We start from the raw sequence: 57,671 nt of genomic DNA, 5'->3' as shown, positions 1-57,671 counted from the left end.
GATCAAGAGAAGCTATTATCGGTCTTTAATTTTTCGAGTGAAGAAGCGAAGGATCGTATGCGCAGAAAATTACCGGAGAAAGCAGTAGCGATTAACAGTCTTGTGGATGAGCCTGTGACAGTTGAACAATGTGTGACAGCTTTTCGAGATGGATTTGCAAAATCGTTGCAAATTGAATTAAAACCATTTACACTTTCTGAGGAGCAGTTAGAATATGTCCGTGCATTAGAAGAAAAAAAATATGCATGTGATGAGTGGAACTTCAAAAAGTAAAAAATGGTATAAAAAAAATATTTTTAAGCTTTCAATCCTTGCTATTACAAGTAGTTCCGATTCTATTGAAAAAAGCAAGAGTTGAATTGAAAATCTATATATAGTATCTTTTTTAAAGACATATACACAATATGTAGTGTTTAACAACACATGATATTGTGTATTTATTTTGTAAGGGAGGCAAAACGATGGTACTCACAAATCATCAACCCGATGTAAACAATCAATTTGAACAGTTAAACAAAGATATCGAACAATTCCCGCAGGTACACCCTGTAACGCCTGATATGCACATCACGCACAAAGGTGTATCTAGACTTGTCATGATCGATCGCTACTCGTTTAAAGACACAGAAAAGAAAACACTGAAAGCTGGTGACTTTGTTGTTTTAACGGTCAAAGCTGATCCAAAATTCCCTGCACGTGGTTTAGGGACCATTCAAAAGCTGGACATGACTACAAAAACAGCAGATATTTTGATTGAGGAAGATTATCGTAGCGCTTTAGACGATCCAAAAGAGCAAGAAACGGGTGTGATTACGCGTTCAATTGACGTGCTAGAGAAGCCTCTTGAGATTTTTTATGAACAAATCGCTAAACGAAATGCAACAGGACTTGCAATTGTTGAAAAAACGCCAGAAAAACGTCAAGAATGGTTTGAAAAATTTTATGATCAATTAGTGTCCTTAAAATTCATTCCTGCAGGACGAGTGATATACGGAGCAGGGTCTGAAACAGATGTAACATTCTTTAACTGCTACGTAATGCCTTTTGTTGCTGATTCACGTGAAGGTATTAGTGATCATCGTAAGCAAGTAATGGAAATTATGAGCCGTGGTGGTGGAGTAGGAACAAATGGCTCTACATTACGTCCACGCAACACACTGGCACGTGGTGTAAACGGCAAATCATCTGGTTCTGTTTCTTGGTTAGATGATATTGCTAAATTGACACATCTTGTAGAGCAAGGTGGCTCACGTCGTGGAGCACAAATGATTATGCTTGCAGATTGGCATCCTGATATTGTGGAGTTTATTATTTCTAAAATGCAAAACCCACGTATTCTTCGTTACCTAATTGAAAATACAACGGATGAAACAATCATTCGTCTAGCCAAAGAAAAATTAAACTTCAAGCCGCTTTCTATGCAAGAAGAAGCTATGTATCAAGGCATTGTAAACTATAAAAGTATTGAAGGTTTAGGTGGATTCGATACAGCCATTATTCGAGAGGCTGAAAATAAACTACGTGATGGTGGCACATATACCGTTCACAATCCAGAGTTTTTAACGGGTGCAAACATATCCGTAACATTAACAAAAGAATTTATGGAAGCTGTTGAAAACGATGATGATTTCGAACTACGTTTCCCAGCGGTGGAAGAATACTCAAAAGAGGAAATGAGTGCTTATAATACAGAATGGCATAATGTTGGTGACGTTCGTGAGTGGGAGAAGATGGGCTATAAAATCCGCACATATCGCACGATTAAAGCGAAAGAATTGTGGAATTTAATTAACGTATGTGCAACTTACTCCGCAGAGCCAGGAATTTTCTTTATCGACAATGCCAATGATATGACGAATGCAAAGGCATATGGTCAAAGCGTTGTAGCGACAAACCCATGTGGGGAACAGCCACTTGCGCCATATTCAGTGTGTAACTTGGCAGCAGTAAACCTTGCACAATTTGCTAATAAAGACAACCAAACTGTAGATTACGAAGCACTACGTGAAACGGTTCGTGTAGGTGTTCGAATGCAGGATAATGTTATTGATGCCACACCATACTTCTTAGAAGAAAATCGTGTACAAGCACTAGGTGAGCGTCGTGTCGGTTTAGGCGTAATGGGCTTAGCTGATTTACTTATTTATTGTGAGAAAGAATATGGTTCTGAAGCAGGTAATGCTTTAGTCGATGAAATCTTTAAAACAATTGCTGAAACAGCGTATGAGGCGTCTACAGAGCTTGCTAAGGAGCGTGGTAGCTTCCCATTCTTAGTCGGTGCTACTGACGAAGAAACAGCTCGTTTACGTAAAGCTTTCACAGAAACAGGCTTTATGGAAAAAATGCCTGCTCATATCAAGGAGCAAATTTTAGCAACGGGTATTCGTAACTCCCATTTATTAACGGTTGCTCCAACTGGTTCAACAGGAACGATGGTAGGTGTAGCGACAGGTCTTGAACCATACTTCTCCTTCACATACTACCGTTCTGGTCGTCTTGGTAAGTTCATTGAAGTGAAAGCTGAAATCGTAAAAGAATACTTAGACCGTCATCCAGAAGCTAATGAGCAAGAGCTTCCAGAATGGTTTGTAACGGCAATGGAGCTAAAACCAGAGGCACATGCTGATGTACAATGTATTATTCAAAAATGGATTGATTCATCAATCTCTAAAACAGTAAATGCACCAAAAGGCTACACTGTACAACAAGTTGAAAAAGTTTACGAGCGACTGTATAAAGGTGGCGCTAAAGGTGGTACGGTCTATGTGGATGGTAGCCGTGATTCACAGGTACTTACGCTAAAAGCTGAGGAAAATGATATGGATCAATTATCATTTGAAGAAGAATTAGTGGAAGAACATACAAAACGTCCAGTCGTATTAGTGGATACGATTCAAGCACTAGAGTCCACAACGGTAATTGGCTCAGACGTAGGAAATACATGTCCGGTTTGCCGCAAAGGAACAGTCGAAGAAATGGGTGGCTGTAATACATGTACAAACTGTGGCGCACAGTTAAAATGCGGCCTGTAAATATTGTTTATACCACGTTATTGTAGCGTTCTATAAACAATTTCAGTCATAAAAATTTAAAGTAACCTCTTCGGTATGATGACCGTAAGAGGTTACTTTTTTATTTTTTCTGAAAATTATAGGGTATCTATATAACCGCAAATAACCCCTATATTCCAATAGCAGGTATTACAAAAGCCTTGTTGGATTCTGTTACTTCAACTGTTACCTATGAACAATGAAGTTCACAGATACAGGAGTAAAAAAACGAACTGAGTCCTTTCAGCTACTAGACCCTTCCGAAAATCATGAATATAAAGCAAGAACCGTGCAACTGGTTAACGAAATGGGTGCTTTTCCATCATAAAAAAACGTATTTATTTTGTAGAAGGACTATGATGAGGAATAAGAATAATGGTGGATAGTAGATGAAGAAATAACTAAAAAACTAATGGTTTAATTTGTAAAATTAGAATATATAACATTATGATAAAATCTTTATTAGAAATAATTACCAATTTAACATTTCTTAATTTTCTGTGGTGCAGTGTCGATTAGTCTTCATGAATCGCTACTCTAGTAAAATAGAGTGCCATCAAAAAAACGCTTATAGGGAGCATCGGGATTTACAAAAATAAGTACAAAATTCCGAAAAGAAGGTTTGGGAACATCTTAATTACAATTTATTTCTATATTGAAAAAAGGAGGTATCAATATGTGGTTCATATTCGGAATTATTGCTATAGTTGCAACCTTTATAAATCTTTATATGTATAAAACAGGTAAAGATTATAAGCTTGCGATGGCAATGGGGGTATCATTTACAGCATTGACACTTTGTTCAGAGTATAGTCTTGTATCTAGATGGGTAAAAGTGGAGGATTGGGCAGCTTTAGAGGATGTAGTACCTGGTATGGAAAGGGCATTATGGTTTTTAACAATTGTTTCTATCTTACTAAATATAGCACCTATACTTTTAGAACCGAAAAATAAAAAATAGACGCTTACTCGAGCTCATACCGATATGGTAAGCAGCATAAAGTTCTCAAACAACGCTTTGGGGACTTCTTTTTAATAAAAAATCTTAATCCTAAAAATATGAAGGTAGAGGTAAACGATGCATCATAGGTCTATCAAGGCCTCAGGCTTTTGCTGCATGATTAAAATAAAAAGGCATCTGAAGGCTATCTGAACTCGTTCCTATACTTGAATTGCAGGGGCCTTAGTTGAAAACAATCTTTCACAATCGTGCAAATAAAAAAGACTGTCTTTATGAAGAAAGTTTGATTAAATGAAGGAGTCTATAGCCATATGTGGAATTAAAATATAAATGTCTGGTCAATTGTAATTTGTCATAAAGATTGGTTACAAAATCTATTTTGTAAAGTGCTTGAAGATGGTATTTGTTCACTTTAAGGGTTGTTTGTTTGAGTTTCTCGTACATCCACCTAGATGAACATGCTGAAAGGGGAGAAAGAAATGAGTGTAGTACTTTTTAATGGAGAACGTTCTGAAGAAAGTGTCCAATTTGAACAGTTGTTATTTTCCCAAAGTAATAAAGTGAGTTTTTCTAGTGTTGAAAATGCTAAACAGTTTATCAAACAAAGGGCAACGGTGAATAATCAGCCCTATGTTATTGAAGATGAAGTTCAATTTTTAAGTGTTAAGGACGAACAAACTTTTCAGGATATGCAAGTTTTTACTTTAAATGATCAAAAGTCCTCGAAACAAAAAGTGATTCTCTATATTCATGGTGGCGCTTGGACGAATCAGCCTTTACCTTTTCACTGGCTGTTTATGGATAAAATGGCGCAAGCATTACAGGCAAAAGTTATTGCTCCGATTTATCCAAAAGTACCTCATTTTAATCATAAGGATACGTACCAAAAAATGCTCAATCTCTATACTAGAATTTTAGAAACAATTGAAAGCTCCAGTCAATTAACTATTATAGGGGATTCTGCAGGAGGCAATATAACACTTGGTTTGGTCCAGCTTTTAAAAGAAAACCATTTGCCGCAGCCACAAAATATTATTTTATTATCTGCTTGTGTTGACCTAAGTTTAGAAAATCCTCTTATTCCTGAATATGAAGAAAAGGACCCAATGCTAGCTAGTGAAGGAATGGGAGTCATCACAAAGATATGGGCAGCTGATAAGGATTTAAAAGATCCATTAATTAGTCCCATTTACGGTGATTTTCAGGGTCTTGCGACAATCACCCATTTTATTGGTACCCATGAAAGCTTATATCCGGATGCTGTAAAATTTGATGAACAACTAACCGAGCAAGGAATTGATATAACAACCTTTGTTTATCCTAAAATGAACCATGTGTTTGTTGTAATGCCCATCCCAGAAGCTTTAGACGCTCAACAGAAAATTATTAATATTATTGATAGTAAAGGAATGAAATAGAGAAGGACACTAAATAAAAATAGTGTGACTATCCTAAGCGTGTTTTGATTTTTCAATACACGCTTTTTCTATGTCCAATTTGGATAGGGGATTTTTTTTCAGAAACCAGTCGCCTCTAATCCTGTCCTATTTCATTGTTTAAACGAACATAAAAATGTAAAGCTAACTTGACATATCAAAAGATGTAAAGTAAACTTTACTTATTGCTAAATGTATAGTTTACTTTACATTTGATGAGGAGGCATTATGAAAAATAGAATTCGTGAATTGCGGAAATCGAGGAAGATTACGCAGGAGGATTTGTCTAAATTAGTGGGTGTCTCACGCCAATCAATCATTGCAATTGAATCAGGGAAATTCAATCCATCACTAGAGCTTGCCTACAATATTTCAAAAGCTTTCAACTGCACGATTGAGGAAGTTTTTATTTTCGAAGAGGAGGGAATGGCATAATGGAATTTTCTATAGGCGGTATTGTTGGACTATACGGCGGGATGATTTTTGGCATCCTTGGCTGGTGGTTTGGAAGGAAAAAAGCGAAGAAAAATAGAGGCTTAGATGAAGTACACGACCATATTTGGCAAAGGGCGAAAGCTTATTCATGGTATATGACGTTAGCAGCAATTTATATTTTCTTTTCATTAGTAGTGTTTGGGATTAAATTAAGCACTGCCATGGTTTTAGCTGTACTTTTATTTGTACACTTAGGGAGCTGGGCGATCATTGGGCTCATTTTGACTATCAACATGTACAGACCAATACCTTTTAAGCCTTCTTATGTGAAGTTAGGTATAAGCATCAATGTCGCATCACTACTTATTTTTACCATTATCTCGATTCTAACAAATAATTGGCTGTTTTTATTATTTAGTATTTTGCCTAGTATGATGGGTATATTTACTGCACTTACAGTCAATAGGAAAGAATCTAAATAAATTTAGTTGTCCGATTCATCCCTTTGGATAGGTTTATCGAGCTGCGATTATGGCATTTAAACGAAAAATGCAAGGCTCGCATCTATATAAAAAAGGCAGTTCCAACAACTTACGTTGGGACTGCCTTTTCCTTAATCATGATTTAATGTTGCTGCTATTTCTGGCTGTTGCTCTACTTGAAGTAGCATATTAAAGGATGCAATGGCAACTTCCACTTGATCATCCTTTGGTTCGCGAGTCGTTAGCAATTGAAGCCATAGACCAGGATAGCCAAGGAAACGTAATACTGGAATATTACGGCAGGCGTTTGTCGCCTGTAATACTTCAAATGATATTCCTAGTACTACGGGAATTAATAATATACGATCTAAAATACGTAGCCACAGCGGGTCCGTTGGCACAAAGAAATATAAAAACATGCCGACAAAGACTGTGAAAAGAATAAAGCTACTACCACAACGGTAGTGTAGACGTGATTGTGCTTGGACGTTCTCCACTGTAATGTCTAAACCAGCTTCATAGCAGTTGATGACTTTATGCTCCGCCCCATGGTATTGGAATACTCGTTTAATGAGAGGCGTTAACGAAATAAAATATAAATATGTGAGCAGTAATAATAGTTTAATACCGCTTTCAAGTAAAATTTGACCCGTTTTTCCTTCAATCCATTTAGAGAAAAAATCAGCTATAAAAACCGGAATTAGTGTAAAGGCAAATTTTCCAAATAAGAAGGAAAGAATACCTACTACAGCAACGCCAAGTATCATTTGAAGTTTGGAGCCTTCTTCTTTATTTTCTTCTTCTTCGCCAGGTACCACATCATAACGATCCCCAGCAAATTGCATATGACGAGAACCTAAGCCTGCTGATTCAATCAGTGCGACCACGCCTCGAACAAATGGGATTTTTTTAAGCTTTTGTAAAATAGGTTTTTGTACTTTTTTAAAATGATAATAATCAATGGAATCATCGTTACGACGAATGGCAGTAACTGTATGATCCTTTCCTCCGAACATCACACCTTCTAATTGTGCTTGTCCCCCGTATACAGGTGAATTGCTCAAGGCTAACACCACTCTCTTTATATATTTCAACTGTACCATTGTACTAAATTTAGTCAAAAACCTCTACAGTTACGCATAGTAAATTTTCTATATGGCTACACTAATCGTACATTTTAGGAAATGATTAGTATGCAATGGAGGAAAAATTGTGAAAATAGGAACAATAACGGCACTGGTAAATGCTCTTGTTTTAGCATTGTGCTTAAAAGGCTTACATTATTTTAATCTCATTAAATGGCATCCGATTGGGTTTTATAAGAAATGGGGATGGTTTGAAGAAAGCTCTAAGCTATTTCATTGGACCTTCTTTATACTTCTTTTATTCATTATCGGATTATTGGTATATATGACAATGCGCTATGTCTATGTTATTCCGGCTGTCTTTTCTTCACTACTACTAGGGCTTTTTGTAACAATTACATTAGAGTGGATTGCATTAGATTTACCATTACAACTTTCTTCCTTTAAAAAGCTTTCGATTCCATTCATAGTTGTGGTGGTTTGTCTTTTACGGTTCTTGTTAGAAACAGCTAATTTTCATCAGCGGGAGCATACGGCGCAAAAAGGAAATTAGTTGCTGTATGCGCCTTGTATGATAAAATAAATGGCAAGTACATAGAAAGAGGCGAATAGAAGCGTGAAGTTATTATGTTTGAATGGACCTAACTTAAATCGACTTGGAAAAAGAGAGCCACATATTTATGGACATGAAACATTGGATGATGTTAAAGAAAATGTTCAAAATCTTGCAGCTTCTTTAGGTGCCACTGTTGAATTTCGTCAATCCAATCACGAAGGGGTACTTGTGGACTGGGTGCATGAAGCAGAAGACGAAAAGTATGATGGCATTATCTTTAATCCTGGTGCATATACCCATACAAGCATCGCGTTACATGATGCCATTGCAGGGATTACGGTGCCAGTAATCGAAGTACATATTTCCAATATCCATAAACGTGAGGCTTTCCGTCATCATTCCTATCTTGCTCCGGCCTGCCTTGGTCAAATTTGTGGACTAGGTACGAAAGGCTATGAACTGGCACTACGTACATTTATCGAGAGGGAGAATTGATTATGTTGAAATTACAAAAGCTACGTAAAGCACTTCAAGAACAAAATATCGATGGCATTTTAGTTACGAATGGGTATAACCGCCGCTATATGACTGGTTTTACAGGGACAGCGGGCGTAGCAATTGTGTCCCAAAATGATGCTGTTTTTATTACAGATTTCCGATATACAGAACAAGCTGCCACACAAATTCAGGACTTCCGAATTGTTAAGCATGAAGCAACCATTATTGAAGAGATTGCTACACAAGTAAAAAATATGGGCATCAAATTACTGGGCTTTGAGAGAGATACTGTAAGCTACGGCACATATGAACTGTATAAATCGAACATTCAAGCTGATTTAGTGCCGATTTCTGGGCTAATTGAAAAAATTCGCTTGATTAAGACGGAACAAGAGATTAATATTATTAAGGCTGCGTGTGAAATTGCAGATCACGCATTTACACATATTTTAGGCTTCATCAAGCCTGGTAAAACAGAGCTTGAAGTTTCGAATGAATTAGAATTTTTCATGCGTAAACAAGGAGCGACTCAGTCTTCGTTTGACATAATTGTTGCGTCTGGTCTTCGCTCAGCATTACCACATGGCGTTGCAACGGATAAAGTGATTGAAAAAGGCGACTTTGTTACATTAGACTTTGGTGCGCTATACAATGGCTATATTTCGGATATTACACGTACTGTGGCTGTTGGAGAACCATCTGAAAAATTAGTAGATATGTACAATGCAGTCCTTGCTTCTCAGCTGTTAGCACTTGAAAAAGTGGGTCCTGGATTAACAGGTATTCAAGCGGACGCTATTGCACGTGACTACTTAAAAGAAAAAGGATATGGCGAAGCATTTGGTCATTCTTTAGGACACGGTATCGGTCTTGAAGTACATGAAGGCCCTGGCTTATCGATGCGTTCTGATGCAGTGCTAGAGCCAGGTATGGCCGTGACGATTGAACCGGGTGTTTATTTACCTGGTATCGGTGGTGTCCGTATTGAGGATGATATTTTAATCACTGAGACGGGGAATGAATTACTCACACATTCGTCAAAAGAACTCATTATTTTATAAACTTTGGAGGAACACAAATGATTTCAGTAAACGATTTCCGTACAGGTCTAACAATTGTTGTTGATGGCCAATTATATCGCGTGTTAGATTTCCAACACGTTAAACCAGGTAAAGGTGCTGCTTTCGTACGTTCTAAATTACGTAACCTACGTAATGGCTCAGTGAATGAAAAAACATTCCGTGCTGGTGAAAAAGTAGAAAAAGCACAAATCGATAACCGTAAAATGCAATATCTATATGCACAAGGTGACGAGCATGTATTCATGGACCTAGAATCATACGAGCAAACTGAACTAGCTTCATCAGCAATCGAGTATGAATTGAAATTCTTAAAAGAAAACATGGAAGTTCATATTCAATCTTACCAAGGTGAAATGCTAGGTGTTGAATTACCAAACACGGTTCAATTAGAGGTAACTGAAACAGAACCAGGCATTAAAGGTGATACAGCTTCAGGCGGCACTAAACCTGCTACACTTGAAACAGGTCTTATTGTACAAGTACCTTTCTTCGTCAACCAAGGTGATGTACTAATTATTAACACAGAAGAGGGCTCTTACGTTTCTCGTGCCTAATTATTATTAATCCTCAACCTACTCTTTTTTATTGAAAGAGTAGGTTTTTATTTTTTTCTTATACATTTCTTGTGAAAGGACAGGGACATTGTGATAATGGATAGAGAAACGGTCTCTTTTTTTCGTGTCTCCCTCCAAGTTTCTACCATCAGATAGATGGTCATTATTGGGAGAAATGTCTACAATAATCATAAGGAGTGAGAGTTATGCTACAAACAATACTAGATAGTCAACATCCTATTATTCAAGCACCTATGGCAGGTGTAACATCACCGAAATTCGTGGTAGCCTGTACCGAGGCAGGGTTATTAGGCTCCATAGGTGCAGGTTACTTAGATGGTGAACAAACTAAGCAATTTATTCAGGAAGTAAAGAAGCTAACGACCAAGCCTTTTGCGGTCAATCTTTTCGTACAAGAGGAGCCACAAATTGATATCGAGGTCTTACAAAAGGCTCGCATGGCACTTCAACCTTTTTATGATGAGCTTGGACTGTCGCCTGTACAAAGCGTTGTATCCAAGGAAGTTTTTGCTGGACAAGTACAAGCGGTTATTGAGGAGAAGGTGAAGATTTGCTCTTTTACATTCGGTATTCCGTCAGCGGAGGTACTGAAACAGTTAAAGGAACATGGGGTATATACAATTGGGACAGCCACTACATTAGAGGAGGCTCAACTAGTTGAGCAGGCTGGCATGGATGCAGTGGTCCTACAAGGTGGAGAAGCTGGCGGTCATCGAGGTTCCTTTACAGCCCCGCTCCAATTAATCCCTTTATATGACTTGCTGCAGCAGGTAGCAGGAAAAATAGCTATTCCTATTATCGCAGCGGGGGGCCTCGTGACGAAGAAGGATATTCAGAAGGCTTTAGAGAGCGGTGCACAAGCAGTTCAAGTGGGGACGGCTTTACTGGTGGCAGAAGAATGCGAAATTTCTCCGCTCTATAAAAATGCGGTGTTGGCATCAAAAGAGCAGGAAACAACCATTACACTCGCATTTACGGGAAAACCAGCAAGAGGCATAGCCAATGATTTTACTAAACGTATGAAGGACGCGACAGTTGCACCATATCCGTTGCAAAATTATTTAACGACAACTATTCGTAAGGAAAGTGCCAAACAGGGCAATGCCGAATATTTATCGATGTGGATGGGCGAAAATAGCCATCTTGTACAACATGCTGGTACGGTCCAAAGTATTGTAGATAAATGGCTATAAAATTTTTAGATAGAAGATCTCTATACAACTGTATAGAGGTCTTTTTTTTGGTAGAGCAACATATATTGCTGTACACGAGGGGGCGTAGGAATGGAATTACAAGACGTATTAAGAGTTGCTGGAGTGGGACTAGTAGTTGCGCTTCTTCATGTTTTCTTCGATCAAACGGGGAAGAAGGAATTTTCATTTTTCCTATTTTTCATTGCCTACTTATATATGACAGCAGAATTACTCCGATTTTTACGTCTATTTTTTAATGAAATTCTCACATTCTTCCAATGGCTGACATCTTCCGGGTAGGGTAAATGGAAATTGTTATCGTTGCTGTTGTCATGCTGCTTTTATTATTGCTAATAAAAGAAGTCATACAGCCACTCCACGCGCTAATAAGTGTGATGTTCTCTTTTTTGCTTTTTGGCATGCTGTTCTCGACACTTTTATTGCCCTTCGTCAAGCAACTTTTAGAAACGCTTGCGTTTTTGCCTTATGCAAAGGCTATCTTAATTAGTGCAAGTATGTTCTATGTCGGGCAATGGGTGTCATTGCTGCTTGTAGAACATAACTATAAAGTGCTCGGGAGCATTGTTTTTGCAGCGGTGAAAATTGTTATTTTATTGTATTGGTTCAAAGAATTTTTGGCTGTATTACAGGAGGTGTCGGCCATTTTACAAAGGCTAAACTAAGGAGCGAAGCCATTGCAGGAGCAAATACTTTCGTTTTTAATCGACCCATTCTTTCTCTTGCTCAAGATGACACTGTTGCTTTGTAGTTATGTCATCATTATTTTAATTATCAATATGCTATTACCAGAATTTGAAAAAGGGACAAGAATCCTCTTTTTTCTAATTGTCTTAGCGACGATAGGACCAGTTGTTGTTAAATCTTTTACATTAATTGATGAAATTGCACAAGGACTAGCCCATTTATTTACGGCGTTCTATCCTATTTTGACCTCAAGCTTTATGTTATCTAGTAGTATTACAGCCATTGCATCCTGGCAGCCATTTTTGCTGTTTTTTGTACAAGTTCTCACCATTATTAGTAGTAAGTGGCTTATTCCAGGTGTTTTATTAGCCATTGTCTTTGATGTGTGCAGTGTGATTGTCAAGGAAATTTCTTTTACAAGAATCGCAGATTTAATTCGTTTTACCATTATGAGTATCGTTTCTGCCTCTGTTATTTGCTATGTCCTATTGATGACCGCAGGTGGGGTGGCAGCGTTTAGCGTCAATGCAGCTGTTGCTGAGCCGGTCAAAAAGTTAATTGAAGAAAATATTCCGGTTGTTGGTTCGTTTATAGTTGATAGTTTTTCGATGTTTCAGCATATGACACAATTTACATCCTCCCTTACAAGCATTAGTGCCTTTATTGCAGTTATTACCGTATCGTTTATTCCAACTGTTCAACTTGTTGTCAGTGCCTATTCTTTGAAAATGCTGGCAGCTATTTTAGAACCAATTGCCTTTGATGATATTTGTAGACTACTCGATCAAATTAGTAAATCCCTATTTACCTTATGTGCTGTATCATTTCTGATTGCTTTTTCATTTATGTTCTCTTGTTTTTTCCTCATTGTGTTCGTACAAGTTATGGCAGGGGGGAGATAAATTGATTCTTTTATTGGCATTGCTGTTTGTTTGTCAGATTTTTGTGTTTCTAACGGATGATAAGGAAATAATTTCGCTCACAAAATTGGTCATCACGTTAGTATTTTTGCAATTGCTATTAAAGATTCCATTTATCAATTCATAGGAAGAAACAAGCGTACATACACTTGAAAAAGAGAAGATGAAAGGAGGCAATGTACAAGTGATGTGGAAAAGACACGAAAAAAAACAACGTCATTAATGGTTTTAATACTGGTAGCTGCCTCCGTGGGTATTTTCATCATTTTGCCTATGTATCAAACGAATTCAACGAACGACAAAGGTTCACCGCTCTCTAATGAAGAAAAACTTGAGCAAACACTGAAAGCAATGCAAGGTGTTGGGGAGGTTAAAGTCTATTTTTATTATGGAGAGATGACAGATGATCAAGATGCCAATAAACTATTCAGCCAATATTTTCGAGGGACTGAGCAAGGCGCGAAAAACGTAACAGGAATGCTAGTTGTTTCAGAAGGTGCATCCGATATCTTTGTGAAAAATGAAATTCGTGCAGTCGTCAGTCAAGTGATGCAGTTGCCGATTCATCGAATTATTATCGTTCCAATGGAAAATAAGGAGGAAAAGTAAATGCGCGTACGTAGAAGAACAGTTTGGTTTATGACATTATTAAGTTTAGTAGCAGTCATTTCAGTGTATTATTTGGTTGATCCAGCAAAACAGTTCAATGGCCTTACTATTTTTACGGATGATACATTACAACAAACAGCTGTAAGTGGTGTTACAGATCAGAAAGCAACGAATGATGTGACACAAGAAGTTTCTTCACCGAGTCATTTATTCGAAGAAATGCGTATGCAAGTTAGTGATGAAAGAAGTCAACTTCGTGAGCAGCTAACACAAAAAATTGCTTCAGAAGAATCTTCCGCTGACGAAAAAAATGAGGCATTCAATGAAATGGATGGTCTTATTAAACGAGAATCAGCAGAAGCGATGCTTGAAATGCTCATTAAATCATTAGGTTATTCTGATGCATTTGTTCGCGCTGAAGGAGAGAAAGTTTCTGTTACAGTTATGGCTGAAGAATTATCAAAATCCCAAGCAAATGAAATTATATACTTAGTGAGAACAGAGATGGAAGGCGCAAATGATGTACAAGTAAAGTTCAGTGCGAATAATTATTAAAAATATAGAAAATAATAAATTTTTAGTTTATTCAAAGGGCGTTGTTATATATCAGCGTTATGAAAAGGCTTTCGCTTAGTAAAGGAAAGCCTTTTATTTTGTTCATATTTACTTAATTTTCATTTAACTGTTTCAAATTGATTCGAAAAAATATAAAATAGTTATTGTAGTAGATTTTATTTCATAAGGAGAGTTAGAAATGTTCAAAATTCAAGAAATTCGCGAAATTATTAAATTAGTAGATTCTTCTTCAATTGACGAGTTTGTGTATGAGGTAGATGGCGCAAAAGTTAAGTTAAAAAAGAATAATATTGTTGTGACAGAAACTGTAGCACCTAAAAAAGAAGTAGTAGCACCTGTTGTACAACAATCTGCACCAGCAGAAGCTCCTGTAGCAGCGCCAGCTAAAGTGGAAGAAGCACCAGCTGCAGCCGCGCCAGCGATTAACGACCCATCGCTACATAAAATTGTATCTCCAATGGTTGGTACTTTCTATCAATCACCAAACCCAGATTCACCAGCTTACGTAAAAGCAGGCGACAAAGTAGGGAACGAAACAATTGTATGTATCGTAGAAGCAATGAAATTATTCAACGAAATTGAAGCAGAAGTGCAAGGGGAAATCGTTGAAGTACTTGTGAAAGATGGCGAATTAGTAGAATACGGCCAACCATTATTCCTTGTAAAAGCTGAGTAAGGAGTGCAAATCCATGAAAAAAGTTTTAATTGCAAACCGCGGCGAAATCGCTGTGCGTATTATTCGTGCTTGTAAAGAGTTAGGCATTCAATCAGTTGCTGTGTACTCTGAAGCAGATGCAGACGCATTACATGTGAAATTAGCAGACGAAGCCTATTGTATTGGTCCGAAGCTATCAAAAGATTCTTATCTTAGCTTCCCAGCCCTACTTAGTGTAGCTGAAAAAACAGGTGCTGACGGTATCCACCCAGGCTATGGCTTTGTATCGGAAAACGCTGATTTTGCAGAAGCTTGTGAAAACGCTGGCATTAAGTTTATCGGTCCATCATCTGATTCCATTAAAATTATGGGTATCAAGGACGTAGCACGTACAACAATGGAAGCAGCAGGAGTTCCGCTTGTTCCTGGTACTGGTATTGTGCCAGATATCGAAACAGGTAAAGAATGGGCTGCTAAAATTGGTTATCCTGTAATCATCAAAGCAACTGCTGGTGGTGGTGGTAAAGGGATTCGTGTAGCACGTACAGAAGAAGATCTTGTCAAAGGTATTGATATTACGCAAAAAGAGGCTGCTGCTGCATTCGGTAACCCTGGCGTATATTTAGAGAAATTCATCGAGTACTTCCGTCACTGTGAAATCCAAATTTTAGCGGATGGCTATGGTAATGTCGTGCATTTAGGCGAGCGTGACTGTACTGTTCAACGTCGTATGCAGAAGTTAGTAGAGGAAGCTCCATCTCCAGCTCTTTCTTCTGAACGCCGAGCTGAAATGGGCGCAGCTGCAGTAAAAGCAGCTCAAGCCTGTGACTATGAAGGTGCTGGAACAATTGAGTTCATTTATGACTATCAAGAAGACAAGTTCTACTTCATGGAAATGAATACTCGTATTCAAGTAGAGCACCCAGTAACAGAAATGATTTCTGGTGTAGATCTTGTACAACAACAATTAAAGATTGCATCTGGTGAAAAACTTCCTTTCACTCAAGATGATATACAATTAAATGGTTGGGCAATTGAATGCCGTATTAACGCAGAAAATGCCTACAAAAACTTCATGCCTTCAGCAGGAACTGTTGATACGTATGTAACGCCAGGCGGCTATGGTGTACGTATTGATTCTGCTGTTTATGCAGGTTATACAATTCCACCATACTATGATTCAATGGTGGCAAAACTAATTGTACATGCCAATACACGAGAAGAGGCGATTGCGAAAATGAATCGCGCGCTAAGTGAATTTGAAGTATCTGGACCTGGAATTAACACAACCATTCCATTCCACCAAGCACTCATGAACAACGACGTGTTCAAATCAGCACAATTCAATACGAAGTTCCTTGAAGAGAATGATGTATTGGGGACAAGCAAGTAATTGATTTGTGGGTTTAGGGAATCGAATAGGGAATAGAACACCCATCAAAGTTCGCAATTTTATTACCTTCTAACTTTTATTAGTTAGGAGGTTTTTTATTTGGCTAGAAAAGGTCAGCGTACAGGGATTTTTGATTTAGAAGATGTGACAGAAGCTATACAGCTACCAAGTTTTGAGGGTACGTTTAAAGAGGAAGATATGATACTGATTACTCCACCAAAGCTAATGATTGATGTAGTTGAATTACATGAAGGTAAGAAAGGTGTAGAAATTAATAGTGCTTTGTTAATTGTGAAAGAGCAAATGCGACTGTCGGGCGTTCGTAAAGCGACAATCAGTGAATATATTTATACTTTTAAACGTTTAGTAGATGCTATGAAAATTGAATACGTAGATGACATTAAATTGGAGTCTATATTTGGTTGGCTTGCGAGCTTAGGGGATATTTCAGATGTATCGAAACAAAGCCGTCTACGTGTCATTAAAGCTGTTCTAAATCGACTTTACGATAACGGATGGATAGAGAGAAACTTTTGGAAGGACGTTCGTATACGTGTTGATACTAAGATTAAACTTCCTGCTGATGAGAAGCAATTGTCAATCTTATTGTCATTACTTGATATGGCGAATTTCATTCCGTTTCGTGATGCGGTAGCTGTACTGACTATATACAAGACGGGTATTCGTATGAACACGTTAATACAGCTAGAAGAGAAGCATATTGACTTTAAGACTAACTCATTGCTACTGACGGGTGACATTATGAAGAACCATGATGTATTGAAATTGCCATTCGATGATGAATTAGCACTGTATTTGAAACGTTTGATAACTCAAAATAATATTATTCGTAAACATTATAAGAAACGAAATGAAGTTGTGTTTTTAAGTAAGTTTGGTGATTCTCTAGATGTTGAAACAAAACCATGTGCAATTACTAAAAGGCTTTCTTACTATGCTAAGAAATACAAGCTAAACAATATCAGTGCTCATGCTATTAGAAGGTTGTATGCAACTAACTTAAGAAAGAAGGGGGCGGATGTTGTTTTAATTAGTAAGGCTCTTTCTCATAAATCATTATCAACCACAACGAGATACTTAGGGATAAGCTCTGATGATGTATTGAAGGGGTTAAGGGATTACTTATAACATACTATGAGACTGTCCTATTTCATGGATTCAAGATTATTTGATTTACGAACTATTGATTAAGGGAGAATATGACTTAGAGAAGCTAGAGAGAAATCTAGCTTCTTTTTGTTTGTGGTATTAGCTCAATGTGATTAGATTAGAGAATATCAATGCACACGCTATCAGAAGGGCTTATGCGAAGAACTTACATGACAAAGGAGCAAGTATAGCTATTATCTCAAAAGCTTTAGGTCATAGTGATTTGGCTGTCACGACGCAGTATTTGGATTTGGATGTTGAAGAGGTTGCGAAGGATTTGAGGGAGTATCTTTAGTTTGATTAGCTATCTCTGTTAAGGAATTAAGGAAACATGATTCTAATGCATATGTTTTTTGCAACTCAACTAAATGTTAATAATACTTATTTTGGGTCTAAAGAATCATTTTAAGTCTAAGTGTGCACAACACTAAGTTCTAAAGAACTATAAAAATGTTTTAATATTTTAATTTTTGTGATATGCTATTTTTATGAACGTTCATATTTAGTATGAGTTTTTATGAAAGTTAGAAATTTGTTTAATTGAGCTTATGCTCGAATTATTTATGTAAAATTGTATAAATAGGTAAAAAATAATAATTTATATTCTGGTGGAAGGGGTGGATGAAATTATGAAATATGATGAAAAGTATAATCGGTTTTTTAAAGATGAAAGTGCATTGGATTCTTTTAATTGTTTACCAACTGAACATACTACTCAACAAGATCATATTAAGTTACTAACAATGTTATTTGAGAAATGTCTAGTTGAAGGTTATAGCTATATTCAAGAAGAAGAGTTTTACGAAATAATAAAAGAACATCTTGTTATTCATGTAGTAGCATTACCCATAGGAAATGTAGCTTTCTACAAAGAAGACAAAAAAAGTGGAGAGATGACAAGTTATGGGATGAGATATTATCCAGAGGCTATTTATAATGCACTTAATAGCTTTGGTCTTTTTAAAAAAGGAAATATACTTGAAACAATTTTATACGAGAGAGAATTGCAAAGAGAAAGTGATAAGCTGAGTATCAATGAAGAATATGCTCCTTTAGCTGAAGAGTATTTTCCTATTGAACAACGAGAGCTTTTGTACTCTGAGTTTAATAAAGGGAAAACTAATATTTATTCTAGCTTTGATTTAGACATGAAAAAGGTAATGGTACAAAAAAGTGCAATTATCCAAGCGTTAGAATATTATAAATCAGATGATTTAATAAGTAGTTATTCACTCAAAAAGAGATTAATTCACTTATTACCCACTATGGAGATGTACTGTACTATACATTCGGTAAGAAAAGTGGAATGAACACCAACTATAATAATACTGGTAGTGTATCTGCTACTTTGAATATTCTAGATAAATATGTAGGTTAATATTTGATTTCTTCTTTTAGCTTAGTTTTAGGCACTTACAGCAAATAATAAGGACTAATGAATCTCATGTGCCTAGTTAATTAGCGAGCAAATCAATTACTAAGTATAAAGAAAGACTATTAGTAGTTGAACATCTCGCAAAATGACTATTAGCTAAAAGGAGCAGATAGAATTGGAATTAACAACATTAGAAGCTATTCAATATTGTATTGATGAAGGTATTGAGGGAGCAGAGAAAAGGTTACAAAGCTATGAACGTAGAGGGAGAATTGATAATTCAAGTGTTCTAGAAGCTTTGATAAAAGACCTTCTTACAATTCATGTAACTTGTGAACTTAAAACAGATGAAGAAGGCGAGATTCTAAAAGGTAAAGAGCGCAGATTCCTTTTAGGTGAGAAACGTAGCGAACGAGCAGAACGTTTAGATGGTCGGAGAAGCAATGGTGCTAATAGAGAAGAAGACAGAAATCTTCTTGACGAACATATCTTTAGAACCATTGTCAAGCTAGAACCAAAATACTGGAATTATGAAAAAGATACTGTTGTAATTACAACAACGGAGCTTATTCAACATTATGCTCTCATAAATCCAAATGAAATTGAGCATAAAAAAATATTGAAAATAATCAAAGAAAATATTTTTGGTGAATCAAAGCTAGTCTACGCACATCAAATCACTGAGTATATTCGAGGTTATATTCGAGATACGAATCGTAACATTTTAACAAGTTCTCTTAATGCACTTGAGAAAAACGACAGAATAATTTTATCATATCGTTACTTTGTTGCAGACAAAACAGGTAATAATGAAGTTGATGAATTTGGTTATACTGCTAAGAAGGCTCAGATAGAGTCTGAAATTGATGACTTTAATTATAGGAATAATACTAGATACACATTGAACGCCTTTCAGAAGATGAGAGCCAAAGAAAAGCGTTTTCGCAAGGAAAAAGAAAGAGACTTTTTGGTGCATATGGAAAAGAAGTGTGACATTCTTGTCTATAAGAAAAATGTTATTCGTATTTTGAATAAAGAGAGTATTCAAGTTCCACCAAAATTGTCTACACAGGTCTATTCAGACATTCTTTTGAAACGTGTAAAAGCGCATTACATTGAAGCTTCATCAACTTTGGATGGTAGTTTCTTTGAGCGATATAGGAGCTTCATTCTTGCAAAGGTGATTGAGAGTTTTGGTGTAGAGCTTCCCGATTGGTGTTTGGAGTATTTCGAGAGATATAAAAATGGATTTGGTGAAGTTCAGTTTCATATAGATTTGCTTTCGGACGATGAAAAATTAGCAATAGGTATTTTAGATACTAATATAACGGAGGAAGAAGTTGTGTCACAACTTCCATTCTAATATCGGAGGGAACATAATGAACAAAGAACAATTAATGCAACTAATTCAAGAAAAGTTCGATGAGAAAGATTCTATTTTAATTGAAGACCTAAATGAGCTTTTCCTTGAAGAGAATGAACCTGTTCGTAATCAAGCGTTATTAAGAGCTTTACACAACGAACAATTCGAAATTGACTTTGAGGAGAGTATAGACAAAGTTATTAGAGATTTAGCAGTACAGATTACGCAGTACATTTTTAGAAGTGGAAGTATAGAAGATTTTCATGCAGGTAAGTATAATTTTGAAGACTATGAAAATATTCCACCTAATACGCCTATTGAGGAAATCAGTCAGCTAACTCAAGCTAATATTAAAACTTTAAACAAAGAATTAGTTGATAAAATTGGTTTTCTATTGAAACTATTTTCCCGTGCGGACTATCTTCATCTCAATACTGCGATTAATGGTTATAAACATTATGGAAATGATTGGGATGAACCTAACGTTGAGGAAATAGAATCTGAACATAATGACTATGTCCTGTTGATTACAGGTATGAATAAGTTCATAGAGAAATGAGTTTAACTAGAAGCACATCATTAAGTTGGTGTGCTTTTTCTTTTATTAGTCTTACAGAATAGTATTGTAAGAAAGCGAGATTTGTTTAATGGTTAGTTGGTCACGTTGAATCATCTGACAGGGCAATTATCAGACCCATAGAGTGCATTAAATAAAGTTCACCGTTACAGCAACGATGCGATAAGCCCAAAACCGCTACTAAAATAATCAATCACTATGCTAGATGAATCACATAATAAACCTTAATATTTGCACCAATGGATAGTTAAGTGAAAGAGCAGCGAAACACAGGTCAAAATGTTTCGGTGTTTAAAGTATGTGATTAGAGATGGATATTTACATAGAGAAATGTAGGTGCTAACGATAGCTCTAATAAAATAAAAATAGTGTAATAACTTAAAAGTTTGACATAAAAAATTTAAGCATATAATTTTAGCACTTTAGATGGTGTCATAATTTAGATTAATATATTCGACATAGGTATAAAAATTATTAACTATGTTCCCAAACATAAATTTGGAGTGATTTTCAATGTAATATTATGTTAAAATTGAAGTATTGTTTTCGCAGGTACAAACATATTGTTAGCTTTTCCTAACAATAACGTGACTCTTGAAAAGAAGCATAATTTGTTTGCGTAATTTTTATAAGACGTTATCCAACCTCGCTTTGGGGACTAAAGTGTATTCTGTAGTCATATTTTGGAATTGAGATAGACAGAGTTATTTTATATAAGGGGGTTCAGAATTAACATGGATTGGGAGAAAATATTTACAATAGGTTCACCTATAATTATAGCTATTATTGCTAGTAGTATTGCGTATTTTCAAGCTGTTAAAACAGGGAATATTAGAATAAAAGAAATAGAAAGACAATCGCAGATTGAATTAGAAAAGATTAGAGAAACCCATAAACATGAATTAGAAAAGATTCAAACTGAAATGGAAACACAGGCGAAATTATATGAACAAAATAAGCAAACGGATTTAATAGGTGATGCTATGAATGGTGTTATGGGTAATTTCATGAAAAGTCCTCTCGTTCAAAAGAAATTAGAAGAAGAATTTAAAAAAGCGTTTAAATAGATATCACAACGGTAAATCGGAACAAAATTCAATGGAAATTTGGACTAGCAACAAACATTGTTTAATCAACGTTTGTTGCTTTTTTAGTGGAACACTGTTTATGTAGAATTTTATTCAGAGCAATTAAACGATTGATAAAATGGTATTTATACTAATTGCGTGAACTCTCAGTTTTGTATGAAATCCTATATAGTTACGTAATGAATGTATGCTTTTTGTAAAAAGGATACATATGAAATGTTGTTATATAGACATTGTTTTATTGATACCTTTATGAATGTATGGTGTTGTTTTTATATTGATAAAAGGATACGTAACAAAAGGGGTATAAGCATGGCAAACACAAACGAGAAAAAAGGCATGTTGATTGATGTACAACCATTGAAAACGAAACAGGAGGTAAATGAACTGATTGAAGCTTTAGGCATGACTAAAGAGTTTGGTTTACGCAACCAACTTCTATTCAAACTAGGCATCTCAACGGGTTTGCGTTGTGGTGACCTAGTAGCGCTAACAGTAGAACAGGTCAAAGGGAAAAGCTCTTTCAAGATTCGTGAGGGTAAGACTAAGAAAGAGCGTACTGTGTATCTTAACAACTTGATGGCTGATATTGCAGACTATATTGAAACACTACCAACAGGAACAGTTTACTTATTCCCTAGTCGCAAAGGTGAAGGACATATCACGACAACACAGGCTTACCGTATTATTGCAAAAGCAGGTGATATGATTGGTAACAATTCGATTGGCACACATACCATGCGCAAGACGTTTGGCTATACATACTACCAAGCGACAAAAGACGTAGCAACACTCATGGGAATTTTCAACCACAGCTCACAGAAAACAACGCTTCGCTATATTGGAATCACAGAGGAAACCATTGAGAACAGTATAAAAAGTGTTTCTTTCTTCTAAGTTGATAGGCTGAATCTCTGAGTATACCTAAACGTAACCTTCGCTATTTATTCATTGATTTATAAGGCTTTAATCCACTTCGTTTGTTGCTATGGTGAAGCCGTAAAACATTGATTTTATTGAGCTTTCATTAGCTGTCATGAATATGTCAGACTGCTTGTTAGAGGTGCATAGCAAGCTCATAGCTTGTCCCTAGAGGTCGAGTTGAGAATTTTTGGTTGGTGGAGGTCGGAAGCTTGTCACAAAGCCGTTTCAAGTGCTAAAAGACTAGGTTTAGGTAGGGGCGTGGTTAGCGATATTTTGATGTTGTTGAATGAAGAATTGGGGCTACCTGCTACACGCACACCAAAGGGAAAATAAAAGGGTACGAGACAACCTTGTAAAGTTAAAGTAAATTGAAATCAAGAAAATTGGGTAGAGTTGTAAGTTAGATTAAATTGTTTTAAGTGTCCCCTTCTATAATTAAGTGGTATAAACTACATGTTTATATCCTTTTTTTTATGGAAAATGGTATAGTTAATTTACAAATATTTCTTGGCGGTGGTATTGAGGTGTTTGTTATCTAGAAATTTAATTTGAATAACTTTATTAGAAACATAGGAAGAACGTATTTAATAAATTTCTGTTTCAATCGGATTAAAGCAAAATACATCTACTAAAGCTATCGTTATAGCTATCTTTAAAACAATTATATCGAATAGATAGGAAGAGCTAATAGATAAAAGGAAAATGTAATGAAATATATATATATGTTCTGGAAGGTGAATTGTATGCGAGAGTTAAATATTGAAACAGTTAACAGAGATGCCAGTGACAAATACAAAGGATTTAGATACCAAAAATTTAGAATAGCAATTAAAATGCTGCAATTAATGAAACTAAATAATAAAAATATTATTGCACTTCCGGAATCTAGAGAAGATGGACATTTTATTGATGAGAAAGGTCACGAACATCTAGAACAAGACAAACTATATGAAAAAAGTTTTTCATTTAACTCATCTGAAATTCAAAAAACCATGATAAATTTTTTAGATAATTACATTGAATTAAAAAAAGACCCGTACATAAATTTTGTTTTTTTTACTAATACCAATTATGTTGGTGAAAATCAAACAAAGAAACTAACAAAAATCGGATTAAAAGTATTAAAAAAGCCTGTTATAGAGTATTTAATTAAAAAGGATTTTAATACGGATGTTGTGAATTTTATTTCTAAATACTTAATTCATACATATAGAGAAACATATGATATTGAAGAGGATAAACCAGACACTTATCACGTAAATTATTTGACAATAAAAAAAATGGCTCATGATGATTGGATTGAGTTCCTAGAGAAGATTTCATTTGAATTCGATAAAAGTGACTTAGAAACTTTATCCGAAGAGTTAGATATAGAAATTAAAGAATGCCAGTTTTTCGTTGCTGAACATTTTGGCAAAGAAAACCTTATTAGAGGAAATTTATTAGATATGATAGATGACCGCATGACACAAAAGCATATTACGCAAAAAATTATTAATGTAGATTCAGTAAGGCTAATTTATAAAGATGCTGAAAGTATGATTAGTGAATCATTGGTAGATGGGATTTATTCATATTGGGAAGATGTGGTAGATGAGTTAGAAGGTGAAGTATTAAGAGATTTAAAAGAAAAAATTCTTTCGGTTTGTCCAGAATTTAAAGATAAGACAATTAAAAGATATGCAAGAGAAGCTATAACTGTTAAGGATGAAATCAAGCAATTTGATAAGAGACAAATAAACTCTCTAAAATATAGAGTTTATGAAAGTATGGGGAAATTTTTTGATGAAAAGTTTAAATCCCAAGAGAAGTTTACACATGAAGATTTGAATGATGTTATCTTATCACTAAGAGAATCTGTTGTAATAGACCTTAACCAACTGAAGAAAGATTATAACTATGGAGTGAGAAATGATATTACAGTGCAAAAAGTAGCGATGTTATTAATAAATGAATGTTTTTATTCATTTGATGAGGTGTGAAAATGAGCGGAAATTTTAAGGAAAAAAGACTTTTATATGACAATAGCGAAGATTTGTATTTTTTAACATATAATTTAGTTTTGATTTTATCAGTGTTAGATTGTAAAAATGAGAAAAGTAGCTTTAAAGATTATAGAAAGCTAGTATTTTTAATTCCAATAATATCAAACGAAAAAAATGCACAGCTTTTATTGAACTATTACAAAAATGATATAAAGCCTAATGAAAATATTATTAAGGAACTGAATAGGATATATTATGATGCTATTGATACTGTAACTCTTGTAAGATACTTATTATTGATTTTAGAAAAAAGAAATCTTATTAAGATTATTACTGAAGATAATAAAGTAAATATCTATTTGGTAGAAAATGAAACTATTAAAATATTTATTAAAAACTCTAAATTTGAAAATGAAAAAAGAAGAATAACTGAAATTAAGGGGAAAATTAAGGGGTTAAGAAGATTGAACTATATGACCTTTGTAGATAAATTTTTCAAAGAAAATGGGGTGGCAATATGGGAACATTAGTAATTAATTCTTTGAAATATAGTGCGGATACATACTTTTATAAAAACGAAAAATTTACAAAAGGAATAAATTTAATAGTGGGAGATAATGGGAACGGAAAGTCCACTTTTACTTATTTGATTGTATATTGTTTAGGTATTAACGTTGAATTTGTCAAAGATACCAGTAAAGAACCAATAAAGGTTATTTTAAATGATACTAATAAACATATTGAATTGAAAATTAGCCTTAATAACGAAAACTTTACTTTAAGAAGACAAATTGGAGAAAATGTTGTAAGTGTGTATGATGAGACAATAAAAGAATATACAACATACAGTGTTTATCGAAATGGATACATTTATCAAAAAGAAGAAATGACAATATCGGATTGGTTAATGGGGAAATTAGGTATTGAATTTATAGAAGTAGCTCAAAATAATACAACGCATCGTTTAAACATTGATGATTTATTCAGATACATTTACCATGACCAATTAACTGAAAATAAAAAGATAATAAGTGAATTTGGATTACAATCCTATGATTACTTTAAGAATAGTAACATTATGAAGAGAAGTATTTTTGAAGTATTAATGTCTGGTTATAATGAAGAATATTATAAAAAATATGCTGAACTAAAATTATTAACTAAAGACTTACAAGTAGAAAAACAAAAATTGAAATCTATTGAAATAATTCAAGAGGAAATACTTAAGCAATTAAGAAAACATAGTATGGAAAATATAAATAGTGAATTGATAACTACGCAAAAAGAATTGAAAAGATTAAATAATATACGAGAAGATATTAAGAAGGAGCAACATTTTGGGGAAGAAGTAGCTTCCAGAATTGAAGAAATTCAAAAGAATATTGTTATTGAGACTCATAAGTTAAAAAATTATGAGTATCGACTAAGTTCAGTTTCTGAAGGACTGTCAAAATCCATAAGAGTTAAAGACGATTTAAATAATGAAATTGAACATATTGATAAAGTTTTATTTACTGCACAGTTTATAGATATAATTAATAATGAAGAATGTCCATTCTGTTTAGAAAAAATTAATTTAGAAGATGATAAGTGTATTTGTGGTTCAAATAATCATTTGGATTTTTCAAGATTTATTTATTCTGATAAAGAATATATTAAATTATTAAAATCAAAAGTAAAATCTTTAGAAACTATAAATGAGGTCATTGAAGGGTATAAAAAAGATTATAAACATTTAAATGAAATCATCGTAAATACAAAAAAACAAATAAATACCCAAGTTAATGAAATTAAATTAATTACAAGTGATATGAAAGTTAATTCAAATACTTTTGCGATTGAAGAAATCACTAATAAAATAATTCCACTAAAAGAGACTGCTTCTGAATTGGAAATATTAAAAGAGAAGGCAAAAGATATAAATAGTTCTAAAAGTATAATTAGTGGGCTAGAAGATAGAGTTCGTAAAACTAGAGAGCGTTTGAATCAGTTAGAAGAGGAAAAAGATAATCTGTTTCAAAAAAATATAGAAAAATTTGAAGAAATCTATAGTGAATATCTTAGAGATTTCTTTGATGCAAATGAAAATGAATATATAGTTAAACTGGATAGAAATTATTATCCAATTATCGGGGAGTATAAAGAGCAAAGTTTTAATGTACCGAGAAGACTATTCTTTTATTTATCTATGCTTAAACTCTCTTTAAACCCAGATTATCAAATTGCATTTCCGAGATTTTTAATAATAGACACTTTAAAAGCTGAAGGTATTGAAGTACCACATTTGAAAAAACTTTTCACTTATATAGAAGAATTTAAAGATAAAGATTGTCAAATAATAATTACAAGTGGATATGATGAATATGAGGCTGAGTTACAAAAGGATTATTTAATTGAGTACCTATCTTCAGAAAATAAACTTTTAAAAAGAAGAAGAAAAATAAAGAGAGTAGGAAGTTGAAAAGATTGATTTTAAATATTAATCAGATTAGTATTTATGTAAGGTCTTTGAACCAAGTTCGTAAATATGTAAGACTCCCTAGTGGAGAAAATCATTTAAATTAATCGAATAATGCTACATGTAAAGAGAGCTAAAATGGCTCTCTTTATTTATTGTACAAACGTGTAAAATCATTATTTTACTTGGAGCTATCAATTGTCCTTAAATCTTTATTTCAAATGGAATCTTGGACAGTATCGTTTAATGTGGTAAAATGAGGTAAAAAAAGGGGGGTGTTGAGTATTAAACTAGGTACATTAGACATATCTTATAATGAAGCAGAAGAAATTCTTTTAGAGTTATCAAGGGAAAACATGGATGAATTATCTTCGGAGGTTGAAGGGAACATTTTTGAATTAATCATGCTAGTTAAAGAACAAGGCAATATTTTGAATAAGGAAAAATCTCAACATCGAGAACTTTCAATAGCAGGTAGGTATTAGAAAAATGATAAATGCTTATGCTTTAAATGACGAAAGAATTTTGAGTCATAACTTTAGCGGTTTTGATTGTGGAGATGAAGGTTTAAATTCTTATATCAGAGACTTTCAAAATTCATTAGTGTTTCATAATGCAAATTTTAATAATACCACTGTGATAATGGATGATGAAGAAGATTGTGAAATAGCCTTCATTACTACGAGGTTCAATGCTTTAATAATAGGTGAAAAAGAAATTATAGATTTAGCGGCGGAGTTAAGTATACAGACTAATTTGCCCAATGAGATTCCTGCAATTGAAATACTTTACTTGGCAGTTAATAATAATCAACAAGAAAGAGGCTATGGTAAAAGTATTTTGGGTTCTATAATAGCTAAAGCGCTAAAAATGTCCAATGAAATTGGATGTAGATATATATTCCTTTGGTCTATTAGAAATCAAGGTATTATTGATTTTTATAAAAAACATGGATTTAAAGAAATGCGAGAGAGTAGTGAAGGTGAAAACTTGATGTTAATGAGGTTAGATTTATTACCTTATCTTTCTTTATTAGATGAATTAGAAGAATAGTTTGTTTCATCCTTGGTTAGGGTACAGATAGTTAAATATTGGAGGGAGGAAATATTATGAACCTAGGTAGAAAAAATCTAAGTTCAAAAGACTCAAAGGATATTTTAATCGAACTAACTGTAAACTCTAAAATTCAAGAAAAAGAAAGAAAAAAAATGGTTGATAATTTAAGCTTGGCATTAAATAATGAAAATTTTACTACAAAGAAAAAAAGGAAATCTAAATAAAAAAATCGATATACAATCTACTCTGTGAACAATGGGCGGTGGCTTAAGTCACAGAATGGCTTGTGAGCGTTCCTATGAGATGAGTCAACTGAGTTCCAATGAGCGTACAGACCAAGCTCAAGTGTTAAGTACAATAGAATAAGAGTAGCAAAGAAGTGAGATAAACTAAGCATTTATCTCGTTTTTTAATTTGAGATTAGTATTGGTACAAGAATAAATGACAGTATTAAGTTGTAGGTCATGTAAGCCGCACAAACCATCCATCTTTGGAGCTGTAGGAACGTTTGTGAGAAGTGCTGCGAGTGAAGTTGATTCATTCTGTAGTGGAACTGTGAACGCTTCCTGAACTTGTTGTGAACAAGATGGTAGGGGCGTGGTTTCCGATATTGAGAGAGGGTATCTTTCTATTAATATGTTACCTCTGACACCTACACGAATTGAGGTTGCTAACGAAACGAGGCTAGTATTCAACTTTTCAAAATGTTACTCTATCAATAGAAGGTGATAGTATTGCGTTCTGAAATCATTCTATTCTTAAATATTCGTATAATTCTTGCTCTGTAAGGGTTTCTGAGCTTTGGAAGATGTTCATGAAGCCTTATGGAACAACCATTCCATTCCACCAAGCACTCATGAACAACGACGTGTTCAAATCAGCACAATTCAATACGAAGTTCCTTGAAGAGAATGATGTATTGGGTGTTGCAGAAAAAGTGAGGTAAGCCGTATCAATGGTTTAACCGTCTCGGCTAATAGTCGGGAAGCTTGCGGAAAAGTTGAGCGATATTTGTCAACGGAATAGAATTAGGAATAAAACAAAACGGAGTATCCGATTTTTAGACCCTTTAACGAAACCGATTCGTTAGGGGGTCTTTTTTGTGCATAAAATAAGCAGCGTATTAGTTAGTATCTCCGATTTAAATAATACTGATTCTATAAATCAGAAATATATAATCTAAAATATGAAATTAATGAACTACCTAATAACACTATTATTGCAAATTGATGTTTAATTTTAAAAATAATAGATGTATTACCTAAAACTTGTTACTATTCAACTAAATGATATTTAATAGTTGTTTAATTATGGAGGTTATTATGGATTATTTTAAAAGCGAGGCATTCGAGAAACATAGAAAAAATATTTATAACAAATTAGAACAAATACCATATGCTGAAAGTCCAGATGGTTGGACATTTAAGGGTAATTTTAGTATTGGTGGTCTTGAATATTTCGGGTTTGATGAATCATCCGATTTATTACTTGTCGTATCTAGTAATGGTAGAGGAATTATTGACCTAGCAAAAGCAGAGAAAATTACTCGCGATTATACAGATAACTTTGAATTAGATGAAACCTTATTAATTTGTGAAGGTTTTGATGTTTTAAAAGATAAATCAATTAAATTAGCAGGTAAATATGGTGGTAGCATACTGCCAATCAGTAATAGTTTCGGGGATTGTTTACAAAAAGTATCTCCTCTTTATCCATGTGAGGATGTTATTTATCAACCTGCGTTTGAGAATTGTCTTATTGAAGGACACAATAAAAATTGTGTTCGCATTTATAGAGGTTTTTTGTATTGTTTTGGATTTTCATTTAGTGGTAATTATTTTGTAATTGCAGATGACAGTGGTATTTTATTTTGGGAGAGGAATTATCATTTAAAGGTTTAGCAATAACCTTTGAGAAATCAGAAGCTTTGAAGATAACAAAGAGCGGAGCATTCCTTTTTCCTTTAAAATGTTGACTAGCAGCGTTTTTTGACTTGAGATATTTCTATCATGACGTACAGAGCGGTTAAAGTAAATGAGAAAAGGGACTACAAAATATTTAAGTACAACAGTTGAAAAGGGAAATAGGGATGCCAGTATACAATAAACTCGTGAGAGATAATATGTTAGAAATCATAGATTCAAAAGGCTTAACTTATCGTGCACGTACACTAGAACCAATTGAGTTTTTAACGGAAGTGAAAGCAAAAATGCTCGAGGAAGCTAGGGAGTTTCGTGAAGCTACTACTGAACAAGAAGCGATTGAGGAATTAGTAGATATTTTAGAGCTAGTACATACAGCAATTAGTGTGCTAGGTGTAAGCTATGAAGAGCTTGAGTCCTTTCGTAAACATAAGAAAACGGAGCGTGGAGGCTTTGATAGCGGAATTTATTTAATAGAGGTTGAGGAACAATAAATAATCATTTCATCAAGCTTCTTTATAAATTAAAACGGCTTTCGACAGCCAAACCTTCCTTTTTATAGTATAATAAATGTAAGTACAGCATTTGTTTGTGATGTGTAAGGGAAAGGATGATATTTGTATGGCAGAGAAAGTAGGACAATCTTTCGTACAACCAACACCTTCTGGAAAAGAAGAGCTTGGAAAAATTGAAGTAGCGGCAGAGGTTATCGAAGTTGTGGCTGGAATCGCTGTAAATGAGATCGAAGGCATTGCTGCAACACGTGGTAATATTGCGACAGGTGTCGTGGAACGTTTCGGTAAAAAAGTACACAATAAAGGCATTAAATCAGGTGTAACAGAAACGGGTGAAATCGCTATTGATGTATTTTGCTCTGTGAAATATGGATATGCCATTCCTAAGGTAGCGAAGGAAGTACAAACACAGATACGCCAAGCTATTTTTAATATGACAGCACTGGAAACAGCAGAAGTAAATGTGCATATTACAGGGATTCACTTCGAAAAAGAAGAAACTGTGGCACATGAATAAAACGAATAGGATTGCCCAAAGATGATTCATTCATCTTTGGGCAATCCTTTGTTATTTGGAAATTCATTCATAATATTGTATCGCTGTAAGTTTATAATTCAATATGCTTTGGCTTTCTCCAGAATAACGCAAGGATGACACCTAGCACTAAAACAATTGTCGCAAAGTAATAGGGATAGTTCAAATTAATATCAAACAGTATCCCGCCTAAAATAGGACCGAAAATATTACCTAGGCTTGTAAACATAGAGTTCATGCCACCAACAAACCCTTGCTCATTACCAGCAATTTTAGATAAATATGAAGTGACAGCTGGACGAATTAAATCGAAACCGACAAAAATAAAGAATGTGACAAATAAGATGGCAAAATAATGATTGACGATGGTCATACCAAATGTTAAAACGGCTGAGAGGATTAGCGAGTAACGAATGACATTAATTTCTCCCATTTTCTTTGTCAGCCAATCAAATAGTAATAATTGTGCCAATGCACCTACAATCCCACTGCCTGTAATGATAATGGCGATATCCGAAGGCGTAAAGGCGAATTTATGATCGACGAATAAACTAAATAATGATTCGAACGCTGCTAAGCCAAATGATAGGACGAAAATAAGAATAAATGGAATGAAATAAAGCGGGCTAAATACTCGCTTTGCACTACCTAACATGGATGTTGGTGTATCTTCCTTATCTCCAGCTCGTGTTGGTTCCTTTAATAATATGAAGGAAAAGATGGCTGCTACAAGGCCAAGGACACCTGCCGCATAGAATGGTACCCGCGTACCATATTCGGCTAAAAATCCTCCAATTCCAGGACCGATTATAAAGCCTGTACTAATTGCTGCACTCATATAGCCAAGAGCTTTTGGGCGTTGAGATAGTGTAGTAATATCGGCAATATAAGCAGTGACGGCAGGCATAATGAAGGCCGCACTGACTCCACCTAGCATTCGAGAGATAAAGAGTATTTCAATGGAACGTCCTAATCCAAATAAAAACTCTGAAAGTCCAAAAATAAAAAGCCCTGCAACAATCATGACTTTGCGGCCAATATTATCGACTAGCTTACCTGCAATAGGTGACACAATCAGTTGCGTAATGGCAAAGGCTGCAACCATATACCCAACGACGGAGCCCGAAATATGAAGCTCATTCATGATGGTTGGTAAAACAGGAATGACTAAACCAATACCTAAAAAGGCAATGAATAGATTCGATAGTAAAATTGCTAATGTTATATTTTGTTTCTTGCTCATAAAGTTCTCCTTTTATTCGTTCACGATACATGAAATTGACATTCTACTAGAATATTTCCATGTAATACGATAAACCCTATAGTAACTATAGGGTCAAAAGATTTGTTTTCAATTTTAATGTTTTTTATCAGTTTGGAAATTAATGTAGAGAGTTATACATAAAGGAAGATGATATCTTATTGTTTTTTGCGAACCTTTAATTCAACAATGAATTTCTTTTCATGCTCTATAGTAAGAGTAGCGGGCATATAGAGCTCATAAACTTGGGATTCAAAAGCCTCTGACTGAGCCATCACATAATTTCTTAATTTTTCATAAAAAGAAAAATAGGTATCCGGATGGTAGATAAATGCGATACATACAAATGTACCTGCAGGTATAATTGTTTGTTCAATGTTTGACGATAGCTTCGAAAAAATACGCTCTGTTAATAGCGGGGTGAAAATAGCATCATAAATAATTGCATTCACATCTTCATAGGGAGCGAGTGGATATATACAACCATAGCGACTATTTAATACACTGCCTTCTTTCTCAATAATTTTTGTAAGGGTTGCGTAATATGTATTGGTACTAGAAGTTGGTGTTAATTTGTTAGTTGTCACTTGTAGAATAGGCATCGCTTCCTCTACCTGTATATATACCTCACCAAAGAAGGGGATATCAATTTGTTCCTGTAATTGCTTTTTGGTTTTTAATAATGTGTTTTTTACTTCATTCAATCGTGAAATTTTATCATCAATTCTTAGCTCTTGCTGTGCTAAAAAGTCAAGCAGTTCTTCAGACGTTAATTTGAGCGCCTTTTTTATATCTTCTAGTGAAATACCGATATATTTAAGTGATTTAATGATGTCTAAATAAAAAACTTGACTATCTTTATAATAGCGATAATTGGTATAAGTATCAGTGTATGCAGGCTTAAATAAATCAATCTGATCATAATAGCGTAAAGTTTGAATAGATAGATTCGACAGTTTGGCAACCTCACCGATTGTATAATAATGTTCCTTCATACTTACTTGCCTCCACTAGTAGCTAAAGAAGTTTCGGATGGCATCAAAGCGAATTTTATGCTTGCACTCTTCGCAATAAAATAGGTGAGCTTTACGTTCTTTCATTTGTTTATATTGTGCTTCACCCTCTCGGAGCTTGAATGGTTTTTTACAGCTTGTGCAAATAGCTTCATATTGCATTGTGAACACCTCTGAAGATTCTTTCAATTTTCTTTATTATAACATTTTGTGATTTAAACAATCATTTTGGAATGCTTAACATGAATTGTTAGATGCGCAAAAAGTTTCTTGAAAAAGGTTTCAGATTATTGAAAACTTGCTTGAAATCGTGTTTCTCGGGCGATTTTATGCTATTATAAACCTTAATGCCACTTAAGAAGGAGAGCTTTACATGAAACGACATGAAGCACGCGAAAAAGCGTTGCAAGTTTTGTTTCAGCTAGACAATACAGATTTAACAGTTGAAGAAGCAATGGGTCATATTAAAGGCCAACCGACAAATGTCTTCTACGAAAAAATTGTTACTGGAACAGCTGAACATTTGGAGGAAATTGATGCTACATTAGAACAGCATCTTGAAAAGTGGTCACTTGCCCGTTTACCCAAAATTGAAAGAACTGTTTTACGCCTAGCTGTATACGAGCTGTTATACATGCCAGAAACACCAAAAAGAGTAGTACTAAACGAAGCAATCGAGTTATGTAAAACATTTGGCGATGATAGTTCATCTAAATTCGTCAATGGTGTACTTTCTAAATTTACAGAACAAGAATAATGTGTTGAATTGGAAGGAGTAACGAAGGTTTATGTCAAGTGCAATTATTAATGGTAAAGAGATTGGTCAAGAAATTCGTAATGCTGTAGCAGAGCGTGTAATTCGTTTAAAAGAACAGGGGTTAACACCTGGTTTAGCGGTTGTGTTAGTTGGGGACAACCAAGCTTCAGCTACATATGTGAGAAATAAGCAAAAATCTTGTGAAGCAATTGGTATGTATTCGGAACTGATTAAATTACCAGAAGAAACGAAGCAAGAGGAATTATTAACACAAATTCAACAATTAAATCAACGTGAAGATATTCACGGTATTTTAGTACAATTACCACTTCCAAAACATATTGATGAGGATACAGTCATCGCGACAATTGCTGTCGAGAAGGATGTTGATGGCTTCTCACCTGTCAGTGTTGGGAAAATGATGCTTGGCCAAGAAACATTTTTACCTTGTACTCCTTTTGGCGTAATGAAGCTTCTTGAGTATTCAGGAATTGAAATTGCAGGAAAACATGCTGTAATCGTAGGACGTAGTCATATTGTTGGTAAGCCAATGGGACAACTACTATTGCAAAAAGATGCTACGGTTACGTATACACATTCCAAAACGCCAGATTTACCTTCATTTACAAAACAAGCGGATATATTAATTGCTGCTGTTGGACGTGCAAACTTTATTACAAAAGAGCATGTGAAAGAAGGGGCTGTTGTAATTGATGTTGGCATTAATCGTGATGACAACAATAAATTATGCGGCGACGTAAACTTTGCTGAAGTAGATGGTATAGCGTCTCATATCACCCCTGTTCCAGGCGGTGTTGGACCGATGACCATCACCATGTTACTATTCAACACTGTGCAAGCAGCTGAAAATAAGCTTGCTAATTAAATAGCCTTTTCCAGAAGTCATCTCAATATCGTGTTGAGATGACTTCTTTTATGGATCGATGCCAGAACTTTTATGCTAATTTTGACGTCTAATGTAACGTTTGGGACATACATACTTAGTAGGAGGTTTTTATGGAAAATATCGATATTGTGTTAATTGTGAAGCATATCATTATTGGCCTTGTCCAAGGGTTTACAGAACCAATTCCCGTATCGTCAAGTGGACATGTGATGATTGCCAGCGAAATACTAGGGCTTGGTGAACAAGGGTTTACGTTCGCCATTCTAACCAATACAGCTTCGTTACTTGCTATTGTTTATATTTATCGTGAGGATATAGTGCGATTGATTTCCCATTTCTTCTTGTACTTGAAAACACGTGAGAAGCGCTATAATGCTGATTTTCGTTTTGCTTTGTATATTATTATCGGTTCAATTCCGGCGGGCGTTTTAGGAGTATTATTAAGTGATGTTATTGGAGACAATGTGAGCATGACGACAATTGCACTCATGTTGTTTGTTACGGGTGCGGCATTATGGTTGATTCGTAATATGCGTGGGAAGAAAAAAGATGCAGATTTAAGTACGAAGGATGCCATTATTGTTGGGTTAGGGCAAGCAGTCGCTCTCACACCAGGTATTAGCCGATCAGGTGCTACGATTATTTCAGCTATTGCAGTAGGTATGAGACAGGATACGGCATTACGTTTCTCCTTTATGCTTTATATTCCAGTAAGCTTAGGTGGGGTTGTATTAGGAATAACTGATTTTTTAGGTGAGCCTAATAAAGGTGCGTTAGCGCTTCCATATGCAGCCACTTTTCTAGCTACACTTATTATGACGTACTTTGCCATGCGTTGGTTTATGGGCATTATGAAAAGTGGTAAACTTAGCTATTTTACGTACTACTGTTTTATTGTAGGAACATTATTATTATTATTCTATTAAAATGTAAAGTCTCATAACAACTGTTGTTATGAGACCTTCTTTTGTTATTCATTGAATAGTCAATTTCTATTAGTTAGAACGTGTATGAATATGTTATAGTTGTTTTTTGATAGATAAAAGACAGGCATTTTTTCTAGCGAAACTGCATTTAAACGCGTCAACACCAGTAAAAAATGTTATGATAGGTGTAGTTTTTGTGAAAAACTTGATCTTAGTAAAGGAGCCGAAAACATGTCCTCTGCTTCTTATTTAACTGTAAAAGCATTAACAAAATATATTAAACGAAAATTCGATGCGGACCCTCACCTACGCGAAGTGTATGTGAAAGGCGAACTATCAAATGTGAAAATTCATCAATCTGGCCATATTTACTTTACATTAAAGGATGATGGGGCAAGAATTGCTGCCACGATGTTTAAAGCGGCTGCCACGAAATTAGCATTTGAACCAAAAGAAGGTATGCAAGTATTTATTCGTGGGGATGTAAACGTTTACGAAGGCTATGGGACTTATCAGCTATATGTCCAAGAAATGCAACCGGATGGTATCGGTAGTCTATTTGTTGCCTTTAATCAATTAAAAGAACAATTACAAAAAGAAGGGCTTTTTAAATTAGATTGGAAGCAATCGATCCCAAAGTTTCCTGAAAAAATTGGTGTGCTAACATCAACAACAGGAGCAGCGATTCGAGATATTTGTACGACTTTAAAGAGACGTTACCCTCTAGCTGAAATTCTGATTTACCCTACACTCGTTCAAGGAGCACAGGCGGCACCAAATATTGTGCAAAATATTCAACGTGCCAATCAAGATGCTACGTGTCAAGTGTTGATTGTCGGACGAGGGGGAGGCTCTATCGAGGACTTATGGGCATTCAATGAAGAAATAGTAGCGAGAGCTATTTTTGAAAGTCGAATCCCTATTATTAGCGCAGTTGGTCATGAAACAGATACGACAATTGCCGACTATGTCTCTGATTTACGCGCACCTACACCAACAGCAGCCGCAGAGATGGCAGTACCAGATCAAATGGAGCTATTCCAGCGGGTACTTTCACAAAAATCTCAAATTCATCAAATGGTTAGGTCGCAACTTATGGCTGAACGACAACGTCTTAATAAGCTCCAACAGTCTTATCCATTGTCAATGCCAGAAAGACTTTATCGACCGTTTACTGAAAGATTGGCACAGCTCGAGTCAGGATTGCAAACAGCCATGCAAGTAGATTTGATGAAGAAGAGTGCACAGCTTCAACAATTACATAGTACGGTGGCACAACATTCACCAAAAAAAGCACTTGCTTTCCATCAACGGGAGCTAGAAGCGCGCATGCAACAGTTAACACGTGCTGCAACGTATTATGTAGCGAAGCAGCAACAACAATTTGAGGCAACCATTCGAACACTAGAAGCATTAAATCCACTATCCATTTTAACAAGAGGATTTACAGTCGCTTATAAAGATCAACATATGATCAAATCATCCACTGAAGTACAAGAGCAGGATTATCTGACATTAGCTTTCCATGATGGGAAGGTTGTGGCTGAAGTGAAGGATATTTTGCCAAAGAATGAGGGGGAATCGTTGTGACAGAAAAGCAACAAACTTTCGCAGAGGCTATGACGGCATTGGAAGAAATAGTTCGCCAGCTAGAACAAGGCGATGTGCCATTGGAAAATGCGATTGATTTATACAAGCAAGGAATGGAGCTATCAAAGTTTTGCCATAGTAAGCTGCAACATGCTGAAGAGCAGCTAGTATCTATTGTCCAAGAGACAGGTGAAACAACAGCATTTGATCCACTAAAGGGAGAGAATTAGGAAATGAATGAGCCATTAAAGTACTTTATTGAAAGCAACATACCACAAATCGAAGAAACGATGTTTGCACTTGTTTCAAAAATTGATGCTCCAGTAGATTTAAAGGACTCCATGCTATATTCATTAAAGGCGGGCGGAAAACGTATACGACCACTTTTTGTATTAGCTGTCCTTGAGCTTTACCGAAAAAATTTACAGGATGGTTTAATTGTAGGGGCTGTTATTGAAATCATTCATACGTACTCGTTAATTCATGATGATTTACCAAGCATGGATAATGATGATTTTAGAAGAGGTAAGCCAACAAACCACAAAGTTTATGGAGAAGCACTTGCAACACTAGCTGGTGATGCATTAAACACATTGGCATTTGGTATTTTAGCGCGCATGGATGTAACGGCTGAAAAGCGTATAGAGCTTGTGCAGTTATTAAGCGTTGCCGCAGGTGCTGAAGGCATGGTTGGTGGTCAAGTACTCGATATGGAGGGTGAGCAGCGTCAGCTTGATTTAACGGAACTGGAACAAGTCCATGTCAATAAAACTGGTGCTTTATTAAGATTTAGTATTGAAGCGGGAGCCGTATTAGCAGACGCGTCTAAACAAGACCGTGCTACATTGAAGGAATATGCCCATCACATCGGCCTAGCTTTCCAAATCCAAGACGATATTTTAGATATCGAAGGGACAACAGAAGAACTAGGGAAAACGGCAGGCAAAGATGTAGCTAGTGATAAGAGTACTTATCCAGCACTTTTAACGCTAGATGGAGCGAAAGAAAAGCTTGCGGAGCATTATCAACATGCCATTAATGCACTCGATCAATTACCAATAGATGCTAGCTTGTTACGAGACTTTGCGGCATATATTGTTCATCGTAAAAACTAAGAGAAAATCAAGGCATTGAAGGAAAAGAATATGCTAGAATAGGTGGGAACGTTTACAAATTGTAAACAATGAAGTGCTCGTGCTTTTAGCATATTGATAACACTGCTATAATAGTGAAAACAAATGCGGTGAATATTTTATTGAAAAGGTGTGTGAGAAAGGTGGATTTAAATAAAATAACTAGTCCATCCTTTTTAAAAAACTTAAATAAGAAGGAGCTTGAGCAGGTAGCGCAAGAAATTCGTACCTTCTTAATCGAAAAATGTTCTGTCACAGGTGGACATATCGGGCCGAATTTAGGAGTAGTCGAGCTTACGATGATGTTGCATAAAATGTTTGACAGTCCAAAAGATAAGTTTTTGTGGGATGTTGGCCACCAAGCTTACGTGCATAAAATTTTAACAGGTCGTGCGAGTCAATTTGACACACTACGTCAGTTCAAAGGGCTTTGTGGATTTCCAAAGCGCGTGGAGAGTGAACATGATGAATGGGAAACAGGTCATAGCTCAACTTCCTTATCAGCAGCCATGGGTATGGCAGCAGCACGTGATATAAAAAAAGAACATAACTATGTAATTCCTATTATTGGGGATGGCGCTTTAACTGGCGGTATGGCGCTTGAAGCGTTAAATCATATCGGACATGCGAAAACGAATATGATTGTCATCCTAAATGATAATGAAATGTCCATTGCTCCAAATGTTGGTGCGCTTCACAGTGTTTTAGGACGTTTGCGTACTGCCAAGGAGTATTCAAAAGCCAAAGAAGAGCTCGAATCACTGATTAATAAAATTCCGGTATTAGGTGGGAAGCTTGCATCTACTGCGGAACGCTTGAAGGATAGCTTAAAATATTTAGTGGTGTCAGGGGTCTTTTTTGAAGAACTAGGCTTTAAATATCTTGGTCCTATTGATGGTCATGATTTTGAAGCATTGGAAATGACATTATCCCATGCAAAAAAAGTGAAAGGGCCAGTCCTGGTTCACGTGATTACGAAAAAAGGGAAGGGCTATAAACCTGCTGAAGACGATACAATTGGTAATTGGCATGGAACAGGTCCTTATAAAATTGAAAATGGTGCCTTTGTTAAGTCAGAGACAAAAGGCCCAGCATGGAGTAGTTTAATTGCAGAAACTGTTCGTAAAATTGCTCATGAAGATGAGCGAATCGTGACGATCACACCTGCTATGCCTGTCGGGTCAAAATTACAAGGTATTCAACAGGATTTTCCAAATCGTTTCTTTGACGTGGGGATTGCTGAGCAGCATGCAGCAACAATGGCAGCAGGTTTAGCTACACAAAATATGAAGCCATTTTTAGCGATTTATTCCACATTCCTACAACGTGCTTATGACCAAGTTTTACATGATATTGCACGTCCGAATCTAAATGTCTTTATCGGTATTGATCGTGCTGGTTTAGTTGGGGCAGACGGGGAAACACATCAGGGCGTATTTGATATCGCTTTCCTTCGTCATATTCCAAACATGACGATCATGATGCCTAAGGATGAGAATGAGGGGCAGCATATGGTGAAAACAGCTATTGAGTATGATGGAGGTCCAATTGCGTTACGTTATCCACGTGGTAATGGGATTGGCGTACCACTAGATGATGAGCTTGTGGCATTACCAATTGGTAGCTGGGAAGTTTTACGAGAAGGAAAAGACGCTTCCATTTTAACATTTGGCACAACGATTCCGATGGCCATGCAAGCAGCAGACATGTTAGCACAGCAAGGTATTGATATTGAGGTGGTCAATGCACGCTTTATCAAACCAATGGATAAGGATATGCTACATCGAATTTTATCTAATCATAAACCGATTTTAACGATTGAAGAAGCGGTTCTAAAAGGTGGATTTGGCAGCGGCGTATTAGAATTTGCTCATGACCATGGCTATCTTAATGCAATTGTTGATCGTATGGGTATTCCAGATCAATATATCGAGCATGGTAATGTCGATCAGCTGCTTGAAGAAATTCATATGACAGCAGAGGATGCGGTAGCGCGTATGCAGGTATTACTTCAACAAAAACAGCAAGTAGGTTTGAATAAATAATGACAAAACAACCAAAAGAACGCGTAGATATTTTACTAGTAGAGCGTGGATTATGTGAAACAAGAGAAAAAGCAAAACGTTCCATTATGGCAGGACTTGTTTTTTCAAATGAAATACGTATCGATAAAGCAGGAGAAAAAATTGCTATCGATTCCCCTCTACAAGTAAAAGGCTCCGATTTAAAATATGTTAGTCGTGGTGGTCTGAAGCTTGAAAAGGCCCTACAAATTTTTGATATGTCTGTAGAAGGGAAGCTGATGCTTGACATTGGCTCCTCTACAGGTGGATTTACAGATTGTGCGTTGCAGCATGGAGCAAGACATTGCTATGCGCTGGATGTTGGCTCCAATCAATTAGCATGGAAAATTCGGTCGGATGAACGTGTGACTGTCATGGAAAAAACTAATTTCCGATATACTACGGCGGCAGATTTATCTGAAGGGTTACCTGATTTTGCAACAATAGATGTTAGTTTTATTTCTTTATCATTAATTTTACCGGTGTTAAAGACATTATTGCTACCAGGTGGCGATGTCATGGCATTGGTGAAACCGCAGTTTGAAGCGGGAAAAGATAAGGTTGGAAAAAAAGGTATCGTTCGTGATAAAAAAGTCCATCTTGAAGTTTTAGAAAAAACGGCAGCCATGGCCACAGAAGTTGGATTTGTGGTGAAGGATGCTTCTTATTCCCCGATAACAGGTGGGGAAGGAAATATTGAATTTTTATTCCATTTAGTGAATCCTGTTGGAGAAGAAGACATTCCTGCATATACAGCTTTTAATGCACTCGTAGAAGAAGCGCATAATTCTTTAAAATAACACGTGCTCGCTTATAGAGCCGTGTTTTTTCTTGTGCTTTTTTGTTGAAAATGGTAGTGTGATTATACACATAATTAATTATTTATTAGAGGTGGCTATGATGAATAAAGGACAACGACATATACGGATTCGGGATATTATTGCTAATCATGAAATTGAAACACAAGATGATTTAGTCGATTTTCTAAAAGATGCAGGCTATAATGTGACACAAGCTACGGTATCCCGTGATATCAAAGAGCTACATTTGGTGAAAGTACCATTACAGGACGGCCGCTATAAGTATAGCTTGCCCGCAGATCAAAGATTTAACCCAGTACAAAAATTACATCGCGCATTAGCGGATGCCTTTATCAGCATTGATGGAGCTTCGCACTTTTTAGTGATGAAAGCTCTTCCTGGAAATGCGAATGCGATTGCATCCTTATTAGACCATTTAGATTGGCCAGAAATTTTAGGTACAATTTCTGGAGACGATACCATTTTAATTATTTGTCGAGATGAAAACGAGCGGGAAAATACAAAAAATCGCTTACTAGACATGCTTTAAAAAATGGGGAAATGGATTCAGAGGTGACAATTAGTGTTAAGAGAGCTTAGTATCCGAAACTTTGCTATCATTGAGGATTTGACTGTAAGTTTTTCAGAAGGATTGACAGTGCTAACTGGGGAAACTGGTGCTGGTAAATCAATTATCATTGATGCTGTTCATTTACTTGCTGGTGGGCGGGGAAATACTGAATTTATTCGTCATGGAGCAAGGAAAGCAGAATTAGGTGGTTTATTTCAAATTTCGAATTCCACGCATCCAGTGCTGAAAAAATTAGAAGAAGCAGGCATTGAAATTGAAGAAGATACAGTTATTTTACGTCGTGATTTAAATGATTCTGGGAAAAGTATTTGCCGTGTAAATGGTAAACTTGTGCCATTATCAGTGCTGAGGGAAATTGGTGCGAGTCTTATTGATATTCATGGCCAACATGAAAATCAAGAGCTGATGGATGAAAAACAACATATCAATTTACTCGACCAGTTTGCAGAAGAACAGCTGTTGCCTATTCAAAAAACATACAGCGAACAATATGAAGAATATCGAATGCTGAAAAAGGACCTGGCTTCAATTTCTATTGATGAACAATTGATGGCACAACGCATTGATTTGTATCAATTTCAAATAAAAGAGCTAGAAGAAGCCAATTTAAGGCTAGGTGAGGAAGATGATCTTCTTGATGAACGCCGTCGACTCATGAATTACAATAAAATTTTTGAGCGCTCTAGTGCTGCCTATGAGGCTATTCAGGGAGAATCAAAAGGTCTTGATTGGATTGGTAATGCAATGGGAGCTTTGGACGATGCAGCAACAGTGGATGAACAATTCAAAGAAGCTTCCGAGGCAGTGACAACGGCATTTTATGCGCTACAAGATGCGGCTTATCAGGTCAAAAATGTATTAGATGAGTTAGAGTTTGATCCAGCACGTTTAAATGAGGTGGAGCAACGGTTAGCTTTATTCCAAAATTTAAAACGCAAATATGGTTCGACAGTGGAGGACATTTTAGCGTATTTTGAAAAAATAAAAATAGAGTTAAATGAACTGCTCAATCGCGATGAAATTTTGCAGGTGAAAGAGCGAAGAGTGCTTGAAATGGAATCGGTGCTCAATGAGCTTGCTGCAGAACTTTCAACTGTGCGTAAAGCTGCTGCCCAACAGTTAAGTGAAGCCATTATGGCAGAGTTACGTGAATTACATATGGAAAAAGCTAAATTCATTGTCAATTTTGAAGAATTGTCATATTTCGATGCAAATGGAAAAGATCAAATTGTTTTCTATATTTCTACCAATGTTGGAGAACCACCAAAGTCCTTACCGAAAATTGCTTCGGGAGGAGAGTTATCACGAATGATGCTGGCGCTGAAAACCATTTTCTCTTCTTCGAATGGTATTACATCCATCATTTTTGATGAAGTGGACACAGGTGTTAGTGGAAGAGTAGCGCAGGCCATTGCAGAAAAAATTGCTGCAGTATCCATTAATTCTCAAGTGCTTTGCATTTCACACTTACCTCAAGTTGCAGCAATGGCTGATCATCATTACTTTATAAAAAAAGAAGTCGAACATGATCGAACATTTACTTCTTTATCAGAAATTGATCAGAAGGCACGGATTGAAGAAGTCAGCCGTATGATGTCTGGAACAGAAATTACTGCTTTAACGCTACAGCATGCAACAGAGTTATTAACCATGGCAGAAGAACGTAAAAAACAAATGCGTTAAGCATATTCCAGAAACAGTTGTTGATACTGTTTCTGGTTTTTTTCTTTTTGCACAAATATTTACCGCTTATAAGAATGCCACAACAACACATAGTAAAAAGACAAAAATGAAAAGGAGGTGTCGTATGAATCGTCGTTGGCGTCAATTAGTCATTTTGCCTATGCTCATCTTTTTGTTAGTGATGCCTATACAAGCTTTAGCCGCCAAAAAGCTTATACCGATGGGAGAAGCCATTGGAATCCAACTTCAATTATCGCATGTGTTTGTAGCGCATGATGTACTGTTAGCTTCCAATCAGTGGATGAAAGGCGGCGCAGTGATTGAAAAAATTAATGATATACCTGTAAAATCGCTGGCAGATGCCAAACAAGCTATGGCTAAAGAAGGCCAACAGAAATGGACGATCAATAATGACGGAAAACAAGTTACACTTGAATTACAAAATCAAGAAGCAGAGCACATCATATCCTTTTTAAAAGATGAAACAGATGGAGTAGGAACACTGACTTATATTGATCCAGAGACAAAAAACTATGGCGCACTAGGTCATCAAATTGTTGATTCAACCCTACAAGAAGCCCCTGTATTTAGAGCTGGCTCCATTTTTTTAGCTTCCATTCAACAAATCCGTAAAAGTATGCCTGGCCAACCGGGATACAAAATCTCCTCCATTGAAAAACATCAGGAACGTTTAGGGAGTATAGATAAAAATACTGTTTATGGAATTTTTGGCCGTTGGGAAGAAGGCTATCCACAAAGATTACCCAAAGCGATTGAAATTATGCATGAAAAGGATATAAAAACGGGGAAAGCGGAAATATATACGGCGATTGAAGGCCGTAAAGTCGAAACTTTTTCCATTGAAATAACAAAGGTTGAAAATGAACGACTTGAATTTATAGTATCTGACGAAAAGCTCATTGAAAAAACGGGTGGAATTTTGCAAGGAATGAGTGGCAGTCCTATCATTCAAGACGGTCGGTTTGTCGGTGCTGTGACACATATGTTTGTGGAGGAGCCGAAAAAGGGAGCAGCTCTAACGGTAGCTGAAATGTTAAGAAAGTCTTCCTAAAAAGAGGGATGGCATTTGGTAAAAATCCGCATTTTCCGCAGGCAGAACAGGTGCCGCTGGAGACTTGCGGATTTTTACCTTTTTGTTAAAAAGACCTTGAATTCAACAAGTATTTCTCATAATAACCTTAAGGAGTCATGATATTTAAAAAAACTGTAGTTTTATCTTATTTTTTTATCTAAAATAGGTAATAAGAGCATTTCGACAGTTTGCCATTATTTAGCGCAACTTGTCGATATTAAAAGAAAGTATCGGACTACATACTCATTTTTGGAAATGAAAAAGGTTTTTAAACAAAAATGTCGAAAATTCCACAGTGTGCCAAAAACGGCATTTAGGGGTTAGGTTAACGCTTTGGAGTGTTCAAAGCAAGTCCAGAAGGAGGAATTGAAATGACAAAGGTAAAAGTAGCGATTGCAGATGATAATCGTGAGTTATTAAAAACAATGGAGCAATATTTCCAGGGACATGCCGAAATAGAAATTATTGCGACAGCTTCAAATGGAAAAATTTGTCTACAAATGCTTGAGGAATTTACACCTGATATTTTACTTCTAGATATAATTATGCCTCATCTTGACGGCTTAGCTGTTTTAGAATCGATGTATCAAAATGAGAAAATGTCATCAGTCCAAGTAATTATGTTAACAGCCTTTGGCCAAGAAGATGTCATGAAGCAGGCTGTAGATTTAGGGGCTTCCTATTTCATGCTAAAGCCATTTGAATTTGACCAATTGGTACAAAAGATTTTACACTGTGCTGGACAGAAGGCGACACTTCCTAAAAAGACAAGCGTTTTACAACCAACAGTGCCTCAAAAATTAAATCAGCATCAATTAGACAGCACAATTACAGCCATCATTAAAGAAATTGGTGTACCTGCTCATATTAAAGGGTACTCTTATTTGCGCGAAGCCATTCAAATGGTATTCGAAGATATTGAATTATTAGGATCTGTGACAAAAATTTTATATCCGGAAATTGCAAAAAAATTCAACACAACACCATCACGCGTTGAACGTGCTATTCGTCATGCTATTGAAGTTGCATGGAATCGTGGCAATTATGAATCCATTTCGTCGATGTTTGGTTACACAGTCCATCATTTGAAATCCAAGCCGACGAATAGTGAGTTCATTGCTATGATAGCAGACAAAATCCGTATTGACATGATGGCTAGCTAAACGTACAGCTTTTAGCAATAAATGATAGAAAAACTGAAATAGCAATTATACTTCGAGTTTTTATAACGCCATTTTTAGACAGTGGAATCACTGTTTAGAAGGGCGTATTTTTTTATGCCTTAATCCCTTACTATAAAAATATTTCAAAAAAATTGGTTTGATGGTAATCTTATCTTATAGGGGTGATACTAATGTAATGCAATTTAGGTTTAGATATTAGTATTAAAGGGTGGATTCTAGAATAAAATGTGGAGGTATACATATGAGAAAAGTGTTATGTTCATTGTTTTTTGTATTAATTTTGTCTATTCTTTCATTTAATAGTTCAGAAGTGAATGCTGCAGAAAAGGTTTCAAATCGTGCCGAATCAATTGTTGAAATTGGGAAGCTTTTAGGATTGGATGGTACTCAAAGAGCAACACAATTTAAAGATGTTCCGAAAAGTCACTACGCAAGTGGTTATATCCAATCAGCAGTTGATAAAGGAATTGTAAGTGGATATTCTGATGGTACATTCAAGCCCTCGCAAGAATTAACTAGAGCACATATTGCGATTTTTATTTCAAGAGCTTTTGGTTCAAAATTACCTACAGGGAATGCTACGTTTAAAGATGTCCCTCGAGAAAATAGTGCATATAATGCGATTCAACAATTAGTAGCTGCTGGTATAACAGCTGGTTATTCTGATGGTACATTTAAGCCTAATAATAAATTGACTCAAACGCACCTAAAAGCTTTTATAAATAGAACAGAGCAATATATAAAATCTGGTAAAGTTTCTAGTAATCCAAATACATCCAACACCAGCAGAGGAAACGGTGCTATAAAGGGTACGGTTGTTTGGAAGTATAACGACTTCATTGGTACTTTAGGAGATACAGGTGCTACAGTTTATCTATTTTCAACAACTGCAACATATCCAAGTTACACTAAACAAGAATTATTCGATTGGCTTGATAATAAAACTGAGTTGAAAAATGTATATAGAACTTTAGTAGATAAGAATGGGAATTATAGTATTAATAGTATTCCCTCTGGAACTTATATCGCAGTAATCTCATCGAAAAATGCAAAACGAAATATTTCTGAACCTTTAAATTCGCATAGTCAGCTTAAATCTATATTTGGTAATTATAATTATAAAGTTTTTGAAGATAACACAATGTTCCTTTATAAACATCAAATTAAAAACATAGAAATTACGAATAATACAACAGTAGATTTTAGTAATGACTTTGGTTATACTGCTTGGTAATACTTCCTTTTCTACCCTGTTTTTTTGGGGTAGTTTTTTATTACATACGGTTAGATTAAATAACTAGAAGCAGGTGATTCAAATGAAAAGTGTCAATTTTCAATTAGATGGAATGAATTCAATAGAAATTATACAAATAGATGAACAATTATTTGAAGTCCGTCTCGTAGTAGACGGTAAAATAAATATGCGATATATGACTAAGGAAGAATTAGAACAACTTGGTTCGACCTTCCAAATTGGAAATATAAAGAGTTATCTTGAATAAAGAGCCTTAATATCTGAAAATTTTATAGTTCTAAAGACCTTTTATTATTTATTTTTTATGACGATCCCATCCTATAATATATATCTAGGGAATACTATTTGTTCAAATGATCCTAATAGAATATCCATGTAATTAAGGGTAATTTTATTAAAAAAATAAAATAATAAACATTTTTTTAGTATTATAAACCTATTTATATTTAACGGAAATAAAAAATAGTTCGATGTTTTAATGATTAAGTAGTACTATTTTCTTTCTCGTTAGTGACAATGGTCTCTAAACAAATGTAAGTGGATTGTATATACTTACATATAGAGGGAAGGAGGAGGTAGCTTGATTCTAGTTCGAAATGAAAACTTCGAAATTTCTGAAGAAAATGGCAAGGTATTTATGCTTACTTTTAGTGCCGGATTCCCATTAAAAGAATTTGATAGCATTTTACGTAGTCATCCGCGACTTAAATTATCTAATTTTTCAATTTTAAAAAACGTGCTGTCTACTCAAAATACAAGTCCAGTAGAAATTGGCCGCTGGCTTCCAAATATTGAAGCTGAAATTGCCCGTGATAAAATGTCAGCCTCTATTTTTATCTATGAAACAAACGAATATATTGCCAATCATAAAGAAAAGCTGACACAGCAAATTCAAGAAATACTTGCTGAAAATGAAATTGTGCATGGAATTTTAGATTTTGATATTTCGAAGGCTGAACCAGGAAAAGCATTTTTAATTGCTCAGGGGCAACCACCGATAGCAGGCACGGATGCACAAATTACATACTTACCTAAGCCGGAGAGAAAACCGGTCATTCGTGATGATGGAAAAGCGGATTACTTTGATATGAATTTTATCTCAGAAATTTCGGAAGGCTCATGGCTAGGTGAAAAGATTCCTGCTACATTAGGTAAACCAGGGAAAAATGTGCTAGGTGAGGTAGTGGCTGCCGCACCAGGACGGGATTTTCCAATCCGATACGATACAAAATCAGCATATGAAGTGGAAGAGGACGGGAAAATTGTGATCCGCTCGAAAATTGCTGGTGTTCTAGATGATGTGAAAGGTATGATTGGTGTAAACAGACACCTACCTATTAACGGTGATGTAGGCGTTGAAACAGGTAATCTAGAATTTAATGGTTCTCTTAGTATTAAAGGAACAGTAACAAATGGCTATACAGTTATTGCAACTGGTGATATTTCTATTGATGGCGCTGAAGGTGTAAGCGGTGCCAAACTGATTAAATCCATCGAAGGAGATGTTTATATTCGCGGTGGCATATTTGGTCTTGGGTCAACAGTTGTGGAAGCGGGTGGCAATATTTTTGTCAAACATGTCAATGAAGCAAATTTAATGGCAGCAGATAGTATCCATATTGGTTTCTATGCATTAGGTTCACAGCTTTCAGCCCATTCCATTTTAGTGGATGAACGAAAAGGTAAAATTATTGGAGGGCGTGCTGTAGCTAAAAATACGATTGTCACGGCCATATCTGGTAATCGATTGGAACGGCGAACGGATTTGATTATTGAAAGTGTCAATAAACAAGAGAATAATTCGATCATGCAGGAAAAAGCTGTCCAGCTTAAAGAGTTACAATCAGAAATTGCAGCCCATGAATCCAAAATGAAAAGTTTATTGCCATTTCTCAACCAAATGTCTAAAGAACAAACAGCATCCTTTGAAGAGACAAAGCAAGCTTTAACAAAGTTAAAGGCAGAAGCGGTTACATTAGATCGTGAAATAAAGCTAATAATGGACGAAATGCGTCATATTGGTAAAGAAGAGATTGTTGTGACAAAGGAAGCGCATCCGGGGACGTATATTCAAATTGGTAAAAAATCATCTTTATTAAGCAAAATGACCAATGGTAAATTTCTGCTAGAGTTTGGTGAGTTAAATGTCTAATTCGTCCTATATTCCGGTGTTTGCACATCGAGGAGCATCGGCCTATGCGCTAGAAAATACCTTTAAAGCTTTTGAAAAGGCATTGGAGCTTGGGGCTGATGGCATTGAGTTAGACATCCAATTTTCAAAAGATGGTTGTCCAATCGTCTACCATGATCCACAATTGTCAAGATTAGTAGGTATCAATAAACTGGTGAGTGATTGTACGATGGAAGAGTTATTACGTTTTAAACTCGGCAAGCCTTGGAGGCGTCTTTTTTCATCGGCTAAAATACCAGCATTTGATGCAGTTTTAGCATGGGCTAAAACACATAAGCTCCCTTTAAATATTGAATTAAAATCAACCATTTTAGACAATCAAAGTGGGCTGAATGACTTTCTTCAAGGGCTATCGTTACCAGCAGGGAGCCACTTCTCGTCGTTCCATTACGAAATACTGGAATATGTGAAAAAGCAAAGACCTGAATATGAAACGGCTCTAATAGCCACGAAAAAATTAAAATGGGATCTGTTAGCTGATTACAAAGCTGCTGATACTGTCCATATGCATAAACGGTACTACAAGCCAAGATATTTAGAGGCATGCGTAACAAGCGGCAAAGCCTGTCGTTTTTATGCAATTGATGGTAATGAACCATTCTTAACCAATCCTCACCATGCTGTAATAGGTTGGATAACAGATTACCCTGATAAAGTCATCACTACACAGCAGCGTGTATAAAAATAGCTATCCAGTAAGTCCATGTGACTTATTTGGATAGCTATTTTTATTTTTTTTGGAAGCGAGGTGCTACTTTTCCATTTTTGCGGTCACGATGTAGTAAAAATCCTGCGAAAAAGCCAAAGCCTATAACAAAGAATATAACACCTACTACAAATTGTAGCCATAAAAATGGGAAAGGCGAAAGAAGCTTCCCAAATAATGTATCACGCATAAATTTAATGCCGCCTGCAGCCATAAGACCTGGAATAAGCATTACAATAAATGCAGCTAAACGGGCCATATATACCCCTCCTTATTCCTATGATTAATTGTACCTGTGGATGGGGGAATGTCAAGAAAGGCTAGTAATCAATATAATAATTATTCGTCAAAACTAGACGGAGCATATAGTAGTTTTTGTTACTGAATGTTTAGAAAATTCTTACTTAAACAAGAATATGTAATAATAGTTGCGAAATTGTGAATTTGTCAGTATTGTAAAAATAAGTGGAGCAATATTATCCATTACTAAACAATTTTTATCCTAGGGTCTAAACACCTACTGAAAAATGGGGCTCAGTATTATAGCTGAGGCGAGGACAACAAGTGGTAAGATTGTTAGATAAAACTTGATTGGGACGGGCATTTGGGGATGCACTTTCCAAAGCAAAGGGGCGAGTTTCATGGAAATCTTCAAGTATATGGAAAAGTATGATTATGAACAATTGGTATTTTGCCAAGATGAAGCATCAGGGTTAAAAGCGGTTATCGCTATCCATGATACAACACTTGGACCAGCATTAGGCGGGGCACGTATGTGGACATATGCATCAGAGGAAAATGCAGTTGAAGACGCATTGCGTTTAGCACGAGGTATGACCTACAAAAATGCGGCAGCTGGTTTAAACCTTGGCGGTGGAAAAACGGTCATTATCGGTGACCCATTTAAAGATAAAAACGAAGAAATGTTCCGTGCATTAGGTCGTTTCATCCAAGGCTTAAATGGTCGTTATATCACGGCAGAAGACGTAGGTACAACAGTTACAGATATGGATTTAATCCATGAGGAAACAGATTATGTAACAGGAATCTCACCTGCATTCGGTTCATCAGGGAACCCATCTCCAGTAACGGCGTATGGTGTTTACCGCGGTATGAAAGCGGCTGCAAAAGAAGCATTTGGTTCAGAATCATTAGAGGGATTAAAAATTTCTGTACAAGGTCTAGGAAATGTAGCCTACAAGCTTTGCGAGTATTTACATAATGAAGGGGCAAAACTTGTTGTAACAGATATCAATCAGGCAGCAATTGATAGAGTTGTGAATGACTTTGACGCAATTGCAGTAGCTCCAGATGAAATCTACGCGCAAGAAGTTGATATTTTCTCTCCTTGTGCTTTAGGTGCTATATTAAATGATGAAACAATTCCACAATTAAAAGCAAAAGTAATTGCTGGGTCTGCTAATAATCAGTTAAAAGATTCACGTCATGGTGATTTCCTACATGAATTAGGTATTGTCTATGCACCAGACTATGTCATTAATGCTGGTGGCGTTATTAACGTTGCGGATGAATTATATGGTTATAATCGTGAACGTGCTCTGAAACGCGTTGACGGTATATATGATAGTATTGAAAAGATCTTTGCTATTTCAAAACGAGATGGCATTCCAACATATGTGGCAGCGAATCGTTTAGCTGAAGAACGCATTGCGCGTGTGGCGAAATCTCGCAGCCAATTCTTAAAAAATGAAAAAAATATTTTACACGGTCGCTAATATACAAGGTTTGAAAATTTGGAGAAGTCGCATTGTCGACTTCTTCTAATTTTACCAACAAATAAGAGCACCGTTGCAGTAAAGCTAAAGTTCTGTTCTTCTTAAGCAAAAATAGACCGCAAGCTAATTGGTAGGGTAATGGTTTAATAGATAGAATACTTTAGCACTTTTCTCAAAAGGGGGAATAAACATGGCTCAAAATTATGATGTTGTCATTTTAGGTGGAGGTACAGGCGGTTATGTGGCGGCCATCCGCGCTGCGCAACTAGGCTTGAAAACAGCTATTGTAGAGCGGGATCGTTTAGGTGGAACATGCTTGCACAAAGGCTGTATCCCAAGTAAAGCTTTACTTCGAAGTGCAGAAGTATATCGAATGGCTAATAAAACGGCTAGTGAGTATGGTGTTGACATTGAAGGTGTGACACTGCAATTTGACAAAGTGCAAGCTAGGAAGCAAGCGATCGTTGAGCAATTAAGCCAAGGTGTGAATACACTGATGAAAAAAGGCAAAATAGATGTTTATCATGGTACAGGACGAATTTTAGGTCCCTCTATTTTCTCTCCTATGCCAGGAACTATTTCCGTAGAAATGTCCAATGGGCAAGAAAATGAAATGCTTGTACCGACGAATGTTGTCATTGCAACTGGCTCAAAGCCAAGAGGTATGGCAGGATTAACAGTTGATGGCCAATATGTGATGAATTCAGATCATGCGTTGGAGCTTGACAATTTACCAAAATCATTGTTAATCGTTGGCGGTGGTGTCATTGGAATTGAGTGGGCATCTATGCTTTGCGATTTTGGCGTATATGTAACAGTTCTAGAATACGGACCAACTATCTTACCTGCAGAGGATGCTGATATCGTCAAAGAAGTAACAAAGCAGCTTGAAAAGAGGGGAGTTCGCATTGTCACAAATGCCCGTTTAGATGCAGATACATTCAAAATAGAAAATGATAACGTTTTCATTTCTGCGAAAGTGAATGAGCAGGAAGAAATCTTTGAGGCAGATAAACTTTTACTTTGTGTTGGTCGTGAAGCCAACACGCAAGACATTGGCTTGGAAAATACAGAAATCGAAGTGGAAAATGGCTTCATTAAAGTGAATGATTCTTATCAAACGAAGGAATCACATATGTATGCCATAGGTGATGTGATTGGTGGCTTACAGTTAGCGCATGTGGCTTCTCATGAAGGACTGTCAGCAATCGAGCATATAGCGACAGGTAAAGCAGAGCATATCGATGATCTGAAGGTACCGAAATGTGTTTATTCATATCCAGAGGTTGCTAGCATTGGCTTAACCGAAAGTGCTGCCAAAGAGCGAGGCTTTTCATTAAAAATCGGTAAATTCCCTTTCAAGGCAATTGGTAAGGCATTGGTAAATGGGGAAGCAGAAGGTTTTGTAAAAATAATTGCTGATGAAGAAACAGATGATATTTTGGGTATTCATATGGTAGGGCCGCACGTGACAGATTTAATTGGAGAGGCATCTTTAGCTAAATTGTTGGATGCAACACCATGGGAAATTAGTCAGGCAATTCATCCACATCCTTCATTAAACGAGGTATTAGTGGAATCTGCTTTAGCAGTTGATGGTCGTGCTATCCATTTTTAAATTTTCTGAATTTCATAACTAACATATCCAAATGTGGGGATATAGGATAAGATAGTTATTTCTCTATAATACGAAAGGGGTGTTCGTATGCAAGATGTTCAAATCAAACATGAAGATTTAGGTTTGTCAAATGAAGATGTACTTGCTATGTTCGAAACAATGTTAATGGCCAGAAGATTAGATGAGCGTATGTGGTTATTAAACCGTTCTGGTAAAATTCCGTTTGTAATTTCTTGTCAAGGTCAGGAGGCAGCACAAGTAGGGGCGGCCTTTGCGTTAAATAAAGATAAAGATTATATTGCGCCATATTATCGTGATATGGGGGTTGTTTTACACTTTGGTATGACACCAAGAGAGTTGATGCTATCTGCATTTGCAAAAGCGGAAGATCCAAACTCTGGTGGACGTCAAATGCCTGGCCATTTCGGTCAAAAGAAAAACCGTATTTTAACAGGATCTTCACCTGTTACTACGCAGGTGCCACATGCAGTTGGCGTTGCACTTGCTGGACGACTACAAAATGAGGATTTTGTTTCTTTTGTGACACTTGGTGAAGGTTCCTCTAACCAAGGGGATTTCCATGAAGGGGCCAACTTCGCAGGTGTTCATAAATTGCCAGTTATTATTATGGTGGAAAACAATCAATATGCCATCTCTGTACCAGTAGAACGTCAGTTAGGCTGTGCGAAGGTTTCTGATCGTGGGATTGGGTATGGTATGCCAGGTGTGACAGTTGATGGAAAATGCCCATTACAAGTTTACAAAGTGGTGAAAGAAGCAGCCGATCGTGCACGTAATGGAGAGGGCCCAAGCTTAATCGAAACAGTCACATATCGTTTAACAGCCCATTCCTCGGACGACGATGATCGTCAATACCGTACGGCTGAAGATATTGCAGAAGGAAAGGCAAAAGATCCGATTGTGTTATTTGAAAAGTATCTGACTGATGCAGGCGTCATGACTGAAAAAGTACGTACAGAAATCGAAGAACGTGTTATGGCAGAAGTAAATGAAGCTACTGATTATGCAGAAGCGGCTCCATATGCACAACCAGAGGATGCCATGAAATATGTTTATGCACCAGTGGACGGAGGTGACGTGTAATGGCAGTTATGTCTTATATTGATGCGATTACATTAGCAATGAAAGAAGAAATGGAACGTGATGAACGAGTTTTCATTTTAGGGGAAGACGTTGGCCGTAAGGGTGGTGTATTTAAAGCAACTACTGGTCTGTATGATCAATTCGGCGAATACCGTGTACTAGATACGCCACTTGCAGAAAGTGCTATTGCAGGGGTCGGTATTGGGGCAGCAATGTATGGTATGCGTCCAATCGCAGAAATGCAATTTGCTGATTTCATTATGCCAGCTGTCAACCAAATCGTCTCTGAGGCAGCCAAAATCCGTTACCGTTCTAACAATGATTGGACTTGTCCAATGGTAATCCGTGCACCTTTTGGTGGAGGAATTCACGGGGCTCTTTACCATTCTCAATCTGTTGAAGCCCTTTTTGCGGGTACACCTGGGTTGAAAATAGTTATCCCATCAACACCATATGATGCTAAAGGATTGCTAAAAGCAGCTATTCGTGATGAAGATCCTGTATTATTCTTTGAACATAAGCGTGCTTATCGATTAATTAAGGGTGAGGTGCCTCTAGACGATTATACATTACCAATCGGCAAGGCAGATGTGAAGCGTGAAGGGGATGATGTGACGGTTATTACCTATGGGTTAGCTGTCCACTTTGCGCTACAAGCTGCAGAACGTCTTGCTGCAGATGGTATTTCTGCGCATATACTTGACCTACGCACAGTCTATCCCCTTGATAAGGAAGCAATTATCGAGGCGGCGACTAAAACAGGGAAAGTATTACTTGTTACGGAGGATAATAAAGAAGGCAGTATCATGAGTGAAGTTGCTGCCATTATTGCGGAGCATTGTTTATTTGAGCTTGATGCACCGATTCAACGTCTAGCAGGACCCGATGTGCCAGCAATGCCATATGCACCAACCATGGAGAAATATTTTATGATTAATCCTGATAAAGTGGAACGTGCGATGCGAGAACTTGCGGCATTTTAACATACCAAGCAAGGCTGATTGAAAAAATGAAAGCCTCAGACGGAAGAACAGATTTTGACTTAGCCGTTTGAAAGTCAAAATCTGTCTATTTGCCTATCTACGTTTACTAATATAGCGCTGCATCAGGTACAATGACGCCTAGGCTTAATTGATGGGAGGAATAAATGATGGCGGTTCAAAATATTACTATGCCACAGCTCGGCGAAAGTGTAACAGAAGGTACAATTGAAAAATGGCTTGTAAAGCCTGGCGATACAGTAAAGAAATATGATTCTTTAGCAGAAGTTGTGACAGATAAAGTAAATGCAGAAATTCCATCGTCGTTTGAAGGGGTTATTACGGAGTTAATTGCACAAGAAGGTCAAACATTACCAGTGGGCGCAGTCGTATGCTCGATTGAAATTGCAGGGGAGAGTGAGTTACCACCACCACCACCTGAAAAAAAATCGGCAGTAAGCACAGCCATTTTAAATGCAGGTGTTCAAAAGAAACAAGAAGCATCACAACCCGTTTCTACTCCTTCTTCAGTCGCTCCAAAAGAAGCGCGTAAGGACAAAGTACGCTATTCACCTGCTGTTCTACGACTTGCACAGGAGCATGATATTGCCCTTGATCAAGTTACAGGAACGGGCGAGGGTGGTCGCATTACAAGAAAAGATTTGTTAAAACTTATAGAAACGGGCAATATTCCAACAGCAACTACTGCGGCACCAACGCCAGCAGCGATTCAAACAACAACTGAACAACCAGCTCCTGCACCAGCACAGCTTGCAGAAAAGCCTGCAGCACCAGTACCACCTATACAGCCTGGGGACATTGAAATCCCAGTGACAAAGGTCCGTCGTGCCATTGCTAATAACATGGTAAGAAGCGTCCATGAAGCTCCACATGCTTGGATGATGATGGAAGTGGATGTAACAGATTTAGTTGCTTATCGAGATAGCCTAAAAGGTGAATTTAAGCAAAAGGAAGGCTTTAATCTTACATATTTCGCCTTCTTTGTAAAAGCAGTGGCTCAGGCCTTGAAGGAATTCCCAATGATGAATTCTATGTGGGCTGAGGATAAAATTATTCAAAAGCATGACATCAATATTTCGATTGCAGTAGCGACGGATGATGCACTATTCGTACCTGTTATAAAACACGCGGATGAAAAATCCATTAAAGGAATTGCTAAAGAAATTCATGAGCTTGCTAACAAAGTTCGAACTGGAAAATTAGCCATGGATGATATTAAAGGTGGTACATTTACCGTTAATAATACGGGAGCATTTGGCTCTATTCAATCAATGGGTATCATTAATTATCCACAAGCTGCCATTCTCCAAGTGGAAAGTATTGTAAAAAAACCGGTCATTTTACCAGGTGGAATGTTCGCCGCTCGTGATATTGTGAATTTATGTTTATCATTAGATCATCGTGTGTTGGATGGACTAGTATGTGGTAAATTCCTAAATAGAGTAAAAGAAATACTCGAAAATACAAATAAATCTTCGACGTCAGTCTACTGATGACTTGTCGGAAACCTGCTGTATAAGGGTTTCCGATTTTTTTTATGCTTTCCGAGTCGCAATTTGTCATGTAGAATAACAAATAGAAACTACTAAGGGGGGAAGCTGATTAAGCGTCCGCATGTCAAACAACATGAAAAATATTGAATTTGAAAAGCCGGCCTATTCTGACTGGCAAGATGCAGCAATCAAAGCTTTAAAGGGGAAACCATTTGAGTCTCTATTCACGAAAACAAATGAGGGTGTTACACTACAGCCCATTTACACACAAGAAAGTTTAGTAGCTAAGCTTGGTGATGAGCTCGATCGACAAGTTGCCACAATCCGTTCTCTACAAAATAGTCAAGCATTCCAAGTAGCTCAGCAAGTTCATGCAGATACGAGTG

The 57,671-nt window shown here is 36.2% G+C and carries 63 protein-coding genes (2 of these 63 cut by a window edge); 58 read left to right on the top strand and 5 right to left on the bottom strand.

Annotation, left to right across the window (positions count from 1 at the left end; translation table 11 throughout):
* The 6 genes from A2J09_RS10360 to A2J09_RS10335 form a co-directional block, all read left to right on the top strand.
* A protein-coding gene (locus A2J09_RS10360; protein ID WP_031417388.1) for a lipoate--protein ligase family protein crosses the window boundary here: on the top strand, positions 1-273 show its final stretch. 558 nt of this gene lie to the left of the window's left edge; the window shows 273 of its 831 coding nt (coding positions 559-831); the start codon falls outside the window, past its left edge; the stop codon is at positions 271-273.
* A 188-nt stretch (positions 274-461) separates the two neighbouring features.
* On the top strand, positions 462-3,032 hold the full coding sequence (locus tag A2J09_RS10355) for a vitamin B12-dependent ribonucleotide reductase (RefSeq protein ID WP_031417389.1): 2,571 nt from the start codon (positions 462-464) through the stop codon (positions 3,030-3,032).
* A gap of 694 nt (positions 3,033-3,726) precedes the next feature.
* Positions 3,727-4,011, top strand: coding sequence for a hypothetical protein (locus A2J09_RS10350; protein WP_031417391.1), 285 nt, complete (start codon positions 3,727-3,729; stop codon positions 4,009-4,011).
* A 479-nt stretch (positions 4,012-4,490) separates the two neighbouring features.
* Entirely contained in the window at positions 4,491-5,429 is a 939-nt protein-coding gene (locus A2J09_RS10345; protein WP_036162077.1) for an alpha/beta hydrolase fold domain-containing protein, read from the top strand.
* Positions 5,430-5,675: 246 nt separating this feature from the next.
* The gene (locus A2J09_RS10340; protein WP_012295098.1) at positions 5,676-5,882 is read left to right on the top strand and encodes a helix-turn-helix transcriptional regulator; all 207 of its coding nucleotides are present in this window, start codon (positions 5,676-5,678) and stop codon (positions 5,880-5,882) included.
* Positions 5,882-6,364 (top strand): hypothetical protein, encoded by a 483-nt coding sequence (locus A2J09_RS10335; RefSeq protein ID WP_012295097.1) that lies wholly within the window; start codon positions 5,882-5,884, stop codon positions 6,362-6,364. Before A2J09_RS10340 ends, A2J09_RS10335 begins: the two co-directional genes overlap by 1 nt.
* Before the next feature lie 131 nt (positions 6,365-6,495).
* Here A2J09_RS10335 and A2J09_RS10330 read toward each other — a convergent pair whose 3' ends face one another.
* Positions 6,496-7,467 (bottom strand): DUF1385 domain-containing protein, encoded by a 972-nt coding sequence (locus A2J09_RS10330; protein ID WP_012295096.1) that lies wholly within the window; start codon positions 7,465-7,467, stop codon positions 6,496-6,498.
* 109 nt (positions 7,468-7,576) lie between these two features.
* On the opposite strand from A2J09_RS10330, the gene A2J09_RS10325 reads away from it, so the two are divergent.
* The 30 genes from A2J09_RS10325 (at position 7,577) to A2J09_RS10195 (ending at position 31,161) form a co-directional block, all read left to right on the top strand.
* Positions 7,577-8,002, top strand: coding sequence for a hypothetical protein (locus tag A2J09_RS10325; RefSeq protein ID WP_012295095.1), 426 nt, complete (start codon positions 7,577-7,579; stop codon positions 8,000-8,002).
* Positions 8,003-8,065: 63 nt separating this feature from the next.
* Positions 8,066-8,500, top strand: a complete 435-nt coding sequence (gene aroQ / locus A2J09_RS10320; protein WP_031417397.1) for a type II 3-dehydroquinate dehydratase — start codon at positions 8,066-8,068, stop codon at positions 8,498-8,500.
* Positions 8,501-8,502: 2 nt separating this feature from the next.
* The gene (locus A2J09_RS10315; protein WP_012295093.1) at positions 8,503-9,564 is read left to right on the top strand and encodes a M24 family metallopeptidase; all 1,062 of its coding nucleotides are present in this window, start codon (positions 8,503-8,505) and stop codon (positions 9,562-9,564) included.
* A gap of 17 nt (positions 9,565-9,581) precedes the next feature.
* A complete protein-coding gene (gene efp / locus A2J09_RS10310) occupies positions 9,582-10,139 on the top strand; it encodes an elongation factor P (protein ID WP_031417398.1) in 558 nt (185 codons plus the stop codon).
* Between the two features lie 206 nt (positions 10,140-10,345).
* A complete protein-coding gene (locus A2J09_RS10305) occupies positions 10,346-11,353 on the top strand; it encodes an NAD(P)H-dependent flavin oxidoreductase (protein WP_012295090.1) in 1,008 nt (335 codons plus the stop codon).
* A gap of 90 nt (positions 11,354-11,443) precedes the next feature.
* On the top strand, positions 11,444-11,653 hold the full coding sequence (locus tag A2J09_RS10300) for a hypothetical protein (protein ID WP_012295089.1): 210 nt from the start codon (positions 11,444-11,446) through the stop codon (positions 11,651-11,653).
* 5 nt (positions 11,654-11,658) lie between these two features.
* Complete coding sequence (locus A2J09_RS10295) at positions 11,659-12,036, top strand: hypothetical protein (protein WP_012295088.1); 378 nt, start codon at positions 11,659-11,661, stop codon at positions 12,034-12,036.
* A gap of 12 nt (positions 12,037-12,048) precedes the next feature.
* Positions 12,049-12,960, top strand: coding sequence for a stage III sporulation protein AE (locus A2J09_RS10290; RefSeq protein WP_031417399.1), 912 nt, complete (start codon positions 12,049-12,051; stop codon positions 12,958-12,960).
* A gap of 1 nt (position 12,961) precedes the next feature.
* Positions 12,962-13,105: a hypothetical protein gene (locus A2J09_RS23970; protein WP_004231124.1), complete on the top strand. Its 144-nt coding sequence runs from the start codon at positions 12,962-12,964 to the stop codon at positions 13,103-13,105.
* Between the two features lie 62 nt (positions 13,106-13,167).
* Positions 13,168-13,587 carry a hypothetical protein gene (locus A2J09_RS10285; RefSeq protein WP_031417400.1) on the top strand — a complete coding sequence of 140 codons (420 nt, stop codon included), beginning with the start codon at positions 13,168-13,170 and terminating at the stop codon, positions 13,585-13,587.
* A complete protein-coding gene (locus A2J09_RS10280) occupies positions 13,588-14,142 on the top strand; it encodes a SpoIIIAH-like family protein (protein ID WP_008179871.1) in 555 nt (184 codons plus the stop codon).
* Between the two features lie 199 nt (positions 14,143-14,341).
* Positions 14,342-14,839, top strand: coding sequence for an acetyl-CoA carboxylase biotin carboxyl carrier protein (accB, locus tag A2J09_RS10275; protein WP_012295084.1), 498 nt, complete (start codon positions 14,342-14,344; stop codon positions 14,837-14,839).
* A gap of 13 nt (positions 14,840-14,852) precedes the next feature.
* Positions 14,853-16,211 carry an acetyl-CoA carboxylase biotin carboxylase subunit gene (gene accC / locus A2J09_RS10270; RefSeq protein ID WP_012295083.1) on the top strand — a complete coding sequence of 453 codons (1,359 nt, stop codon included), beginning with the start codon at positions 14,853-14,855 and terminating at the stop codon, positions 16,209-16,211.
* Between the two features lie 99 nt (positions 16,212-16,310).
* The gene (locus tag A2J09_RS10265; RefSeq protein WP_012295082.1) at positions 16,311-17,360 is read left to right on the top strand and encodes a tyrosine-type recombinase/integrase; all 1,050 of its coding nucleotides are present in this window, start codon (positions 16,311-16,313) and stop codon (positions 17,358-17,360) included.
* Positions 17,361-17,490: 130 nt separating this feature from the next.
* The gene (locus tag A2J09_RS10260) at positions 17,491-17,676 is read left to right on the top strand and encodes a tyrosine-type recombinase/integrase (protein ID WP_012295081.1); all 186 of its coding nucleotides are present in this window, start codon (positions 17,491-17,493) and stop codon (positions 17,674-17,676) included.
* 334 nt (positions 17,677-18,010) lie between these two features.
* Positions 18,011-18,691: a hypothetical protein gene (locus A2J09_RS10255; protein WP_036162071.1), complete on the top strand. Its 681-nt coding sequence runs from the start codon at positions 18,011-18,013 to the stop codon at positions 18,689-18,691.
* A 240-nt stretch (positions 18,692-18,931) separates the two neighbouring features.
* Positions 18,932-20,119 (top strand): hypothetical protein, encoded by a 1,188-nt coding sequence (locus A2J09_RS10250; protein ID WP_012295079.1) that lies wholly within the window; start codon positions 18,932-18,934, stop codon positions 20,117-20,119.
* A 16-nt stretch (positions 20,120-20,135) separates the two neighbouring features.
* Positions 20,136-20,678 (top strand): hypothetical protein, encoded by a 543-nt coding sequence (locus tag A2J09_RS10245; protein WP_012295078.1) that lies wholly within the window; start codon positions 20,136-20,138, stop codon positions 20,676-20,678.
* Between the two features lie 752 nt (positions 20,679-21,430).
* Positions 21,431-21,763: a hypothetical protein gene (locus A2J09_RS10240; protein ID WP_012295077.1), complete on the top strand. Its 333-nt coding sequence runs from the start codon at positions 21,431-21,433 to the stop codon at positions 21,761-21,763.
* 333 nt (positions 21,764-22,096) lie between these two features.
* Positions 22,097-22,681, top strand: a complete 585-nt coding sequence (locus A2J09_RS10235; protein WP_012295076.1) for a tyrosine-type recombinase/integrase — start codon at positions 22,097-22,099, stop codon at positions 22,679-22,681.
* Between the two features lie 770 nt (positions 22,682-23,451).
* Positions 23,452-24,690 carry a hypothetical protein gene (locus A2J09_RS10230; RefSeq protein ID WP_036162069.1) on the top strand — a complete coding sequence of 413 codons (1,239 nt, stop codon included), beginning with the start codon at positions 23,452-23,454 and terminating at the stop codon, positions 24,688-24,690.
* A gap of 2 nt (positions 24,691-24,692) precedes the next feature.
* Complete coding sequence (locus A2J09_RS10225; protein ID WP_139015340.1) at positions 24,693-25,223, top strand: hypothetical protein; 531 nt, start codon at positions 24,693-24,695, stop codon at positions 25,221-25,223.
* Complete coding sequence (locus A2J09_RS10220) at positions 25,211-27,154, top strand: ATP-binding protein (RefSeq protein ID WP_012295073.1); 1,944 nt, start codon at positions 25,211-25,213, stop codon at positions 27,152-27,154. The genes A2J09_RS10225 and A2J09_RS10220 overlap by 13 nt, the downstream gene beginning before the upstream one ends.
* Positions 27,155-27,429: 275 nt before the next feature.
* Positions 27,430-27,636 carry a hypothetical protein gene (locus A2J09_RS10215; protein WP_036162065.1) on the top strand — a complete coding sequence of 69 codons (207 nt, stop codon included), beginning with the start codon at positions 27,430-27,432 and terminating at the stop codon, positions 27,634-27,636.
* A 4-nt stretch (positions 27,637-27,640) separates the two neighbouring features.
* Entirely contained in the window at positions 27,641-28,204 is a 564-nt protein-coding gene (locus tag A2J09_RS10210; RefSeq protein ID WP_036162064.1) for a GNAT family N-acetyltransferase, read from the top strand.
* A gap of 56 nt (positions 28,205-28,260) precedes the next feature.
* Positions 28,261-28,431: a hypothetical protein gene (locus A2J09_RS23720; protein WP_155726285.1), complete on the top strand. Its 171-nt coding sequence runs from the start codon at positions 28,261-28,263 to the stop codon at positions 28,429-28,431.
* A gap of 590 nt (positions 28,432-29,021) precedes the next feature.
* Complete coding sequence (locus tag A2J09_RS24435) at positions 29,022-29,153, top strand: hypothetical protein (protein ID WP_012295069.1); 132 nt, start codon at positions 29,022-29,024, stop codon at positions 29,151-29,153.
* 376 nt (positions 29,154-29,529) lie between these two features.
* On the top strand, positions 29,530-30,108 hold the full coding sequence (locus tag A2J09_RS10205) for a hypothetical protein (RefSeq protein ID WP_036162062.1): 579 nt from the start codon (positions 29,530-29,532) through the stop codon (positions 30,106-30,108).
* Positions 30,109-30,296: 188 nt separating this feature from the next.
* Positions 30,297-30,623, top strand: a complete 327-nt coding sequence (locus A2J09_RS10200; protein ID WP_036162060.1) for a nucleoside triphosphate pyrophosphohydrolase — start codon at positions 30,297-30,299, stop codon at positions 30,621-30,623.
* A 127-nt stretch (positions 30,624-30,750) separates the two neighbouring features.
* Positions 30,751-31,161 carry an Asp23/Gls24 family envelope stress response protein gene (locus A2J09_RS10195; protein WP_012295066.1) on the top strand — a complete coding sequence of 137 codons (411 nt, stop codon included), beginning with the start codon at positions 30,751-30,753 and terminating at the stop codon, positions 31,159-31,161.
* Between the two features lie 91 nt (positions 31,162-31,252).
* On the opposite strand, the gene A2J09_RS10190 is transcribed toward A2J09_RS10195, so the two are convergent.
* The 3 genes from A2J09_RS10190 to A2J09_RS22990 form a co-directional block, all read right to left on the bottom strand.
* Complete coding sequence (locus A2J09_RS10190) at positions 31,253-32,422, bottom strand: MFS transporter (RefSeq protein ID WP_012295065.1); 1,170 nt, start codon at positions 32,420-32,422, stop codon at positions 31,253-31,255.
* 176 nt (positions 32,423-32,598) lie between these two features.
* Entirely contained in the window at positions 32,599-33,435 is an 837-nt protein-coding gene (locus tag A2J09_RS10185) for a MerR family transcriptional regulator (RefSeq protein ID WP_012295064.1), read from the bottom strand.
* 15 nt (positions 33,436-33,450) lie between these two features.
* Positions 33,451-33,615, bottom strand: coding sequence for a DUF2197 domain-containing protein (locus A2J09_RS22990; protein ID WP_012295063.1), 165 nt, complete (start codon positions 33,613-33,615; stop codon positions 33,451-33,453).
* 211 nt (positions 33,616-33,826) lie between these two features.
* Between A2J09_RS22990 and nusB the strand changes: the two genes are divergently transcribed.
* The 16 genes from nusB to A2J09_RS10105 all read left to right on the top strand — a co-directional run bounded on the left by nusB (position 33,827) and on the right by A2J09_RS10105 (position 50,309).
* Positions 33,827-34,210, top strand: coding sequence for a transcription antitermination factor NusB (nusB, locus tag A2J09_RS10180; protein ID WP_012295062.1), 384 nt, complete (start codon positions 33,827-33,829; stop codon positions 34,208-34,210).
* Positions 34,211-34,241: 31 nt separating this feature from the next.
* Positions 34,242-35,096, top strand: a complete 855-nt coding sequence (gene folD, locus A2J09_RS10175) for a bifunctional methylenetetrahydrofolate dehydrogenase/methenyltetrahydrofolate cyclohydrolase FolD (protein WP_012295061.1) — start codon at positions 34,242-34,244, stop codon at positions 35,094-35,096.
* A 131-nt stretch (positions 35,097-35,227) separates the two neighbouring features.
* Positions 35,228-36,043 carry an undecaprenyl-diphosphate phosphatase gene (locus A2J09_RS10170; protein WP_012295060.1) on the top strand — a complete coding sequence of 272 codons (816 nt, stop codon included), beginning with the start codon at positions 35,228-35,230 and terminating at the stop codon, positions 36,041-36,043.
* A gap of 231 nt (positions 36,044-36,274) precedes the next feature.
* On the top strand, positions 36,275-37,633 hold the full coding sequence (xseA, locus tag A2J09_RS10165) for an exodeoxyribonuclease VII large subunit (protein WP_012295059.1): 1,359 nt from the start codon (positions 36,275-36,277) through the stop codon (positions 37,631-37,633).
* Complete coding sequence (xseB, locus tag A2J09_RS10160; protein ID WP_008179899.1) at positions 37,630-37,863, top strand: exodeoxyribonuclease VII small subunit; 234 nt, start codon at positions 37,630-37,632, stop codon at positions 37,861-37,863. The genes xseA and xseB overlap by 4 nt, the downstream gene beginning before the upstream one ends.
* Positions 37,864-37,866: 3 nt before the next feature.
* Positions 37,867-38,748: a polyprenyl synthetase family protein gene (locus A2J09_RS10155; RefSeq protein ID WP_012295058.1), complete on the top strand. Its 882-nt coding sequence runs from the start codon at positions 37,867-37,869 to the stop codon at positions 38,746-38,748.
* Between the two features lie 161 nt (positions 38,749-38,909).
* Positions 38,910-40,811 (top strand): 1-deoxy-D-xylulose-5-phosphate synthase, encoded by a 1,902-nt coding sequence (dxs, locus tag A2J09_RS10150; protein WP_012295057.1) that lies wholly within the window; start codon positions 38,910-38,912, stop codon positions 40,809-40,811.
* Complete coding sequence (locus tag A2J09_RS10145) at positions 40,811-41,629, top strand: TlyA family RNA methyltransferase (RefSeq protein ID WP_012295056.1); 819 nt, start codon at positions 40,811-40,813, stop codon at positions 41,627-41,629. Before dxs ends, A2J09_RS10145 begins: the two co-directional genes overlap by 1 nt.
* A gap of 100 nt (positions 41,630-41,729) precedes the next feature.
* Positions 41,730-42,179, top strand: coding sequence for a transcriptional regulator AhrC/ArgR (ahrC, locus tag A2J09_RS10140; protein ID WP_031417410.1), 450 nt, complete (start codon positions 41,730-41,732; stop codon positions 42,177-42,179).
* A 33-nt stretch (positions 42,180-42,212) separates the two neighbouring features.
* Positions 42,213-43,904, top strand: a complete 1,692-nt coding sequence (gene recN, locus A2J09_RS10135; RefSeq protein WP_012295054.1) for a DNA repair protein RecN — start codon at positions 42,213-42,215, stop codon at positions 43,902-43,904.
* A 124-nt stretch (positions 43,905-44,028) separates the two neighbouring features.
* Positions 44,029-44,976, top strand: coding sequence for a SpoIVB peptidase S55 domain-containing protein (locus tag A2J09_RS10130; protein ID WP_036162057.1), 948 nt, complete (start codon positions 44,029-44,031; stop codon positions 44,974-44,976).
* Between the two features lie 392 nt (positions 44,977-45,368).
* Complete coding sequence (gene spo0A, locus A2J09_RS10125; protein ID WP_031417414.1) at positions 45,369-46,160, top strand: sporulation transcription factor Spo0A; 792 nt, start codon at positions 45,369-45,371, stop codon at positions 46,158-46,160.
* 262 nt (positions 46,161-46,422) lie between these two features.
* Positions 46,423-47,415, top strand: a complete 993-nt coding sequence (locus A2J09_RS10120) for an S-layer homology domain-containing protein (protein ID WP_012295050.1) — start codon at positions 46,423-46,425, stop codon at positions 47,413-47,415.
* Between the two features lie 82 nt (positions 47,416-47,497).
* Complete coding sequence (locus tag A2J09_RS10115; protein WP_031417418.1) at positions 47,498-47,683, top strand: hypothetical protein; 186 nt, start codon at positions 47,498-47,500, stop codon at positions 47,681-47,683.
* Between the two features lie 333 nt (positions 47,684-48,016).
* A complete protein-coding gene (locus tag A2J09_RS10110; RefSeq protein WP_012295048.1) occupies positions 48,017-49,588 on the top strand; it encodes a flagellar assembly protein A in 1,572 nt (523 codons plus the stop codon).
* Complete coding sequence (locus A2J09_RS10105; protein ID WP_031417420.1) at positions 49,581-50,309, top strand: glycerophosphodiester phosphodiesterase; 729 nt, start codon at positions 49,581-49,583, stop codon at positions 50,307-50,309. Before A2J09_RS10110 ends, A2J09_RS10105 begins: the two co-directional genes overlap by 8 nt.
* 46 nt (positions 50,310-50,355) lie before the next feature.
* On the opposite strand, the gene A2J09_RS10100 is transcribed toward A2J09_RS10105, so the two are convergent.
* The gene (locus tag A2J09_RS10100) at positions 50,356-50,592 is read right to left on the bottom strand and encodes a DUF2627 family protein (RefSeq protein WP_008179922.1); all 237 of its coding nucleotides are present in this window, start codon (positions 50,590-50,592) and stop codon (positions 50,356-50,358) included.
* A gap of 382 nt (positions 50,593-50,974) precedes the next feature.
* Here A2J09_RS10100 and A2J09_RS10095 point away from each other — a divergent pair, with 382 nt between their 5' ends.
* The 6 genes from A2J09_RS10095 to A2J09_RS10070 form a co-directional block, all read left to right on the top strand.
* Complete coding sequence (locus A2J09_RS10095; RefSeq protein WP_031417423.1) at positions 50,975-52,069, top strand: Leu/Phe/Val dehydrogenase; 1,095 nt, start codon at positions 50,975-50,977, stop codon at positions 52,067-52,069.
* A 190-nt stretch (positions 52,070-52,259) separates the two neighbouring features.
* Positions 52,260-53,687, top strand: coding sequence for a dihydrolipoyl dehydrogenase (gene lpdA, locus A2J09_RS10090; RefSeq protein WP_012295044.1), 1,428 nt, complete (start codon positions 52,260-52,262; stop codon positions 53,685-53,687).
* 87 nt (positions 53,688-53,774) lie between these two features.
* Positions 53,775-54,791, top strand: a complete 1,017-nt coding sequence (locus tag A2J09_RS10085; RefSeq protein ID WP_012295043.1) for a thiamine pyrophosphate-dependent dehydrogenase E1 component subunit alpha — start codon at positions 53,775-53,777, stop codon at positions 54,789-54,791.
* Complete coding sequence (locus tag A2J09_RS10080; RefSeq protein ID WP_012295042.1) at positions 54,791-55,774, top strand: alpha-ketoacid dehydrogenase subunit beta; 984 nt, start codon at positions 54,791-54,793, stop codon at positions 55,772-55,774. The genes A2J09_RS10085 and A2J09_RS10080 overlap by 1 nt, the downstream gene beginning before the upstream one ends.
* A 167-nt stretch (positions 55,775-55,941) precedes the next feature.
* Positions 55,942-57,285: a dihydrolipoamide acetyltransferase family protein gene (locus A2J09_RS10075; RefSeq protein ID WP_036162054.1), complete on the top strand. Its 1,344-nt coding sequence runs from the start codon at positions 55,942-55,944 to the stop codon at positions 57,283-57,285.
* Between the two features lie 121 nt (positions 57,286-57,406).
* Positions 57,407-57,671, top strand: partial view of a methylmalonyl-CoA mutase family protein gene (locus A2J09_RS10070; protein WP_012295040.1) — the 5' end (the start) only. 1,439 nt of this gene lie beyond the right edge of the window; only the first 265 of its 1,704 coding nucleotides appear in the window; its start codon is at positions 57,407-57,409; its stop codon lies beyond the right edge, outside the window.

Source organism: Lysinibacillus sphaericus (assembly GCF_001629735.1).
GTDB classification, from domain to species: Bacteria; Bacillota; Bacilli; order Bacillales_A; family Planococcaceae; genus Lysinibacillus; species Lysinibacillus pinottii.
Note: the sequence above shows the minus strand (reverse complement) of the source record. Positions and strands in the feature narration are given on the sequence as shown.

Excerpts from the sequence above, each read along its gene's own strand:
- efp (WP_031417398.1), top strand. The coding sequence starts at position 9,582 with ATGATTTCAGTAAACGATTTCCGTACAGGTCTAACAATTGTTGTTGAT.
- A2J09_RS10305 (WP_012295090.1), top strand. The coding sequence starts at position 10,346 with ATGCTACAAACAATACTAGATAGTCAACATCCTATTATTCAAGCACCT.
- ahrC (WP_031417410.1), top strand. The coding sequence starts at position 41,730 with ATGAATAAAGGACAACGACATATACGGATTCGGGATATTATTGCTAAT.
- A2J09_RS23720 (WP_155726285.1), top strand. The coding sequence starts at position 28,261 with ATGAACCTAGGTAGAAAAAATCTAAGTTCAAAAGACTCAAAGGATATT.
- A2J09_RS10240 (WP_012295077.1), top strand. The coding sequence starts at position 21,431 with ATGGATTGGGAGAAAATATTTACAATAGGTTCACCTATAATTATAGCT.
- A2J09_RS10255 (WP_036162071.1), top strand. The coding sequence starts at position 18,011 with ATGAAATATGATGAAAAGTATAATCGGTTTTTTAAAGATGAAAGTGCA.
- A2J09_RS10155 (WP_012295058.1), top strand. The coding sequence starts at position 37,867 with ATGAATGAGCCATTAAAGTACTTTATTGAAAGCAACATACCACAAATC.
- A2J09_RS10190 (WP_012295065.1), bottom strand. The coding sequence starts at position 32,422 with ATGAGCAAGAAACAAAATATAACATTAGCAATTTTACTATCGAATCTA.
- A2J09_RS10205 (WP_036162062.1), top strand. The coding sequence starts at position 29,530 with ATGGATTATTTTAAAAGCGAGGCATTCGAGAAACATAGAAAAAATATT.
- spo0A (WP_031417414.1), top strand. The coding sequence starts at position 45,369 with ATGACAAAGGTAAAAGTAGCGATTGCAGATGATAATCGTGAGTTATTA.
- accC (WP_012295083.1), top strand. The coding sequence starts at position 14,853 with ATGAAAAAAGTTTTAATTGCAAACCGCGGCGAAATCGCTGTGCGTATT.
- A2J09_RS10345 (WP_036162077.1), top strand. The coding sequence starts at position 4,491 with ATGAGTGTAGTACTTTTTAATGGAGAACGTTCTGAAGAAAGTGTCCAA.
- A2J09_RS10225 (WP_139015340.1), top strand. The coding sequence starts at position 24,693 with ATGAGCGGAAATTTTAAGGAAAAAAGACTTTTATATGACAATAGCGAA.
- A2J09_RS10105 (WP_031417420.1), top strand. The coding sequence starts at position 49,581 with ATGTCTAATTCGTCCTATATTCCGGTGTTTGCACATCGAGGAGCATCG.
- A2J09_RS10210 (WP_036162064.1), top strand. The coding sequence starts at position 27,641 with ATGATAAATGCTTATGCTTTAAATGACGAAAGAATTTTGAGTCATAAC.
- A2J09_RS10075 (WP_036162054.1), top strand. The coding sequence starts at position 55,942 with ATGGCGGTTCAAAATATTACTATGCCACAGCTCGGCGAAAGTGTAACA.
- A2J09_RS10120 (WP_012295050.1), top strand. The coding sequence starts at position 46,423 with ATGAGAAAAGTGTTATGTTCATTGTTTTTTGTATTAATTTTGTCTATT.
- A2J09_RS10280 (WP_008179871.1), top strand. The coding sequence starts at position 13,588 with ATGCGCGTACGTAGAAGAACAGTTTGGTTTATGACATTATTAAGTTTA.
- A2J09_RS10350 (WP_031417391.1), top strand. The coding sequence starts at position 3,727 with ATGTGGTTCATATTCGGAATTATTGCTATAGTTGCAACCTTTATAAAT.
- A2J09_RS24435 (WP_012295069.1), top strand. The coding sequence starts at position 29,022 with ATGAAGCCTTATGGAACAACCATTCCATTCCACCAAGCACTCATGAAC.
- A2J09_RS10200 (WP_036162060.1), top strand. The coding sequence starts at position 30,297 with ATGCCAGTATACAATAAACTCGTGAGAGATAATATGTTAGAAATCATA.
- lpdA (WP_012295044.1), top strand. The coding sequence starts at position 52,260 with ATGGCTCAAAATTATGATGTTGTCATTTTAGGTGGAGGTACAGGCGGT.
- A2J09_RS10315 (WP_012295093.1), top strand. The coding sequence starts at position 8,503 with ATGTTGAAATTACAAAAGCTACGTAAAGCACTTCAAGAACAAAATATC.
- A2J09_RS10185 (WP_012295064.1), bottom strand. The coding sequence starts at position 33,435 with ATGAAGGAACATTATTATACAATCGGTGAGGTTGCCAAACTGTCGAAT.
- nusB (WP_012295062.1), top strand. The coding sequence starts at position 33,827 with ATGAAACGACATGAAGCACGCGAAAAAGCGTTGCAAGTTTTGTTTCAG.
- A2J09_RS10300 (WP_012295089.1), top strand. The coding sequence starts at position 11,444 with ATGGAATTACAAGACGTATTAAGAGTTGCTGGAGTGGGACTAGTAGTT.
- A2J09_RS10100 (WP_008179922.1), bottom strand. The coding sequence starts at position 50,592 with ATGGCCCGTTTAGCTGCATTTATTGTAATGCTTATTCCAGGTCTTATG.
- accB (WP_012295084.1), top strand. The coding sequence starts at position 14,342 with ATGTTCAAAATTCAAGAAATTCGCGAAATTATTAAATTAGTAGATTCT.
- A2J09_RS10145 (WP_012295056.1), top strand. The coding sequence starts at position 40,811 with ATGACAAAACAACCAAAAGAACGCGTAGATATTTTACTAGTAGAGCGT.
- A2J09_RS10130 (WP_036162057.1), top strand. The coding sequence starts at position 44,029 with ATGAATCGTCGTTGGCGTCAATTAGTCATTTTGCCTATGCTCATCTTT.
- folD (WP_012295061.1), top strand. The coding sequence starts at position 34,242 with ATGTCAAGTGCAATTATTAATGGTAAAGAGATTGGTCAAGAAATTCGT.
- A2J09_RS10235 (WP_012295076.1), top strand. The coding sequence starts at position 22,097 with ATGGCAAACACAAACGAGAAAAAAGGCATGTTGATTGATGTACAACCA.
- xseA (WP_012295059.1), top strand. The coding sequence starts at position 36,275 with ATGTCCTCTGCTTCTTATTTAACTGTAAAAGCATTAACAAAATATATT.
- A2J09_RS10330 (WP_012295096.1), bottom strand. The coding sequence starts at position 7,467 with ATGGTACAGTTGAAATATATAAAGAGAGTGGTGTTAGCCTTGAGCAAT.
- A2J09_RS10220 (WP_012295073.1), top strand. The coding sequence starts at position 25,211 with ATGGGAACATTAGTAATTAATTCTTTGAAATATAGTGCGGATACATAC.
- A2J09_RS10170 (WP_012295060.1), top strand. The coding sequence starts at position 35,228 with ATGGAAAATATCGATATTGTGTTAATTGTGAAGCATATCATTATTGGC.
- A2J09_RS22990 (WP_012295063.1), bottom strand. The coding sequence starts at position 33,615 with ATGCAATATGAAGCTATTTGCACAAGCTGTAAAAAACCATTCAAGCTC.
- A2J09_RS10245 (WP_012295078.1), top strand. The coding sequence starts at position 20,136 with ATGAACAAAGAACAATTAATGCAACTAATTCAAGAAAAGTTCGATGAG.
- A2J09_RS10355 (WP_031417389.1), top strand. The coding sequence starts at position 462 with ATGGTACTCACAAATCATCAACCCGATGTAAACAATCAATTTGAACAG.
- A2J09_RS10295 (WP_012295088.1), top strand. The coding sequence starts at position 11,659 with ATGGAAATTGTTATCGTTGCTGTTGTCATGCTGCTTTTATTATTGCTA.
- A2J09_RS10340 (WP_012295098.1), top strand. The coding sequence starts at position 5,676 with ATGAAAAATAGAATTCGTGAATTGCGGAAATCGAGGAAGATTACGCAG.
- A2J09_RS10095 (WP_031417423.1), top strand. The coding sequence starts at position 50,975 with ATGGAAATCTTCAAGTATATGGAAAAGTATGATTATGAACAATTGGTA.
- A2J09_RS10335 (WP_012295097.1), top strand. The coding sequence starts at position 5,882 with ATGGAATTTTCTATAGGCGGTATTGTTGGACTATACGGCGGGATGATT.
- A2J09_RS10080 (WP_012295042.1), top strand. The coding sequence starts at position 54,791 with ATGGCAGTTATGTCTTATATTGATGCGATTACATTAGCAATGAAAGAA.
- A2J09_RS10195 (WP_012295066.1), top strand. The coding sequence starts at position 30,751 with ATGGCAGAGAAAGTAGGACAATCTTTCGTACAACCAACACCTTCTGGA.
- A2J09_RS10115 (WP_031417418.1), top strand. The coding sequence starts at position 47,498 with ATGAAAAGTGTCAATTTTCAATTAGATGGAATGAATTCAATAGAAATT.
- A2J09_RS10085 (WP_012295043.1), top strand. The coding sequence starts at position 53,775 with ATGCAAGATGTTCAAATCAAACATGAAGATTTAGGTTTGTCAAATGAA.
- A2J09_RS10230 (WP_036162069.1), top strand. The coding sequence starts at position 23,452 with ATGCGAGAGTTAAATATTGAAACAGTTAACAGAGATGCCAGTGACAAA.